Raw genomic sequence first — 48647 nt, 5'->3', positions numbered from 1 at the left:
CGCTGGCCAGACTGCGAACTCGGCATGTCCAGGTTCTCGGCATAGTGGATCTCATGCCGTGATCGGCATGAGATCCAGACCTTCTCGCCGCCGCTCATCGCCGTGACGCTCTTGTCCTCGCCCGACTCTGCGTCGTAGACGCGGATGTCGAAGCCCTCGCGCTGCTCGCCCTTGGCCGTCTCCTGCAGGGTCTCGATGGCCACCGTGAAGCGCGGGCCATAGCAGGCCAGCAGCAGATCGTTCACCAGGCCGGACAAGGTCGGCCCCGCATCGTCGATGGCCAGCGCGATCAGGCCATCGTTGCCCATGCAGCGGGCGAACAGCAGCCAGTTCGCGAGTTCCTGCTCCACCCGTGCCGTGCGGGCCGCGGCTGCGTCACGCCTCCGGCCATGCTCCTTCATCTGGGCCGACAGGTCGGCAAGCGCCTGCGCGTCGCGGACAGCGGCCAGATGCGAGCGTTCCGCCTCGTCCAGGACACCCTGCCAGCGCCCCACCTGGGCTCGGGCCTGTTCGAGCCGCGCAGCATCCGGCGGTGACGGCAGCGCATTGATCGCAGCCTGGAGTCGGTGGATGGCCGCCTGGGTCTGAGCTTCCAGCAGCGAGACACGCTCGGCAACGCGCATCCGGCTGGCGATGATCTGCTGGCGCTCGGCCGCTTCGGAGTCGGTGTCGATCGCGATGTCCGCCCCGGCCGACGGGTCTGGGGCGGGGGGAAGAGCGGCGAGTTCGACCTCCGCTTCGACAAGACCCGCGCGCGCCTGGCGCATCTCCGCCCCGCGCGCAGCCAAGGCGGCATAGGCCGTCTGACGGGCCAGGGCTCGCCTCGACTGGCACTCGGCCCGGCTCAGGCTCTGCGGTGTGCCGCCGTTGAGGTTCACCGCCTCTTGCAAGGCTTGCAGTTCAAGCCGAAGACCGTCACGTTCCGCAGCGAGTTGACGGATGCGCTGCAGGGCGCTCGGCGCCAGCGCGGCCGCTTCGCGCGCGTCCGACAACAGGGTGCATTGGCCCTGCATGGGCATGCCGCTGCACGGCACGCGGTTGCTCAGGGCCAACCGGCGGCTCAGGTCCTCCGCCTGGAGCGCGGCCTGCCCCGCCTCGCGCTCGAGCGATGCCAGCCGCTGCCCGAGCCCTGCGACGGCATCGTGACGACGCGCAAGATCCTGGACGGCATCGCGAAGCGCCAGCACGCGGTCCTCGCGGCGACGCACCACCTCTGTCGCCAGCGGCAGACGGCGGCCGGCTCGAGCCACCACGGCCTCGTCCGCCAGCACCCGCTGCAGGGACCGGATGCGGGCCTCCAGTCGTTCGCGCTGCGCCCTGGCCTGCGCGACACGCTGCGCCACACGACCGTCGAGCTGTGCGAGCCGATCCGTTGCCTCCCGATCCTGCGCGCGCAGGTCCTGCAGGGTGCGATCACCCACGGCACGTGCGCCGGCCAGTTCCTCCATCAACTGCGCTCGCCGGCTCTCGACAGCCTTCGCCTGCACGTGCAGGGCCGTGAATGACGCCTCGTGCGTTCGCGCAGCCTCCAGTTGTTCGTGGGCTGCCTGCCGGCTGGCGTGCGCCGCCTTGACCCTCTCGTCCGCGCCCTGCCATCGACGGGCGTCATCCTCCAACCGCTGGCGCTCGGCATCGAACGCGGTCGATTCAGCGCGCAACGCCGCCAGCGCCGCCTTCAGCTGCCGCGCCGTCTCGCCCGCCTTCTGACCGAGCGCGCGGATGTCCTCCTGCCCCAGCAGATCGGCCAGCAGGACCTTGATCTCGCCGTTGCGGTAGGTGCTGAGCTGCCGCTTCCCTTGTGCCGAGAAGACCGAGGTAAAGAAGGTGTCCGCCGGCCCGCAGATGGCCTCGACGCATCGCGCATAGGTCTCGACCTTGCCATCGGAGACGGTGCCATCGGACAGCGCGGCGGGAGACCATGTGCCGGCTTCATCCAGCGTCAGCAGGTAGCCCTCGGTCCTGCGGCGGCTCGCGGTGCGGCCGTTCATGCGGATGACCACCTGCGACCGATAGCAGCGCCCGGCGTGCGCCCAGTGCAGGTCCTTCTCGTTCTCGGGCAGACAGACCTGGTCGTAGTACGAGAAACCGCCCGGCCCGGCCTGCGCCGCCCGCGACGGCATGGTCAGGTAGGGATGGAAGGTTGCATTCGCAACTGTCAACGTCCTTGGATTGATCAGCGGCGCCGCCTACAGTGATCTCACACCCGGGCAGCCCATGCCTCTTTCAGAGGCGAGTAGCCCGCCGCGTCCCGCGTTTTGAGTCAACCCTGCCGGAGATTGTGGCAATGGTCGCGCGCCGCCAACGTAGATCGTTCAGTGCCTCGACGTTGACAAGGCTTCGCCAGATGCCGGCGTGCGACGCGCTCGAGCTGCTGTCCGCCCATGTCAAGTCTGACCCGACGTATCGGCCGGTCAAGGACGATCAGAGCCAGCGCTGGCACCTGAGCACTGACCGCGGCGACTTCGAGATCGTGACGACTGGTCCCAAGTGGTACGACACGCGCGCGAAGCGTGGTGGAGGCGGCGCCATCGACTTGGCGATTCACCTCTTGGATGTGCCGTTCGTCGAAGCCGTCAAGCTTCTGAACGGCAAGGCAGTGCCCCATGGTGCAGATCATCCGCAAGGCCTCGCTGCCGACTCCCGATGAGGTGGCCGCGCGAACTCGCGCCGCCGCAGAGCAGGCGCGCGCCGTCACCGTGCGCGAGCCCCGCCCATCCGGATTTCCGCTTCTGTTCACGCGCCAATGGCAGCTGATCGAGCCGGCGGTCGCCTTCCTGCATGAACATTCGGTCCAGCGCGCCCACACCGACGACACGCTGAGGACCTACGCCGAGATCCTCTACGACTGGTTCGAGACGCTCGAGCAGAACGACATCGCGTGGGACAGCGCCGATGCTGTCGACCTCGTGGCCTATCGCAACCGCATGATGGCCCAGCCGAGCCCGCACACCGACCGGCCGTACCGGACGTCGACCATCAACCACCGCGTTCGCGGCGTGCTTCGCTTCTACGAGTGGGCGGTTCGCACGCATTGGCTGCACGCCTCGCCGCTGGCCGACAAGACGCGAGACTTTCAGCTCGCACGACACTATCGGCCGACGCAGGCCAGTCACGCGCAGACCTACGAACGCAGCCTCTTCATTCTTCGGCAATACGAGGCGATGCCGCGGCCTCTGGTCTCCGAGCAGGCGCGCGAACTCCTCGCGGCGCTCGCGCCGCCTTACGACCTGATGGCCCGCTGGCAGCTGTACACGGGCCTGCGGGTGAGTGAGCTCCTGCGCCTCAGTCTCAGCGACATCGGTGCCCGCCCGGCGTCATCGACGCTGCATCACTCCATCGAGGTCGTTCGCAAGGGCCGCAAGCCAGGCCATGTGATCGCGCCGGCCAGCCTGCTCGACGAGACCGATGGCTACGTCAGCGGCCATCGCTTCGCTTGGTTCGCGCGCGCCCGACGCAGGGGTCGCATCGTTGACCACAAGGCGCTATTCATCAATGCCCGCGGCGCCCCTGCTGGCAAGAACGCCTATCAGCGAGCCGTGAGCCAAGCTGGTGTTGCCTGCGGGTTCAAGGCCACCACGCACCTGCTGCGGGCCACCTTCGCGTGCATGCTTCTCGCCCGGCTCGAACACCTGGTGGACCGTGGCGCCAAGATCAACCCGCTGATTGTCGTGAAGGTGCTACTCGGCCACGAGCACGTCGAGACCACCGACCGCTACCTTCGCGCCATCGCCGTCGACCCATGCGTTCTCAAGGACGTGCTCGACACGCTGCTATCGCAGGAAGTGGTGCCATGAACTCGCCGCGTTCGAGCATCCGCCGGCCTCTGTCGCACGAACCCGTGGCGACGCCAGTAGACGGTGTGCAACCCGCGCGCTTCGATGCCCCGCGCCTTGTTCGCCGGACGGTGATCGACTTCTCATCGTTGTCACTGCCTGAGGACGTGCGGCTTGCGCTGGCGCAGGCGTTCTGGAGTCATTGCGGAGCCCGCTCGCCGCGCGGCATCAAGTCATCCTGGAGCACGGTGCTGACCTTCAACCGCTTCGCGGTCGAATCGGGAGCCGTCTCGTCGCTTGCGAGCCTCGACCGCCAGCTGCTCGTGCGCTATATCGAGTGGCTCAACGCGCAACGACGCGCGGACGGCACGCCCTGGGCCATCTCCACGCGGGCCAGCACCTACGGTGCCTTGCGCCAACTGCTTCGCTGGCTCGAGCGCTGCCGCCCCGATCTGGTCGACCGCATCGAGCACCCCTTCACGCCCTTCCCAGGGCGGGGCAGCGACAGACCCAGACGCGCAACGCTGACGGCACGCGAGCTTCGCGCCATCCTGCAGGCCTGCGAAGTGGAGATCGCCGCCCTTCGGCAGCTCCGCGCATCGGCCGCCGAGCAACGCGCCGCGGACGGTGACAAGCCCGGTTCCTTGGGTTGGCTCCTGGCCGAGGTCGATCGGCGCTTCCACGGCATCGTGCCCAGCAAGCTCGAGTTGGACCGGCGCGGCAACCATCGGATGCAGGCGGCGGTGCGTCGCTGGGGCGGCGCCAAGCAGATCGAACCGTTCCTGTACCCACGTGCCGTCTCACTGCTGCCGTACTACCTGGCGATCCTGATCCATGCGGCCGGCAACCCCGAGCCCATCGTCGAACTCGGGCGCGACTGCCTGCAGGATGTTCCCCTTCTGGAGAACCGCCAGGCGCTGGTGTGGTTCAAGGCCCGCGCCGGTCGCCTGCAGCGGCGTACGTTCGAACGCAACGCCCCGTTCGAGCCGCCGGCGTTGGTGCGGGACATCCTCGCCTGGAACGAGCGGCTGCGGCCGCTGGCGCCGCCGGCGCAACGCGACCGCCTGTTCATTTTCAAGGGGCTGCGCACCGTGAACGCGATGTCCACCATCACGGTCCACCACTTGCTTTCGCAATTCTGCGAACGCCACGGCCTGCCGGCGTTTGCGTTGGCGAGCATCCGGCCGAGCGTTCTGTGCAGCTTCTACCGCGCCACCGGCGATCTGGTGCGAACGCGGGCAGTGGCCAATCACGCCAACGTCGCGACGACCGTTCGCTATGTCGAGGCGCCGGTCGTGCGAAGGCACAACCACATGCGCATCGCCGCGCTGCAGGAGGCCTTCCTCGAGCACCTCACCGCGGCGCCGAACACGCCGACTCCGCAGGCGGCCGCAGTGGCGGCGCCGAGCGCGCTTCCGCCGGGCGAGCTGGTGTCGATGTTTGGCTTCGACTGCAGGGATCCGCTGGCCGGCACCGCGCCGGGTACACGCCCTGGCGAGCTCTGCACCAACTTCATGGGTTGCTTCACCTGCCCCAACGCCGTGATCACGCCGGCACCGCTGACCATGGCTCGTCTGCTCCAGGCGCGTGACCATCTTCGCGCCGCGGCGGCGACGCTGCATCCGGCGCGCTGGCAGGCCTTCTACGCGCCCCAACTGCGCATCCTCGAAGAAGACATCCTGCCGCGCTTCTCCGCTCGGGAGCTCGCGGCGGCCGATCTGTTGATGCCGCGGTTGCCGCCGCTGCCGGACTTGCGATGAGGGCCACGTCGTGCCTGCCCTGCAACACCAAGTCCTCGATCGTCCTGTCGCCACCGAGGCCGAACACGCCGACGATCGCGGCTGGTTCCTTCTTGGGTCGAAGTGGGAGGACGACGTTTGGGTTCTGGCACCCGGCAACGCCTTGGAAGAACGCCGGCCTGTGCGTCTGCGCTGGGACTTCGAACTGCAGGACGGCCGGCGGTTCACCGACGAGCGCTACGCCACGCTGCGCGAGACGAGCAAGCAACTCATCGCCCTCATCCGGACGCACTCCATGTTCACTGGGCTGCCACTGCGCCCGAGCACCGTGGCGACGTACTTCTTCACCCTGCGCTGCCTGCTCCAATGGATGGAGCGCGAGCACTTCAGCCGCTTCGCTGATCTCGACCCGCCGGCGTTGCCGCAGTTTCAGCAATGGCTGCGCACCCGCCCCGTGGCAGGTCACTCCTCGCCGCGAGCACCCGGGACCGTGCTGCGCCACCTGTACCTGTTTGAGTACCTCCATCGATTTGGCGCAGAGCTCGACGACTGCCTATCCTTCGACCCCTTTGCGGGACACGATCATCGCCGGGCCGCCGGCTACCACGAGGGACTGCGGCAACCTTGGCCCTACACGCCGGACAGCGTCGCAGTGATCTTGTTGCAGGCGGCGATCGACATCGTCACGCGCGAGGCACCCATCATTCTGCAGGCCTGGCAGACGTATCGGAAGGCGGCCGCCGGTGGCCGCGGTGCGGGCCATGCGCACACCGGGCGAGCAACACGCGCGCTTCGCAACGCCAGTGCCGGCATTCCCGATGCGCAATCCCCGGTTCGATCGGTGCGCGAACTCGACCTGCGCACCGACCTGCTCTACGCCGCCTGCTTCGTCGTCCTCTCCTATCTGGTCGGCCCGCGCGTCAGCGAGATCCTGCACCTGAAGGCCGGCTGCGTGCAGCGCCGTTGCGCCGACGGTGTAGGCGAACCCGTCACCGTGATCGTCGGGGCGATCTTCAAGCGCCAATCGGGCTACCACGGCCGCGCGCATGAATGGGTCGCGCCACCTGCCGCGGTGCAGGCCGTGGCGGCACTCGAAGGGTTGTCCGCCGCGCAGCGCGCCGTCGCGGGACGCGACGAGCTGTGGTTGCGCCGCTGGCACGGCAACGGGGCGACCGAGTGGCACGAGGTGCGGCCCGACCTGCTCGAGATTCCATCGATCTCACGGATCAACATTCAACTGCAGCGCTTTGCTGCCTGGCTGGGACTGACGCACCAGGACCGGCCGTGGCGGCTCTCCACGCACCAGGGCCGCAAGACCTTCGCCAGGTTCGCGGCGTTGCGTGATCGCACGTGTCTATTCGCGCTGGCCCAGCAACTCGGTCATCGCGAGCGCGCCGAGACCGACCATGGCTACGCCGGGTCCGACTACCGGCTCGCCCAGGAGATCGACGCCGAGATCCTGCAGCAGTCGGTCAACGCCTGGGAACACATGCTGGCGGCCCCCGGCCTGGGCGGACGGGCCGGCGAAGAGATCGTGGCCAATCGCCCACGCTTTCGGGGCAAGCGCATGAAGGAAGACCTCGCAAGCTACGCGCGCCTGCTGGTGGACGCGGGACTCGTGCTCGGCGTCTGCGATTGGGGCTTTTGCGTCTATCGCGAGGCGTACAGCGCCTGCCTCGGCAACGCGGCCGGCCCGAACCCCGCTCGCCGCGAGCCGTCGACCTGCGCGCGCTGCAAGAACTTCGCGGTGTCGCAGCGGCATCGACCCTATTGGGTCGAGCAACTCCACCGCTGCGAGCGGTTGCTGGACGAGCCTGCCCTGCCAAGGCAGACCCTGCGAATCGTCCGCGCACGACTCGATGAGGCAAGGTCGCTGGTCGGCACGATCGACAGCGATGGGAAGGAGCGATCATGACGAAGCAGGCGCGCGGCGCCACCAAGACCGCATCGGCCCAGCGTCTGCGCGAGGCGCTGACGATGATGGTTCGACAGCGTGGCGGCAGCGCCTCGCCGCCGTCACTGACCGCCACCGCCCTGTGCGAACTGGTCGGCATCTCGCGCAACGCGCTGTACCGCTATCACCCCGATGTCGTGCAGGCGTTGCACGCGGCTCAGCAGAAGCACCTTCGGCGCCCCGATGACGCCGTGCGCGCTGCACGCCTGCGCCGCGACAATGCCGCCTTGCGCAAGCAGCTCACCAAGCTCGCGGCACTGGTCGACCACTACTTCGCGGCTTGGCAGGAGACGCGGCTGCAGCTCGAGCGGCGCGACCGGGAGTTGGCCGAAGTGCGCCGCGCTCACAAGCCCCAGGTGGTTTCGCTGCATCGCTGAACCTCCGCCGCCGCAGTCGCCCTCCCAGGGAGGGCCGGCGGCCGGGGGTTGACTTTGACACAGGGGCAAGCTCTACGCTGCCAGTACTCGGGGTAGTGGTGCCCCGCCTGGAGGTCTGCGATGAACAGCGACCTCGGATCTTGCCTTCGCCTCGCGCGCGGGCTGTTGCGGCTCTACGGCCTGGCCGTCGCGAGCAAGCACCGCGGCGTTGCGGATCACCTGCTGTGCGCACTGGAGCAACTCGCGAAGAGCGAGCCTGCGATCGAGCAGGTGCTCGATCGGGCATACCTGTGGGGAATCGGTCACCATGGCTCCGTCGATCCGCACACGCCACGGGCCGAGCCGTAATGATCGATGCCGGCCGCTGCCGGCTTGGGGGCTGCGGCCGCTACGCCGCGGACACGGGCCTTTGCGCTTCGCATCCGTGCGCCTTCAGCGCGTCGAGGTCGATCACGGCATCAGCCATCGCCGTCAGCTCCGGCGTCTGCGAGACGAAGAACTCGCGCTCGTAGCCGCCCAGGCGCAGCATTTCCCGTCTCATCGCCATGAACATGCGCTTGCGCTGGGAGTCCAGCGCGCCGTCCGCCTCGTCGGTGAACAGCGTCGTGTAGTGGCGGCCGGTGTTTTGCGCCAGGTACAACGCGATCGCGCGGGTCAGGCACGACTCGACGAACGTGCGCTCGCCCCCGCTCATCATGCTGACGCTTTTGCTTTCGCCGGTGTCGCCGTCGTGCACGACGATGTCGAAGCCCTCTTTCTGCTCGCCCTTGGCGGTCTCCAGCAAGGTGTGGATCGACACCGTGAAGCGCGGTCCGTAGCAGGCCAGCAGCAGGTCGGTCGCCAACGCCGAGAGCGCGGGCCCCGCATCGTCGATCGCCAGCGCGATCAGGCCGTCGTTGCTCATACAGCGCGCGAAGAGGTTCCAGTTGCCAAGCTCGTCCTCGACGCGAACGCTGCGCGCGCGAACGCGCTCGCGGCGCTCGGCCAGAGCGACCACTTGTTTGGACACCTCCTCGACCGTCTGTGCTTCGCGCACCGCCGTCAGCATCGATTGCTCGGTTGCTCCGAAGGCTTCCCGTGCGGCACCCAGCGCCCGGGAGGCCTGCGTCACCTGTCGCTCGTCGAAGGCGGGCGGCAGCGACGCGAGCGCGTGATCCAGGCGCGCCAGCGCTGCCGAGGCCTGCCTCGCCTGTTGTTGCAGTTGCTCCTCGACCGCCTGGCGTGCCTCGGCGATCTGCTGGCGCTCGGCGCGCTCGTCGGCGCTCTCGTTGGCGCTTGTGGCAGTCGCATCGGCGGCCACCGCGGGCCCCAGCGCCTGCAACTCCTGTTCGATCTCGACCAATGTCATCCGTGCCTGCGCGCACGCCGGCGCCTTCGAGCACATCACGGCCAGGCGACTCACCCGCTCGCGCGCGACGGCTTCGCGGCGCTCGGCCCGTGCCAGGTTCTGCGGTGCGCCGGCCAGCGCTTCGCAGCGCTGGCGCGCGGCGAGGAGTTCTTGCTGCGCCGCGGACTTCTCGACGGCCAGCCGGGCCAGCTGGGCCCGGGCGCTCGGGATCAGCGCCTGCGCCTCGCGCGCGTCACCCAGCAGCTTGCAGCGGCCCTGCAGATCCGTACCGACGCAGGGCACCTCGCCGGTCAATCCGAACCGGCGCGCGAGTTCCTCGGCTTTCAGCGCGGCCCGACCCGCCTCCTGCTCGATGCCTGCCACTCGCTGTTCGGCAAGCCGCACCGTTCCTTGGCAGCGCGTCAATGCGTGGGTCTGCTCGCGACAGGCTTCGGTGAGCGCGCTGCGCAGCGCCTGCACGCGCTGCGCCAGCGGCAGGCGCCCCTCCGCACGCCGCACCTCGCCGGCCTCTGCAAGCACTGCCTGGCAACGCTGCCGGGACAGGGTCAGGGCCTGGCGCCGCGAGCGTTCCTGTCGGAGCCGTCCGGCGACCCGCTGGTCAAGTCGCTCCAGCCGTTGCCGCTCGACCAGATCCCGGGACTGCAGCGCACGACGAGCCTGCGCGGTGGTGTCGAGGGTGGTCTGGCGTTCGGCCGCGAGCTGCGCGCGGCGAGCTTCGGTGGCCCGCGACTGCTCGTGCTCGACGGCCACGCGCGCATGTCGCGCCTGCGCTGCCTCCAATGCGGCGTGAGCCGCCGTCTTGGCACGCTCGGCCGCCAGCACGCGTTCGCCCGCTCCGTCGAGCTGCCGGCGTGTCGCCTCCAGGCGCACCCCCTCCGCGTCGAGCCCGACCAGTTCCTGCCGGATGGTCGCCAACCCCGCCTTCAACAGGCGCACCGTCTCTGCGGCCTTCTGGCCCAGGGCCTGGATCTCTTCCTGCCCGAGCAGGTCCGCCAGCAGCGACTTGATCTCGGCATTGCGATAGGTGCTGAGCTGGCGCTTGCCCTGCGCCGCGAACACGGAGGTGAAGAACGTCTCGGCGCTGCCGCAGATGGCCTCGACGCAGCGGGTATAGGTCTCGACCCGGCCATCGGACACCATGCCGTCGTCGAGCTGCACCGGCCGCCAGTGCCCGGCATCGTCGAGCGTGTGCAGGAAGGCCTCGGTGCGGCGGCGGCCACAGAGGCGGATGACGATCTGCGAGCGGTAGCAGCGCCCCTCATGCGCCCAGGTCAGGTCCTTCACGCTTTCGGGCAGGTACACGTGGTCGTAGTAGGAGAAGCCGCCCGCACCGGCAAGCGCGGCGCGGCTCGGCAGTCCGATGTAGGGCACGAGGCAATCCATGATTGTCGACTTGCCGCTGCCGTTCGCCCCGACGATGGCGATCAGCTGCGCGTCCTGGGTCAGACGCTCGAGGTCGAGCGTGAGCTCGTCGCGGCCCAGGCCGTCACGAATGCCGCGGAATCCCTTGAGGGTGAGTACGAGAGGTTGCATGGAGAGCCTCGAGGAAGCAGATGCCTCAGGCTCCCATGAACAGTCTTCACATCAAGCCAGTCGTCCGCACTCAAGGCACGCATGTCAGCCGGCACAGCACGAGAGCTGCTTGACGTCCTTGGTGAAGGTCTGCGCGCACAGCTTGAGCCCTTCCACCATGGTCAGGTACGGGAACAGCTGGTCGGCCAGGTCGTGCACCGTCATGCGCGCTCGCAGCGCGAGCGCAGCGCTCTGGATCAACTCACCCGCATCGGGTGTGACGGCCTGCACGCCCAACAGCCGCCCGCCGCCCGCCTCGGCAACGAGCTTGATGAAGCCCCGGGTGTCGAAGTTGGCCAGCGCGCGCGGCACGTTGTCCAGGGGCAGCGTGCGCGTGTCGACTTCGAGGCCCTTGGCCCGCGCCTCGGTTTCGGTCAAGCCGACAGTGGCCACCTGCGGGTCCGTGAAGACCACGGCTGGCATCGCGCTCAGGTCGAGCGCAGCCTCTCCCCCGGTCATGTTGATCGCCGCGCGCGTGCCGGCGGCCGCGGCCACGTAGACGAACTGCGGCTGGTCGGTGCAGTCGCCGGCGGCGTAGATGTGCGACGCGCTGGAGCGCATCGCCGCGTCGATGACGATGGCGCCCTGCGCGTCGACGGTCACACCGGCCGCGTCGAGCCCGAGGCCCTGCGTATGGGGTGCGCGGCCCGTGGCGACGAGCAGCCGGTCGGCCCGCAGCTCGCCGCGATCGGTCGCGAGCACGAACTCGCCGTCGGTGTGGTCCACCCGGCTGGCTTGCGTGTGTTCAAGCACCGTGATGCCTTCGGCGCGGAAGGCCGCTGTCACGGCCTCGCCGATCGCGGGGTCTTCGCGGTAGAACAGCGTGTGGCGCGCGAGCACGGTCACCTGGCTGCCCAGCCGCGCGAAGGCCTGCGCGAGCTCCAGCGCCACCACCGACGAGCCGATCACCGCGAGACGTGGCGGGATCGCGTCGCTGTCCAGTGCTTCGGTGGATGTCCAGTACGGCGTGTCCTTCAGCCCGAGGATCGGCGGGATCGACGGATGTGCGCCAGTGGCGATCAGGCAACGGTCGAAGGCCAGTTCGCGCTCACCGCCTTCATGGAGCCGGACCACGAGATGCCGTCTGTCCTTGAAGCGCGCCTCGCCGCGCAGCACCGTGATCGCCAGGGTGCTTGCGAGGATGCTCTCGTACTTCGCATGCCGTAGTTCGTCGACGCGGGAGCGCTGCTGCGCAAGCAGGCGACCGCGGTCGATGACAGGCGTGCTCGCGGCGATCCCGCCGTCGAAGGGACTCTCGCGCCGCAGGTGCGCCACGTGCGCCGCGCGGATCATGATCTTCGACGGCACGCAGCCCACGTTGACGCAGGTACCGCCGATCGTGCCGCGCTCGATGAGCGTTACGCGCGCGCCCCGTTCGGCCGCTTTCAGCGCCGCGGCCATCGCGGCGCCGCCGCTGCCGATGACGGCGACGTGCAACGCCTCGTCCCCGCCGGTCGCCTTCTGGCCACCGCCGAGCCAGCTGCGCGCCTTGTCGAGCAGGCCGTCGCGCGGCCGGTCGGCATTCCCATCTGCGACACGGGCTCGATAGCCCAGCGCGGTCACCGCCGCCACGAGCGCCGTCATGGACGTGTCGGGGGCGAGCGTGAGCCTGGCCCTGCCCTTGGGGTAGGACACCTGCGCGGCGTGCACGCCGGGAACCTTCTCCAAGGCCTGGCGAACATGCGTGGCGCACGAGTCGCAGGTCATGCCGCCAATCACGAGTTCGGTCATGGGTTGCTTTTCGAGAGGAGCTGGCGTTACGCCTTCAGGATTGCCTGACCGGGACTTCGCAGCCGTCAGGGCCGCAGCGCCGGTTTGCAGGGGAGACGAAGTCCCACACGGATACCGCGACCATCGTCGCGAGGCCCACGTAGAGCAGCTTCTCGGCCACGCTGAAGCTGGCGACCAGCACGATGGCCGGACCGACCATGCCGAGCACGCTGCGGTGCCATTGGCGATGACTGAACCAGCCCAGCGCATTGGCCAGCAGCGCGAGCCCCGCGAACAGCGGCAGCAGCACGGTGACGAACAAAGCCTCGAACTGGCTCAGGAAGCCGAGCCCGAGGGCGGCGCCGAGGCTGGCCAGGGCCGGGAAGCAGGCGCCGCAGCCCATCGCCGAGACGACGCTGCCCAGCGCACCGGCCTTATCGGCAATGCGCGTCATCACGTTCATGGTGGCCTCCTCGCCGCTGCTGCGGTTCAGCGCTTGACGGTGGACGGGTAGCCCGCGTTCTCGGTCGCCTGGGTCAGCTTCTGCACGCTGGCCTTGGCATCGTCGAAGGTCACGACGGCCTGGCGCTTCTCGTAGCTCACGTCGACCTTGCTCACGCCGTCGACCTTCGAGATCGCCTTCTTCACGGTGATCGGACAGGCTGCGCAAGTCATGCCGGGCACGTCGAGCGTGACGGTCTGGGGCGCTGCATGGACGGCGCCGGCGGATGCGGCGAACAAGGCGATCAGGAACAGCTTCTTCATGGCGAACTCCGGGTCAATAGAACAAGGGAAGGACATACGGGAAGGCGAGCGCGATCAGCACCAGCGCGCCGACGATCCAGAAGACGACCTTGTAGGTGGACCGCACCTGCGGGATCGCGCACACCTCGCCCGGTTTGCAGGCCTGTGCCGGTCGATAGATGCGGCGCCAGGCGAAGAGCATTGCAACCAGCGCGGCGCCGATGAAGATCGGGCGATAGGGCTCCAGCGCGGTGAGGTTGCCGATCCATGCGCCGCTGAAGCCGAGAGCCACCAGCACCAGGGGGCCCAGGCAGCAGGTGGACGCCAGGATCGCGGCCAGTCCTCCGGCTGCGAGGGCTCCGCGCCCGTTCTGCGATTCGGTCATGCGCTTTCCTTGGCGAATCTGAAGACGATGGCGTAAGCTTATTTCCGTACTCATGTACGGAGTCAAGCGACATGGAGCGCGAGCAGAACGGCCTGACGATCGGGGCCGTCGCCAAGGCGGCCGGGGTCAACGTGGAGACGGTGCGCTTCTATCAGCGCCGGGCCCTGCTGGCCGAGCCAGACAAGCCCTACGGCGGCATTCGGCGCTATGGCGCGGATGACGTTGCGCGCGTGCGGTTCGTGAAGGCCGCGCAGCGCCTGGGGTTCAGCCTCGACGAGATCGCAGGGTTGTTGCAGCTCGATGACGGCACGCACTGCGACGAGGCGCGAGAACTCGCTGAAGCCAAGCTCGCGGACGTGCGCAAGAAGCTGAAAGACCTGCGGCGCATCGAATCGGCGCTGGCCGGCCTCGTCCGCGATTGCTGCATGAGCCGCGGCAAGGTGTCGTGTCCGTTGATCGATACCTTGCAGAAGCAGTGAGCAGCGCCTCGGTCAGTTCGGGCCACTGTTGACACCGCGGACTCAACATAACGGGTGCAGGTTGTCCATCACCGTGGACTTGCCGCGGCCGTTGGCGCCTGCGATGGCGACCAGCGCGGCGCCATCGGCCAGCCGCTCCAGATCGAGGGTCAGCTCGTCCAGCCCGAGGCCGTCGCGGATACCCCGGAAGCCCCGGAGCCTGAGTGAGAGTGGTTGCATGGCGTGCCTCCAGCGCCGCTGGGCGGCGCGATGGTCGAGGTGGCATGTGAAGCAGCCTGGGCGCCCTTCGAGCGCTGTTCAGGCGCCGTTTCAGGCCGTCTCGATCAGGTCCAGTCTCGGACCCCTCTCGGCCGGGTCAAGGCCACCCTGTGCCTTGGCACCGGCATCGGGGCCCGCCAGGGCCTCCGCGACGATGTCCTCGGGTTCGGTCGTCGTCACCCGTTCCAGGCATTCCAGCAGCGGCGGCGCGTGGACGTCCGTCGCCGTGGCCCAGGCCCTGACCTTGTCGGCCAGGCTGACGAGCTGCGAGATGCCGGGCGCGCGGGTGCGCACCACGCGCACGATCCGCCCTTCGAGCTGGACATCGGCCGCGCCGGACAGGGCTCGCTCGATGGCACCGCGGTCCACCTCGTGCCGGTCCTCGTCGGCCACCGTCCATCGGACCCGCACGCTGACGCCGGCCAGTTCCTGCGCGCTCGCCGCCTCTCGCAACTGGTCCAGATCGGGCCGGCCCTCGAACACGATATCCAGCGTCCGTCTCGCAGGGGTTGGCTCAAGGCGACAGTCCACCCCGTCCGGTCCGAGTTCCCACAGCAGGAACCCCTTGTCGCCCTGCTCACCGTGGTGGAAGCGACCGATGGACCCGGCGTAGGCAATGCACTGGCGCCGCTCGCCCTCCCCTTGCGTCCAGGCCTGGTGCCGATGGATGTGGCCGAGCAGGGTGGCCTGCGCGCCGGTGCTGAACAGCGCCCCGGTGGTGAACTCGTGGTCGAACCCGGCCATCGGCACGCCGTGCTCGGTCACGCAACCAAAGACCGTTCCATGCGACACCGCGAGCGTCGGCACGCCGGCAGCCCGGGCCAGGCCGTGGATGCCGGCGTATCCCTGCAGCAGCCGGGCCAGATGCTCGCCCTGGGCCTCAGCGGCAGCGGCCCCGCCAACCGATGCCGCGACGGCCGCCTTGTTGATCGAGGGAATGCAGGTGAACAGCGCCCTGGCGCCAGGCGGCACCTCTGCGAATCGCGGGCCTTCGGACACGAGCCAAAGATCGGCGGCAGACTCATCGGTCACCGACAGGCCCCCAGACGATCCGCTGCCCATCAACGCCACCTGACCGATCCGGTCCGCGACGAACACCCGGTGGCGGCTGCCCAGCATCCTGAACACAGACAGCGTGCCGGGCGGCTCGTGCGACCACGTGCCCTGGAGCATCAGCACCGGGCAATGGTCGGCCAGCCGCCGCACCTGTGCCAGCAGCCGCAATGCCGCGGGCGCATGCAGGTCCAGTGCGTGATCGGTGGCATCCCCGGAGATCACGGCCACATCGACGGCGAGTTCGATGACGCGGTCCACGGCCGCCGAGAAGCAGCGATCGGCCTCCTCCAGGTGGCGCGGCCCGTAGTGCAGGTCCGAGAGATGCGCCACCCGCAGGCGATGCGCCTGACGGTGCGAACCGTGCGCTTGCGGATGCCCATCCGGGATGCACGGCACCTTCGCACGGTGCGCACCGGTTCCGCCTGGCGGTCGTTCCGGCGCGCTCACGATGCCACCTGCTGCAGTTCGGCGTTGACCTTGTCCGCGTAGCCCTTCGGATCGTTCCGGAAGCGCTCCAGCTCGCCGAAGGCCCGCTGCCGCCCTTGCGGATTGAGCTTCCACCCAGGACCCCAGCGCGTGGCCGCATAGCTCATCCAGGTCTGAGCAGGCACGCCCATCGCGGTCAGCCGCCCGAGCACATGCTCCAGCGTGGGCGGCATGCCGTCTGCCGTGGGATCGCTCGCAGCCACAGGTTCGTCGCCAAACTCGGGCCCCTTCCCTGGCGTCAAGGAAGCGTTGTCCCGGTGCCCCTGGAGCGCGCGGGCGGCAACATCGGCCTGCAGGAGCACGGTGTCCTGATCGTCCTGCTCCCGCATGAGCGTCGCCACGTCGACCGGCGCTTCCAGTTCGATGATCCACTGCGGCACCCGGACAGGCCGTCCATGGTCATCGATGTGCGCCACCTCCATCAGCCGCTTGGTCAGGTAGAACGGCGTGCCCTGGCGGTCCAGGAACCCGGCGAGCCGGCCACCCCGCAGGAACGCCACGGTCTCGAAGGTGCGGATCGCCGCATTCATCGCGTAGAAGCTGCGCGTGTGCAGCTCGAAGGCGCTGATCGAGCGGATGCCTGGGATGAAGAACAGGAAGCGTCCGGTGAGGTTGCACTGCCGCTGCTGGTACTCCGGGCAGGACTCCGGCTGGCACAGGCCGCCGTTGTCCTCGCGCGGGATCGCCTTGCGGCCGCCGAACAGCCGCACCGTGCGGCGCCCCGTCGCGTCCACCGGCACCGGTGCGTGCGTCATGCAGTGGCGCCACCGTCCGTCGGGCGAATACTCGGACCAGAAGCGCTTGTCCTGCGCACCCCAGGTCGCCAGTTCATGCGGCATCACGCTCTGCCAGCGATCGGTCGGGAACACCACCGGGAAGCGGTAGAGGCGCCGGCCCTCGCCGCGGTCCTCGCCATGGAGGTCGAGGATCTGCGACGCCAGTTCAGGGTTCGGGAAGTCCTGGGCGCGCACGGTGAACCACGGCACGTTGCGTGGAACGAGCGGGCTCTTGAGCTCGGGGCAGGCCTCGGCCAGCGCACGCTCGATCTGGTCGAACGACTGGCCCTGGTTCAGGCCCTGGTCGTAGATCGCCTGTGCACGCGGCACCTCGGCGGCCCGGCGGGTCAGGACCTTGATGCCCGCGCGGATCTTGCCGCCCGTGGGCAGGCGGGGCGTTCCGTTCGTACCGTTGCCCAGCAGGGTGGGCAGAGCGACAGGCCCGCCGTGCAGCACGACGGCGGGCCGGGGATCGGGAGATGGAGAAGAGGCCATCGGCGTTCCTCGGTGGGCGTCGGGGGATTCCGACGAACCATCGTCCCGCCTCGACCCGTGCTTTCAACCCCGGGTGCCATCCGGATGCCATGATGCGACGCGGTCCGCACGCCATGGTCCCGTGCAGTCGCATCTCCCGAACCCGCCCCTTCCATGCAAGCCGAGTCGCCCTCCAGCCCAGAAGACAGCGCAGACAAGGACGACGAGGAACTGCGGCGGGTACTCGCCGCCTCCGAGGCCTTCGACGATGATCTGCTCGCACTGCTTCGAGCCGGCTGGAACACGTCGTCCCGACGCTCGACCATCTGCCTGGCCTTCTGTCGTTCGGCGATCGAGTATGCAATCGCGCAGCGGGTCCTGATCGAAGCCGGCCTGACGGGAACCGCACTCAGCCTGATCCGCCTGCAGTTCGAGGCGGTTGTCCGTGCCGCCTGGGTGCTTCACGCCGCCAAGGAGGACTGGCTGGACAAGTTCTCCGCGCCGGTGCCGGACGGCGAACTCTCGGAACCCCAGATGGGGCCACCGATCCCCGCCATGATCGATGCCATCGGCGCGGTCGCCGGCCCGGCGGCCACCGAACTCAAGCGACTGCATGGCACCGTCAAGGTGATGCACTCGTTCGTGCACGGCGGTGTCCACCTGGTCGTCCACGCCCTGCGGGGCTACCCGGCAGGAAAGCTGACGTCGGTGCTGCAGAACCGCAACCTGCTCTCGCTGATGCTGGCCAACGTCATCGTGATCGTCAGCCAGGATCCCGGCCTGCGGGGTTCGGTCGGAAGGCTGTCGGGCCTGCATGCGGCCTGCATGCCGCCGCTCCAGCGGTGAGCCGAGTCGAGGGGCCGGGCAGGACCGGCATGGCATCGCCAGGCAACCAGAGCCAGGACCTCGGCAGGGCGGCCTCGAACGCCCTTCGCTTGGCACCCTGTTCGGCCTCACCCATGAAGCCGCTGACGACATGGAGGTCGACCGGCTCCGCGCCCACGTCCAGCAGGATGGCATTCGCGAACCCGGCCACCGTCCGCGCGTCGTACCGCAGCGGCTTCACGAAGCGCCGTCCCTGCGTCACCAGCGCACGGACCAGCGGCGCCTCGTGCACCCCCTCCAGCGGAATCCACTCCTCGCTGGTCAGCATCAGGCTGGCGAGGTCGATCTCGTACGTGTGCTCCCGGCGCGCCCGGATCAGCGCCGCCAGCATGAGTCGCAGCCCTCGCCCTCCGTCCGAGTCGAGCGCCTCGAAGAGTGGCGCGAAGCCGCGCTGCACCCGCGCCCAGGTCCGCGCGTCTGCCAGCAGGGGTGCGTCCGGCATGTGGCGCATCCAGATGCGCACGCCCGCGGGCGCGGACTCCCAGCCCTTGAACTCGCCCAGAACCACTGCCAGCGGCTGACGCCCGTCATGCGGCTGCAGCACCGACAGCCGGGCACGCCGCCGTTCGGCCTGCTCGGCCTTCGCGGACTCGTTGAAGGCTTCCGGCACGTACAGCCGGTTCGACAGCGGCTCGCCCTTCACCTGGATCGCCTCGGCGGCCTGCATCAGGTACTTGTGAAGCACCGCCTGGTTGCGCTTCCCGGCCATGGCCGGCGACCAGCGGTTGAAGCCGGCCCGCTCGAACAGGAAGTGCATCAGCGCCCGCAGGCTCATCCGGCGACGGGTGCGGCCGACCTCCGACGGCTCGGCAGGCTCGCGGCTCGCCCCCGCCCGCCCGGGCACACGCGCCCACGGGAAGTCCACGTGCAGTTCCACCCGTGCCGGATCCAGCTGGACGACGGCCTCGCCGACCAGTTCGCCCAGGCCCGACATCGCAGGCCCCGGCTCGTAGCTCGGGCAGGCGGGGTGGTGCCGGTCCCCGGTCTCGGGCATGCGCTTGATCTGGAAGTGGCGATGGAAGGCGACGTACATCTCGACGCCGCCGGCCACGCACAGGCAGCGCGGCCGGCTCGGCGCCTCGTAGGCCCGGGCCAGCAGGTCCTGCAGCTGCGGGTCGTCGGCGTCGACCACGCGCCCACCGATCGCAAAGCGCTGCCCGTCCACCCCCGACGCCATCCCCGACTCCATCGCCGTTGCAGCCCGTCAGCGGGCGCGCCGTGTCATGCCAGCTCCTCGAGCACCTTGGACAGCTCGGGTCGCGGCCTCGGCAGCTGCTCGCGCACGGCACTTCGATCGGCGATGCCCAGCACCAGCCCGACCTGATCCTCGTCGGCGCCACGCTCGTACATCCGCGACATCAGGGTCAGCCGTGCCGACTGCGTGCACAGACCGGGTATGTCGGCCTGGCGGAAGATCTTGCGGTAGATCTCCAGCAGGGGACGGCAGACGTAGCGGTTCTGGCCCTCGCCGCCGTTCGGCGTGATCGGATAGACCTCGCCCTCCGCGCCCAGGAACAGCGGGCCGTGCCGATCCAGGCCGCGCCAGTGCTCGGCGGCGCCGAGACCATGGCCGGCACGGACCCGCTCGTCGAGATAGGCGCCGAGCGCCTCGTCGAGACGGCGGTGGTTGAAGAACAGCGGTCGGTCCCTGCCGTTGATCGCGACATCGGCGCGCACCCTCGACTCTCGCCGCACGCTGCCGTCCTCCAGCAGGTAGTCGCCCACCGTCAGGCGCGCGACCTCCAGCGGGCGCAGGCCGGTCGCGAAGGGCAGGTAGTAGAGCGCCAGGTCGTGCAGCGGCCGCGTGGATCGGCTGCGCACGCGGCGCGCCCCGAGATCGACCTCGTCGGGATTGAGCACACGGGCTTCGCGCTGGGAGCTCACCTGTGCAGGGTCGAAGTGCTCCAGCGCCTGGAGGATCGCGTCGCGGTGCATGCGCAGGCGCTTCACGAAGGCGGCGCCGCTCTCCTGCAGGCCATCGACGCCCACCGCCTGCGTGAGCTGGACCGCCAGCCCCTTGATGCGCCGGTCGACGGCCGAACGCGACAGCCCCCATCGCTGCGCCACGGTCGCGTAGGGATCGCCGTCGATCACCTCGCGCAGCATCTGGACCGTCTGAAATGTCTGCCGGCGATCGCCGGCGGTTTCCGGATCGTCTTCCATTGTTGTTACTCCCTGGACGACGGAATCACCGACGGACGCTGGCGGGGCGCGGCGTCGTGGTCGCTTCGCGCCAATCGCTTCCTCGATGTCGACGGCATGGACCACGCACGGCCCGAGCACATGCATGGCGTCCCCACGTCTAACGCGCGAACCTGCGACTCCCGTGTGACCAGTCGTTTCGCGGCCGATACACGCCAGGCCCTGTCGCGTTCACGGCCGCGGCGAGACCTCGCCCGACCGCGTTGCGGCTTCAATGTGCCCGGGCATGCGTGCCGCCTTGTTGCCGAGGCGTTACCGCGTGCAGCGCGATGCGTCCGTCGCCTTTCCAGGTGCGTCATGACGCAACCCCCTGCTGCTCGATCCAGCGGCGGATGTCCTCGGCGCGCCAGACGGTCACGCGCTCGGACAGCTTGACCGGCTCCGGAAACGTGCGCGCATGCACGCGCCGCCACAGGGTGGACTTGGAGATGGGGACGAAGGACAGCACCTGCGGCTGGCGCAGGAAGCCGGTGTCCGGCAGCGCGGCGCTGGGCGCTGCGGCCGGGGAATCCGCCGACGGCGCGGCGGGAACAGGAACGCGGGGCATGATCGGCCTCTCATCGGCATGCAGCCGGCAAAGGTCATGACCTGCTCTGCGACGACGGCGCTCGGTCAGGAAACGCGCCAGCCGCCCGGGAACGCTCGACTCCTGGACCACCGCGGGCGTTCCGTTCGCGCGGTGGATGAAGATGCCTTCCGAAGAGGGCCCCTGCCGAGGGCCCCCTTCGGTGTGATTCGATCGCCACCCCCTTGGGGGTGCATGCCGGCTGCCAAGCGTTGCGGGTCCGCGCGCTCGATGCCGCGGAGGGCCGAATCCGGCACCGGGTGCGTTCGGTCGCCGAGCGGGGCAAGGCGGGTCCGTCGGAACTGGCCGGCACGCTGGAGGTAGCGGGCCGACGTTGGACGAGGCAGGTATCGACTGCGACGCCACCCGATGCGGGTGGAGGCCCGGGGCGATTCGCCCGTTGAACGGGTGATCGGCGCTACGGTGGCGCCGACTTGCCTCTGCGGGCAGCCCATGGCCTGGACACACGGTAGCGTCCGCACCGCTCAAGGGCAACACGCCCGCGCCGATTGCCCGCGCAAGCGTCGGTGGGTGCCGCCGCTTGGGAGAGACATGGGACGGCCTGCAATTCCACCGCCTACTCCGCCACCGCAGCGACTGCCGTTGGCGCAGGCAGCAACTCCACGTCGCGGCCCGCTGTCGTTGGGGGATCTGCGGGTCCGTCCGGTGCCGTGGTCGTCGAATCGACGGCTTCGCCGGCGGCGGTACCGAGCGCGTCGTCAGGAACTTCGGCATCGTCGGGCGACGTGGCGCGGGCATCGAGCGCGTTCATGCGCCGCCGCAGGCCCGTCGCAAAGCTGCGCGCACCATTGGCGATGTCGCGCACCTGGCGCTTGAGGCCCGCACGCTGCGTGTCCACCGCCTGCGCCGACACCACCTCGTGGATCTCCAGCGTCTGCAGCAGCGGCATCAGCTGGTCGAGCTTGACCAGCACCTCCAGGAATCGGCGGCTGATCGACGACAGCACGCGCACGTCCACGTCCAGCGGCACCGTGTCGTAGGACGCCAGGCTGGTGATGCCATGGGCCTTGAACAGCGCCTCGGCGCCGTCGATAGCCTCGTTCAGGCTGGCGGTCGCGGCATCGATCCTGCCGCGCAACGCCGTCTCGATCCGGCCGATGTCCTCGTGGTCGAGCCGGGTGCGGGCGATGACCGAGATGAAGTGCATGTTCAGCTGCAGGGTGTTGAACATGCGCACGAACATGCGCTTGCCCTCGGCACTGCTGAACCGCGTGGCGATCTTGAGGCTGGCCGCCTCGACGCGACGGAAGTCGACCTTGGCTTCGCGGGCCAGGATGCGGGCGTTGGCGCCGCCCTGGTCCACCTTCACGATCTCGACATTGGCCATGCCCGCGGCTCCTTGTGCTGACAACGGGGTCGATGGCATCTTCCGAACGTGCACGGCCCTTTGCCACACGAAAGCCCCGGCACCTCGGGGCGCTTTCGCGATCAGTTGCTTGGCGACGGGCGTCGGCCCATTGACCGGGCCGAAACGGCGACCTACCTTTGCGCCATGCAGCAGCTGGCCCTGCATCCAGACCCGGCAAGCCTTGGAGATGTCCTGAACTGATCCCCCGCTTGGGTGCCCGTGCAGGTCGCACAGGCACCCGTGGGGACGATCGACTCGCGGTGATGCACGCCCCACCGATGGGGGACACCCGTTGCGGTGTCGCTCCGTCGGGTGCCCCTGTGCATCGCCGTGCCGAGGACCGCGCAAGCAATCAGGCACGCCGGGGCATTCGCTCTCAGGCCGGGCCTTCGAGGCAAGGGCTGCGACCCGGTGCCGAGCGCATCAGCTCGAGCGCCGCACCGACCGCGCCCTTGCCTCCCGGGCTCGTCCCGTTCTCGCCGATGTCCCCCCGATCGGACGCTGACACCGATCACCGCGCTCGCGCGCGCCACTGAACCCTGTCAGCCCTGGAGTTCCAGGCTTCGCCCGCAAGGCGGCCGGAGCCACATCACCCAACCGTCACCCGCATGGGGGCCCACGCCCCCGCCACGGGGTGCACGTGGTCTCTCTTCCCATCCAAGGAGTCCACGATGCACAGCAACAACGCCTGCCGTCAGGCCGGCGCCCCTGTCGGCTCGCCACACACGGCAAGCCTCGACGCACACCGAGCCCGACTCGGCTCGACGACGACCCCGTTCGTCATCGACGCCTCGTTCGACATCCCGGCCGGCCTGGATCTCCAGGACGATGCCGGCGCAGACAGCGCCGCCAGCGCCACCGGCGCACCGGGCAGCACCTGCGAAGAGTGGGTGGAGGAGTGGAGCGAGGACGACATCGTCCTGCTGCACTGGCGCCTGCTGCAGGAGATCCGGCACCTGGCCGACCCGGCCACGCCGCTGGAGGAGAAGCTCGACACCCTGCGCTGGGTGTTCACCGAACGCGAGAAGGACGGCCTGCCGTTCTCGTTCGTGAACTGCCTGCGCGTGGTCGGCTGCAGCCCGCTGTCGCCGATCCCGTACTGCGGACTCGTCGACGCCGAGGAGGTTCGCGAGCGCATCCGTCTTGGGCTGCGGCCCTGGCTGCACGCGACGCTGGCCCGCTACCCCGACTGGGTGCGCGAGGCCGTGGCGACCCACCCCGAATGGGTCGAGGCCCGGCTGACCCGCAATCCCCAGTGGATCAACGAGCAGCTCAAGCAGATGTCCGTGCAGGGCGACCTGTTCGCGTGATCACGCCCACCCCGGGCGCCGTGCCTCGGGCCGCGCCGACCGATCCGGTCAGGCCGCGCCGGCACGCGCCCATCCGTTCGAAGGAACTCACCATGCTCACATTCAAGGAAGCCCTCTGCCTGCTGGCGATAGCCCTCGCCTACGGCATCACCGGGCGCATGGACTACGAAGACGCCCTGCTGATGGAGCAAGTCCGGCCGCAGGTCGGCGCCGACTGCATCCTGCCGCTCGCAGGCGACGACACCCTCCCGGAAGGGGGACCCACCGGGCGCCCGCCGGTGGCCCGCCCCATCGAGGGCACCCGTCCGGAGGCGCCCTGCGTCCCGGACGCTGCGTCGGACCAGCCCATGCGGCTGACCCGGCACTGAGGGGAGCCGCCATGCACACCGATGCACGCCTGGTTCCCGGCCGCGTGCGCCTGCTGTCCGTGCAGGCGCCCGAGGACATCGAGTACCTCGTCAAGGAGAGCGAAGTGCTGACCGGTCGGTCCGGCCGCACCTTCGTCATCGCCGGTGCCGACCGGCTCGTCTACCGCGTCCACTGGCAGCCGCTCACCGAATCCGGTGGCCATGCCGCCGGGCCGGTGGTCGAGCGCCTCGGCCACGACGGCGAGGTCCTGAGTCGCCAGCACCTGCAGCTCTGGGAGTTCCTGGAGCACAGCCTCGTCGAGGCGCAGGCCGCCGGCCAGTTGTTCACCCCTCCGGTCCGCACGACGCCCTGATGGGCACCGATCCGCGCTGACCGGCCCACACACCCCGGCGGGTGCATCCCGCCAGGGGTGCGTCCGCCGGTTCTTCCCCCGATCGGGATGCCCCCGAAGGAGTCAACGATGAAGATCCAAGTCCGAATCAACGAAGAAGGCGCGCTGCGCAACCAGCGCCATGCCTTCAGCAACCGGTTCACCCTGCTGTCCGAGCTGCTGCAGAACGCGCGCCGTGCCGGCGCCCGCCTGATCCGGATCGACCACGATCCGCAGGCACGGATCCTGACCGTGCAGGACGACGGCCACGGCCTGGACGACTTCCAGAAGCTGCTCAGCTTCCACGAGTCGGGCTGGGACGCCGACACCTGCACGCAGGAGCGCCCCTTCGGCGTCGGGTTCTCGAAGTGCCTGTACGCCGCCTCGCGCTGCGTGGTGGCCTCGGGCCGGCGCCGCGTCGACATCGACACCGCGGCTGCACTGGCCAAGGCACTCGTCGAGGTCGAGGAGCGCCCCCTGGATGACGCGGTGACAGGCACCCGGGTCGAGCTGCACGGCGTCGACCTGCCGGACCTTGCGCAGCGCGTCGAAGAACTGTGCGCCGGGTTTCCGGTGCCGGTGTGGTTCAACGGCGAGCCGCTCAAGCGCGCCATGGCCGAGGCCCACCTGGCCACCCAGGCCAGCGCCATCGGCGCCGTGCACCTCGCGGGCACCCGCGACGGCCGGTACACCCACGACACCTGGGTGTTCCTGCAGGGCTTCTGCGTGCTGCGGCCGGCCTGGTCCACACGCGAGGACGTGAATGTCGTGCACCTGGACTCGCGCCAGTTCATGGCGCGCCTGCCGGACCGCGACCGCCTGATCGACGAGGACGTGCAGCGCCAGCGCATCGACACCGAGCTGAAGGCCTGCTGGCGGCGCACGCTGGAGAGCGCCAAGGCTGAGCTGCCACCGCGCCACTTCATCGACACCTACTACGGCGTCATGCGGGGCTGGGGGCACCTCGACCTGCTGAACGACCTCGGCACGCTGCCGGCGGAGCTGTGCAGCCTGGTGTTGGGCTACCCGGTGCAGGTGGAGCATGGCGAGCGCCGCCACCTGACGCCGGTTCCGACCGCGCCCACGCGCGAGGCCATCGAGTCGGGTGCCGTGCAGCTGGTGGCCCTGGACGACGTGGGCGACGACAACGCGCCGCGCTGGATGATGGCGCGCGCCCGCGGGTGGCTGGTGTTCGACTGGATCGGCGTGCATGCCGATCACTGGGTGATGCGCCACGTCCGCTTCCTCGAGGAAGAGGGTCAGCGCGTGACGCCGGTGGGCGAGAAGCTGCGCACGGCGCTGGAGGGCCGCTGGGTCTGGCCCACGGTCATCCTCTGCGAGAAGGTTCGCCTGCGCGTCGGCGACGACGAGACGCTGGTCAGCGACGCCGGGGTCTGCCACGACGGCAATCTGTACATCCCCGACGGCGAGACGACGGGCGCGCCGGTGGAACAGCTGTCTTCGTTCACCGACGAGCACGACCAGTTCCTCGATGCCGACCGCGACGCCGACCGTGACGCGCTGGCCGATCTGCTGCGCCTGCTGCGGGCGGTGGACCCGGTGCAGACGCTGGACTCGCTGCTGCAGTCCCTGCGGCTGGGCAAGTACCCGCTGCTGCACGGCAAGACCTTCCAGCTGACGGTGGGCGTGGGTCTCGCGCCCGGTCACACCGTCGATCTGGTCGACCACGCAGCGGCAGGCGGAGGAGCCCATGCAGGACGCTGACTACGCGGCACGCATCGACGCCGTGAAGCAGCGCGCGCACGGCCGCTGGAGCGAGGTGCTGGCTGCGGCCGGCATCGAGGAGCGCATCCTCAGGCACCGCAACGGGCCCTGCCCGTCCTGCGGCGGGACGGACCGCTTCCAGTACACCGACAAGTTCGGCGAGGGCAACTACCACTGCCGGCAATGCGGCCCGGGTGGCGGCTTCAAGCTGCTGCAGGCCGTGCGCGGCGTGGACTTCCACGCTGCCCTGTGCGAGGTGGAACGTTGTCTGGGCATGCTGCCTGCGGCGGTGGCCAACGAAGCCGGTGCCCCGGCGGCACCAGGGGAGCGAATGCGCCGGCTGGTGCAGCGCATCTGGGACGAGGCGCGGCCGGTGGTGGCCGGCGACGAAGTCGACCGCTACCTGCGCGGGCGCGGGCTGACCCTGCATCGGCATCCGCCGGTGCTGCGGTTCCACCCGTCGCTCGGCTACTTCGAGAAGGGTGCGGACGGCAAGTCGCGGCAGATCGCGGCCTACCCCGCCATGCTGGCGCTGATCCAGGCGCCGGATGGTCAGGCCGTGACGCTGCACCGGACCTACCTGCGCGACGGCCGGAAGCTCGACGCCGTCGACGCGAAGAAGGTGCTCTCCGCGGGCATCCACGGCGCGGCCGTACGCCTGTTCGATGCCGGCGCGCAGCTCGCGCTGTGCGAAGGCATCGAGACCGCCTTGGCGGTGCACCTGGCCACCGGCAAGCCCGTGTGGGCCGGCATCAGCGCCGGCAACCTGGAGAAGCTCTGGGTGCCGGACACCGTGCGCGAGGTCTGCATCTACGCGGACAACGACGCCGGTGGCGACTTCGCCGGCCAGTGCTTCGCCTACGCGCTCGCGCGGCGGCTGAAGCGGGAGGAGAAGACCACCGGCCCGCGCCAGGTGCGGGTGTTCGTGCCGCGCCATGCGGGCACGGACTGGGCCGATGTGTGGTGCCAGCGTGCCACCGGTCCCGACCAGGGCCGGGGGCAAGCGACCGCATCGTCGTCGGCCGACCGGGCCTCGGGCAACCGGGTGGCCCTCGGCGGCTGAGGCAGAGGTCATGAAGCTTGGGGTGCGGCGAGCCACGGCGGGCCGCACCCGCTTTTTCAGCGGCACTGGACGGGTCGGCGCATGCCCTGCGCCACGACCTGCCGGTGCCGGCGAAAAGGTCAGGCGCCGTCGGCCATGCGGCCGACGCGCTCCCCCCGTCGTTTCCCGACTGGTAGCTGCCAGACCAGGTGACGCCTCCCGGCGCCACGAAGGCAGCCCTGGAGATCCCGCGCGACCGATGGCGACACCCGTGTCACCGACGTCGCGCCCCTGCCTCGCCGATGCATCGCCAATCCACCCAGGACGCGCTGCATGCGGCGAGTTGTTGTCGTCAACCCACTGCGGGGACCCGTGCCCCGACGTGGGCCGTGCCGTCCCCGTTTCTCACCCACCCCAACCCGATTGGAGAAAGTCATGAAGAGCGGACGTACCCTCGTGAGCCTGGCCCAGGAACTGGAGCGCCAGCTGCACTCGAAGAAGGACCTGATCGTGCCGTCGCAGCTGGTGCATCACAGCACCGGCGACGACGGCCAGACGCACATCATCGTCAACGAAGCCGGCAACCCGGTGCGCTACGGCGTCACGCCGCTGGCGCGCCGCCAGCTGGCCGACAAGCTGAAGATCCCGCACGCGTACTTCGAGCGCATGCGCGAGGAGCAACCGGTGCTGCTGGACCGCAACGTCAACACCTGGCTGCAGAGCGAGGACGACCGGCGCATGCTGCGCACCCTGGGCGGCCAGGTGCGCGCGGTGCTGTCGGACCGCTACCGCCGGCTCGACAACTTCGACCTCGCCGAAAGCGTGCTGCCCATCCTGCAGCAGCTGCCCGACGTGCGTTTCGAGTCGGTCGAGCTGACCGAGACGCGCATGTACCTGAAGTGCATCACCTCGCGCCTGACCTACGAGATGGCGCCGGGCGACGTGGTGCAGGCCGGCGTGGTGATCTCGAACTCCGAGGTCGGCCAGGGTACGCTGTCGGTGCAGCCGCTGCTGTACCGGCTGGTCTGCCGCAACGGCCTGATCGCGGCCGACCGGTCGCTGCGCAAGACGCACGTGGGCCGTTCGCTCGGCACCGAGGACGAGGGCCTGCAGGTCTACCAGGACGACACCCTGCGTGCCGACGACAAGGCCTTCTTCCTGAAGGTGCGCGACGTGGTGCAGGCGGCGGTGTCGGAAGCGAGCTTCCGGCAGACGGCGCAGAAGCTGCAGAAGACGCTGAGGATCCCCCTCGTCGGCGACCCGGTGAAGACGGTCGAGGTGCTGGCCCAGCGCTACACGCTCAACGATGTCGAGCGCTCGGGCGTGCTGCGGCATCTGATCACCGAGGGCGAGCTCTCGGGCTACGGGCTGGTCAATGCGGTGACGCACTACAGCCAGGAGATCGACGACTACGACCGCGCCACGGAGTTCGAGGCGCTGGGCGGCAAGCTGATCGAGCTCGGCACCGCCGAGTGGAAGGGTCTGGCCGAAGCGATCTGAGCACGGCCTGAGCAGGCCGTCCGGCACGACGGCGAGCGGGGGTAACCCCGTTCGCCGACCGTACCGGCGCCGACGTTGCACGGCGCCCCGACAAGGGCGTCGTTCACGCCGCACATCGCGTCATGCGGTGGCGCTCACGCATTCGCCGGAATTCGCCAGGGCTTGCGAGTGGCAATTCGGTAAGCAGATGCACAGGCCCGCGCCGCCCATTGAAGTCGACCTGTCGCCCACCCTATGCTGGCCGCACAGCGCCGGAACCCTTCCTTCAGCCACCGCAACACGACCCGCATCCACCGACCAACCCCTCCACCCTGCCCTGCACGGGCTCGTGGTCCCCACGCGAGGACGCACCATGAACCAGGTCCAGCTCTCCGATGTGCAGATCGCCAACCTGACCCTGCTGCTTACCATCCGCGACGGCATCCTCCACGACCGCACGGCCGCGTGCTGCCGCTTCTCGCTCGACGCCATGCAGGCAGAGCGGCTCGGCACGATGAGCGTCCAGCAGCTGATGGCCATCGTGGCCAACCTGGGCGACGCGACGCTCTTCCCGCCGCGCCGCGACCTGGTCAGCCTGCTCGACACACCGCTGCCGCTGGTTCGACCGCTGGCCGCGGTCCACGCGCCCCGCCATGTGACGGCCAGTTCGGCCGCCTGACGCTCAGTTGCCGGGTCACTGGCCATGCAGTCGCGGGTCGATCGCCAGTTGCGCGCCCTGGCGCTGGCCAAGGCCTGTGCGGCCTGCGGTGCACGCGTGCGCACCATCGGTCATCTGACGGGCCTGCCGCCCCGCGAGGCGCTGCGCCTGCTCTTCCCCGATCGCCTCGCCGTGCCTCGAGGGCGCTCGCCGGACTCCCCGGAGTGGTACCACGGCGCCAACCTGCTCCACCGCGCCGAGGCCTCGATCGTCGTGGCCCTGTACCGCCGTCTGCGCGACGCCGACTTCTCTGCGGGTGAGGCTCTCGTCGGCGCCTACCGCCACTACGTCGGCATCTGCCAGCCGCCGCACCGCATCAGCTTCGACCGCGCCTTCGATCTGGCCGCGCACACGGACGGCCTGTGGCTCACCGACACGAGGAGCTTCTCGCTCGTCACCTGCCCGACCTGCCACAGCGAGTTCCTGGCGGCCTTCGGCTCCGTGGCGCGGTCGAACGACCACTGCCCGTTCTGCAAGTTGGTGCAGCGGTACGGCACGGACCCGCGGGTGCAGGGGGCGTTTCCGGTGCAGCCTTTAGTTGCGCCGAGTGCGGAGCAGCTTGGGATGCTCGTCCTACTGCAGGTGCAAGCCGGCCCTTCAAACGTGCACCTTGCTGCACCCATGGGAGGACAGCGTGGGCCATGAGCCTCACGTCCAAACCTGCCGACACTCTGCCGCTGGCCCATGGCTGGCAATACAGCTGTTGCTGACATCCAACAACGGACTGCGAACGTCCGGTGCCGCCACGTTCAGTCCAGTTCGCTCGCTGGCTCCATCGGCCTGAGGATCGACCGCGCGCGGCGATCAAATGTAGAACTTGAATGGAAGCATCGGCTCATTGTTCCGCGGTGCGGCGACGAGGATGTCGCCAATGGCATCCGCAAAGCGAATGGTCACCGGTGAACGGTCGTTGAAGAGACAGGTGTTGAAGTTGATTTTCGACAGGGCGAGTACGTCTCGCATGACTGTCGCGAGCGATGCCTCACCACGGCGAATGCGCACCTCCAAGGGATTCGGCGTGTCGGGCCCCATGTAGGTGCCGAGCCTCGGAACAAAGCCGGACGTCCACAGGAAGCCGGACCGCTCGCCGATGACCATGGCCGTCCCACGGATGACCGGGTACTCGCCAGACCGGAACAGTTTCAGCTGGTCCCATGCGTCCGAGATTTGAACGCCGACGACATTCGTGGTCGTCCCTTCGCAGGCAGCTGTGAACCCTGCCCACTCGTCGTCGTTAAACGAAGACTTCGCATGGATGAAGAGCTCGGTCGGCTCCTTGCCGTGCTTGCTCTTGTACTCGTTGAGCACCGTGCCGACTAGGCGTGCAGCCGCCGACGCATCAAGATGGAACTGCTTCGTCTCGGGGTGGAACCACGGCCCGAGTGCACCGCGAAAAACCACGCCTTCTCCGTCGGACAGGAACATCTGCGCCGCGCAAACGGAGTGGCTCGCCTCATCGTCGTCGTTCTGCCGCTTGTAGACCAATCCAACGTAGCAGACACCAGGCCGCATTGAGCCAATCTGCCAAGGACGGCCGCCGCTTTTGTAGTACGACCCTGAGCAAAGCTTCCAGGCCAGCGTCGCCGGGTCCTCTAACTGGCGCTTTGGCTGCCCGTTCGACTTCAGGAAGTCCCATGGAGCGAGCGTGCTCTCCCGCACGAGCTGCGTTACCACTTTCTGGTCCAGAAGCCTGGCCTTGAGCTGTCGACGAAAGTTCTTCTCGTACTTGTAGACCTCGGCTTCCTCCTCGGCGTCGCCGAACAGCGTCGGCTGCTTTGCCAGCCTGAGCGCGTCACGCTCCGTCAGCGTGACCTTCCCCTCGACTCGATCCGCCTTGGGGACAGTAGACTTTGGCCGACCGAGCTCGTACACGAACTCCGGGATGACGACGTACCAGAAGCTCGGCGGGTCCTCGTCCCGGCGGTGTGCCTCGACCAATCGGTCAACAAACACATCGACCACCGCCTTGATGGCCTCATGACGATTCGCGATGTGGATGCGTCGATGTAGGTCTGCTTCATCAAGGTCGCTGATGACGCGCGTCGGCCTTGTGCTCCATATCGCGTTGAAGGCCTCCGCGAAGCCTGGAAACGGGACATGGTGTGGCTCGTGTTCCTTCGCGCCGCGTCGCGGCGGTGGCGTGGCGATGAACGACGACACTTGCTCGGCCCAACGGCCGAAACGTTCCAACCCCGCCCTGGTGCCTATGAAGCCGTAGCGGATGGGCCTGGGGTTCACAGTTGCATCCACCGGCCCGTATAAATACAGGCCATCGCGCGAGTATTCGAGTTCCTGGCCGTACCGGAACTCTAGCTTGGGCTCTTCGACGTGGACCAACTGAGGGCGAGGCGGGCGGCTCATTCTTCTTCCTCGGACATCTCGTCGGCCCAGACGTCGGCGGGAATGTCCGGGTCGTCATCGTCCGGCGGAAGTTCGTCTCCTTCGAGCACAGTCACCGGACAACTGAACTGCATGGGTGGCACGGCCAGCGCGATGACCTCGCCCGCGCCTACGGGGAGGTGGAGTTCCGACTTCCGGTCGGCGAGCCACCATAGGTAGGCGCAGAGCATGTCGCGCCAGCGGGCATTCCGCCAGCCCTTTGCGAAGGACCGCCGCAGCACATGTGATCGTTTCGCGTCCTCGATCGCGTCCATGCCGTTTTCGCTGAAAACCAGCCTGGGCGAGACGCGAAGGTGCCATAGCGGCGAGGCTCGCAGTTGCGCGTTCATCGCATAGTGCCAATGCACGCCGCGCTTGCCTGACTGGCCGATGACCTGGCGGGAGCCACGGCGGTAGCTCCAATCAAAGCGCACCTGGCCCGACGGCGCTGTCTTGATGTCCCCCCACCAACTGAGTCGCCTGCCCGATCCGGCGAACCCTTTCAGACCTCGGTTTCGGCAAAACTTGTCGAACGCCTGAGCGCCCAGGTCGGAGTACATGCGCTTGGCCTGGTACGGCTCAATCCCGTAGTCTGGCCATCCTTCCTCCAAAAACCTGCGGGTCGAGACCGAAGCGACATCCTTCCCCGGCAGGCCAGCTCCCAGGTTGCCGTCGGCATCAGGAACCGCAAACGTGATGACGCCTGCACGGTGTGGCACTGCGGCGAACGAGTGGTTCTGCCGGTTAAGGAAGGGCTCCAGCGGTGCCCCGACAACGGACTCGCAGAAGTGGATGCGCTTGGGCTGTCTCTGAACCTGCAGCCAGTTAGACACCAGCGGCTCCGACTTGCCCAGTAGCTGGTCGGCGCCCAGCGCATGGCTGTCCAGCCAGGATGTCATCGCGCCGGGGGCTTCACGAGGGAGACCGATGTCGCGGAGCAAATCCGCCAGCTCCGTCAGACCTCTGGCCCAGCCTGACTTGAAGTCGATGTACTGCGCTTGGGCGACCAGAAATGGAGCTTCGTAGGGGGTCTCAAGCCGAAGTGGAATTATGAAGGCCTTGTCATTCAGCTCTCGGGCCAAGTCGGACCCAATCTGAATTTCGTTCCGAACGCCTTGCTTCTCAAGCCCGGTGGGCGTGCACACGAGGAGCATCTTGGCAGCGCGCTTCCGAAGTGCACCCTCCAGCTCACGTGCCCAGTCAACGCCCCCGTGCAATCTCATGACGTCGGCCCAAACTTCGTAGCCCATTGCCGTGAGCTTGGCGCCGAGCCACCGCACAAAGTGGTTGTCTTCGGGTGTGGCATGCGAAATGAAGATTGCTTTGCGCTCAGCAGCCATAGCAGATGTCACCGTCTTCGTAGCCCCGTCCATGACTCGATTGGTCGAGGACGCGTTCCGATGTTAGCGGTCATGATTTCGCTGGCGCGCAGAGGTGCGATACCGGAGTACCCCGCGCTGCTGACCTCGATAGCCCGCGACCAGACCGCTCCTTTCGCCGTTCGCGCCCCCGCCTTTCGCGCCAGCATGGCCGCAGCACTCGTCTGCGCCCGCCATGCAGTCCTCAGCCCCGCTCGCCGCGTTCCCGGCCACCGACCCGGGCTTCGCCACCCTGCTTGTCCCTGACCTGCTCGCATCCGCCGACGACCTCGTCAGCCGCATCCGACTGTGCTTCGGCCTGTCCCGAGACGCCTTCGACGCGGAGGTGCAACCGCTGCTGCAGCGCTATGCCAGCTATGTCCACCTCCTTCCCGCCACCGCCGACAACTACTTCAGCTCACCTGCTGGCCTGCTGAACCTCGGGCTGGAGGTCGCGTTCTACAGCCTGCAAGGCACCGACGCGCACATCTTCTCCGGACGATCGACGATCTCGGCGCGCCGCCAGCTTGAACCGCGCTGGCGCCTGGCCACCTTCATCGGTGGCCTGTGCTGCGAACTGCACCGGGTGCTCAGCCACCTGATCGTGACCGACGAGGCGGGTGGCGAGTGGCCGCAGTTCCTCGTCCCCCTGGGCGACTGGCTGGCATCGCGCAGTGCTACTCGCTACTTCGTTCGCTGGCGGCCGAACGCCACCGAGTCGCGCGGCCTGGGCGTGTTCGCACTGCCCCTGGTCATCCCGGGAGCCACGCTCCAGTACCTGGCGCAGGACAACAGCATCATCGTCCCGCACCTCCTGTCCAGCATCAGCGGGCAGCCGGTATACCGTGACCACAACGTCCTCGACGCTCTGGTGCGTCGATCGCTCGCGCTGGTGGTCGACCGGAACCTGCAGGCCAACGCCGATCGCTACGGTGTGCCTCAGTTCGGCTCGCACCTTGAGCGGTACCTGGTCGACGCCATGCGTCGCCTGGCATCCGGCAGTCCCAGCTGGTTCCCGAACCGGGAGAAGTCGCGCGCCTGGCTGGGGTCCGATGGGCTGTTCCTGCTGTGGCCGCAGGCGGCCCACGATGTCCAGGCACTCCTCGAAGCCGATCAGCTGGCCGGCATCCCGAAGGCGCCTGAGACGATGCTCGATCTGCTTCTGGAGGCCGGGGTCTTCGTGCAGCAGCCGGACGGCGCCTCGACCTGGTTCGTCCTGCCGCCTGAGTTGAAGACCGCCGCGGAGGCTGTGAAGCTGGCATCGCCGGCGATCCTGCTGAACGGTGTCACGCCGCCGGCCGAGCCATTGACCATCTCGTTGGTCTGCCCACCTGGCGCCACGCGGACCACACAGAAGGCGCCAACGACTGCACCGGCGCCAGCCCCGGCACCGCCGCCCGGCACCCAGTTCTCTTTGCTCGACGCCACCGAGGTGGCCACATCACCGGCAGCTCGCGCATCCCCGCCGCCGGTGTCACAGACCCCGGCACCGCCCCCTGCTGTCGTTGCCGACCTGGCTGTCCCGTCGCCGCCCCCTCCGCCCTCCCCGCCGCCGGCCGCGGCGCCGACCTTCAAGCTGAACGCACCCATGCGCCTGAACCCTGCCGTGCGCGATGCCCTCGCGGCCATCGTCGGCACCCTCAATGGGCCGGGCAGCGCTGCGGCCGCCGCACCTGTCGCGGCCGGCCTGTTCGTGCCGCTGGCTGAACTGGAGCGGCATGGCGTGCAGCCCGCGCTGGCGGGTCGGGCGCTGGCCGATGTCGGCCTGCTGGTACATGCCGGACGGGATGGCCCGGCCACCGTCACGGCCGACTTCCGCGGCGAGCCGACCATCGGGCTGGTCGTTGCCCCAGCCTGCATCGATGGTTTCGACCCTGCCGCCTTCGAGCCGGCCGCGCACGAGGAGCCCTGACATGCTGATGCGCCGCTACGAGATGCCCTGGCGGCGCGCCTACGAGGTGTACGCCGCCGCCGTCTGGGCATCCGCCCTGCTGTTCTTCGCAGTCACCGGCGGACTGGGCCTCCTCCCGCGACAGCTCGCACTCCCGCTCGCCGCTTTCTGCCTGGCGATGGGCGTCCTGCGGCTGGCGCAGGGCGTTCACACCCTGGTGCTGCGCGCCTCGCTCTCCGGCCGCGGCATCCAGGTGCTGAGCACACGGGCCGTCGCCCGCTGGACCGAGAAGCCTGACGCGGTATTCCTGGGCTTCGGCTTCGAGTGGCGGCCCGTCCACTCGCAGCGCCTCTACGAACTGGCCAAGGTCGACTACCGGGAGTTCACCGTGTCGCCCCGCCTGCTGCAGGTGCTGGGCTACGACGCACGACCGCAACCCGATGCCGAGATCGGTCTGCCCTACATCCATGGCGTCGAACCGCGCGAGGTGCCCCTGCACCGGCCGCTGCAGAACTTCGAAGGCGGCACCTTGCTGGTGGGCACCACCCAGTCGGGCAAGGGCGTGGCGCTGGCCAACCTGGTGACGCAGGCCGTCCGCCGCGGCGACGTGGTGATCGTCATCGATCCCAAGAACAGCCGCCGCCTGAAGCGTGTCACGCAGCGCGCCTGCGAGGACTGGCGCGAGGCCGACACCTTCCTCGAGTTCCACCCCGCCTTTCCTGAGGCCGGCGTGCGCCTGGACTTCACCTTCAACTGGCAGAAGCCCACCGAGATCGCCTCGCGGATCCAGTCGATCATGCCGCCGGACACGGCCGGCGCCTTCTCCGCCTTCGGCTGGGACGCCGTGAACGTGGTCGTGCAGGGCTTGGTCGAACTGGAGGAGCGGCCGAACCTGGTCAAGCTCACCAAGTACATCGAGGGCGGCATCGAGCCCGTGCTGGAAGCGACACTGCGCCGCTTCTACGAGCGGCTTCTCGGCACCGGCTGGCGCGACCAGCCGGAGATGAAGAAGCTGCTGCACGACGCGCACCGCGGCAACATGAAGCGCCCGTCGGAGGCGGCCAGTGCGGACCTGCTGGCCCTGGTCGCCTTCTACGAGCACCACGTCCCGCAGTCGCAGCGCAACAAGGTGCTTGACGCCCAGGTGCGCACCTTCCGCCACAACCGCGAGCACTACCAGAAGATCACCGCCAACCTGCTGCCGGTGCTCTCGATGCTGACCTCGGGCGACCTGGGCCGCAGCCTGTCGCCCGACCCCTTCGACGCCGGTGATGCGAGGCCGATCATGAACTTCGAGAAGATAGAGCGCGCGGGCCATGTGTTGTACATGTGCCTCGATTCCCTGCCCGACCCGTCGGTGGCTACCGCCATCGGCGCACTGGCCCTGGCCGACCTGGCCGCCCGTGCGGGCATGCGCTACAACCTGGGCGGCTACCGGCGCATCTCGCTGTTCGTGGACGAGGTGTCGAACGTCATCAACCAGCCGCTGATCGAGATCCTGAACAAGGGTGCCGAGGGTGGCATCTTCACCACCTGCGCGATGCAGACGCTGGCCGACCTGGCCAAGCGGCTGGGCAGTGAAGACGCGGCGCGCATGGCGCTGGGCAACCTGAACAACCTGATCGCGCTGCGATCCAAGGACCGGCCGACGCAGGACTTCGTGGTCGAGACCTTCGGCAAGACCGCGATCCACTCGGTGCGCGTGGGCCTGAGCAGCGGCGCCGACGCACACCTGGGCGACTTCTCGTCGAGCTACTCGACGCAGCTCACCGAGAGCTTCGAGGAGATGGTGCCGGCCGACGTGCTGGGAAAGCTGCCGAACCTGCAGTACTTCGCCTCGGTGTCGGGCGGGCGGATCATCAAGGGTCGGTTTCCGATCCTCGACCCGGATGCGGATGAGCCCAGAGCAACACGTTCGACGCCACCGAAGGCGATCCGGACTCCAGCTGCGATGACGGGGCAACCGTCGTGATCCGCATCGTCAGCATCGCCGCCCTGCTCTGTCTGCTGGTGCTGGTGCTCTACCTGCCATCGGCGCAACCGCCGGAACGGTTCCTGGCGCAGATCCGAAGCGAGCACCAGGCGATGGAAGCGCTCTGGGGCGAGACGCCTGCGCTGCGGATCCTCGACCGGGCGCTGGTCCTCCAGGGCGCGGCACAAGAGGCAACGCCCATTCCCCCGACCGCCGGTGCGTCGGCGGCCAGCGGTGTGGACGGCGCCGTGGCGAGGGAGATGGCTTCCGTCAACCGGCGGCTGTTCGGGAACAGCTACTTTCGTGCGATCGATGCACTCGTGCTGCTGGCCGCCTTCAGGCTGTCGGCGATGCTGGAGTGGCTGCCTTGGATGGCCGCCTTCCTTGCCGCAGCGGTCGCGGACGGCGCAATCAGCAGAGTGATCAAGTCCAAGGAGTTCCTGCACCACGATCCGGAGCGTTTCGCGCTGTATGCATCGCTGGCCATCCTGCTAACCTGCGGTGGCGTCGTCGCGCTGGTGCTGCCGGCATCCCTTCACCCTCTGGTTGCACCGGCGGGCTTGTCCGCTCTGGCCCTGCTCTGGGGGCGGTCGGTCGCCCACTTCCACCGTCGCGGCTAGGCTGCTCGGTGAGCAAGGGCCCCAGAAACCACCAAAGCTCGCTATTATCGACGCACAGTACAAGTGTGCTTTAACTAAACGCCGCATGCTGGTACCATCCGGCGGATGAGGGTCTCCAAAGAAGAACTCGTCGCCGTCCTCGCCCAGTTCAACCCCTGGTGGAGGGGCGAAGCCATTGCCGACCTGCCGACCTGGCGCCGCGCGGCATTTCGCGAGCTTCAGGCCTGGATGACGCAGCCACCAGCACCGCGAGCGGTGCTGCTCTCCGGCGCACGCCAGATCGGCAAGACCACGCTGCTGCTGCAGGCCGCCGACACGTTGCTCCGTGGTGGTGCGCCAGGCGCGAACATCCTGTACGCAACCTTCGACCATCCCATCCTCAAGCTGGCCGGCATCGATGCGGTCATCGACGCATGGCGTGAACGCGAGCCGCGCGCCGACGGCCCCGAGTACCTGCTGCTGGACGAGGCCCAGTTCATTCGTGACTGGGGCACCTGGGTCAAGCATCAGGTCGACTTCCGCAAGGACCGGCGCATCGCATTCACGGGCTCCGCCATGCCTTTGGTGGAAGCCGACCAGGAGTCAGGTGTCGGCCGCTGGCACACGATCCGGCTGACGACACTGTCGTTCTACGAATATCTGCAGATCAAGCGACTGGAGCTGCCAGAGCTGCCGCGGCTGCGCAGCCTGCGGGACCTCTTCGACTGGAAGGCGGCCGACTTCTATCGCGTCACGGAACGGGCAGCACCGTACGTGGGCCACTTCCACGAGTACCTCGTGCGCGGCGGCTTTCCCCAGACCGCCCAGGTGGACAGCATCACGCAGGCCCAGCGCCTGCTGCGCGAAGACATCATCGACAAGGTGCTCAAGCGCGACATGACAGCGCTGTTCGGCGTGCGGCGCGTGCTGGACCTGGAGCACACCTTCCTGTACCTGTGCATGCACGATGGCGGCCTGCTGGACATGGTGGACCTGTGCGCCAACCTGGAGGTCAAGCGCCCCACTGCCCAGAACTTCATCGAGCTGCTCGAGGCCACGCACCTTATCTATCGCCTCGCCCCGTTCGGCTACGGGAAGGACGTGCTCCGCGCGCGGTTCAAGATCTACCTGGCCGATGCCGCCATCGCGCCGGCCGTCATGCTCAAGGGCAAGGCCATCCTCGAAGACGCATCCGCGCTGGGAGTTGCCACCGAGACCGCGGTCTTCAAGCACTTGTTTGCCCGGTACTACGCACAGAACGTCCGCTTCAGCTACTGGCGTGGCAAACGCGACCACGAGGTCGACCTGGTGGCCGAAGTCGGCGGCGAGCTCATTCCCTTCGAGGTGAAGTACCGCGCCCAGCACACCGGGGCTCGGGAACTCAAGGGCCTGGTCGAACTGTGCCAATCGAAACGCATCGAGCGCGGTTACGTCGTCACCAAGTCGCTCGATGACTTCGGCCTGATGCAGGGCCTGGCTGCTGGCACGCAGGTCATGCGAGTGCCCGCGCCACTGCTTTGCTATTGGATGGGCGCCACTGAGCTGCCGGGATCGAACTCATGAGCTCCGGCAAACTCTGCTCAACTGCACGTCGAGGCGCGCCCCAGACCAAAGACGTCTGTATCAACTGCAATCACGCTCACGGCCACACGGCCGAACAAGAAGCGAGGAGGATCGTTTGTCAGCCATCCACGACTTGATCTCGCAGGTCACCGACCCCCGCCTGCGCGACCGGCTTGCCGCTGAGTGGGCCAAGGCTTCGAAGGACAAGAAGTTTGGACTCGTGTTCGAGGACCATCTTCCTGAACTGCTGCCGCTGCACAAGGCTAAGCCGCGGCGAGGTGATCTGGTTTGCCGTCGCGACGGTTCCATCAAGGACGTGTGGCAGGTACAGAAGATCAAGGATGGCTTCGCGCTCTGCATCAAGCCTGGGAACGAGGCCGACGAGGCGCCCGACGGCGGACCTGCACGTGATGCGGCCGCGGCCGAGTGGCCCATCGAGGAACTCCTTGTCGTGCGCCAGTTCGGTGAGCCATCGCATCTTCGTCGACACGATCGCCTGTGACGCTGAACCCATGAAGGCCGGCAAACGCGGCTGGCCCGCCCGCATGGCGTTACTGGCGCGCCAGCCGGTCTACACCGACTTCGGCGCGATGGAGCAAACGCGGCTGGCGCAAGGCAACACGCTCGCCCTCTTCAAGCCAAACCGCATCACCTCGCTCGAGATCAAGCCCACGAAGAACGCGGACTGGACGCCAGACGAGCGGACCAAGCTGCTACAGATGCAGCAGCAGAACAGCCTGTTCGATGCCGAGGAAGATCAGCGTCAGGTCCGACTGCTGGAGAAGATCCCGTTCGACTTCTACTACCACTGCGAGTACCAGACGGCGGATGCGCAGCAGTCGGTCAGGGTCAAGCTGGTTGATTGGGAGGTGTGTGCGCTCTACCGGAACACTCGCCGGCAACATGGCAGCCGATGGGAAGCGCCGTTCCGGGACAAGCTGGAGCGAGACCTGCTCGCAAAGGACTTGATGCTCCTGATGGGCACCATGCACCGATTTCCAGACCAGTGGCTCGGGGTGAGCCTAATCTACCCGCCTATGCCACAGCCCGAAGACCCGAGTCAGAGCACATTGTTCTAGCCATGAGGTGCATGACCGACGGCGCACCCGCAGCATGCGCGGCACGGGCGACGTAGGTGCGATGGCAGAAGTTGAAGTCGGCCTCGAAGCACACGAGACACGCGCTGGTGGACTTCGCCAGCTTCGCGAGTTCGGCGACCGCAGCCCGCTGCTGCCCCAGGTGCTTCATGAAACCGGTGGTGTATCGCGACCATGACTGATCGCGCTTGTATTGCTCGCGCACGTCCTTGGGGCAACCGAGCGCAGGTGCATGGAAGTACGCGATGCCAGCTTCCGTCAGCGCTTCGTTGAACGCCGTCTTCGAGAACCCGCGCTTGCGTGACAACGGCAGTTCGCGCACGTCCACGACGCTGCGGATGCCGGCGCTCTTGAGTCGCTCGATGAATGCAGCGATGTCGAGGCCTTCGTAGCCGAAGGTGTAAAGGTGCGCGGGAGAACTCATGGCAGGTCAGTAGGCTGGGCGGGAGTGTAGCCGCCGGCCTCTTGCCAGCCCTCCTGATGTGACGCCGACGAGTCGACTACCCGCGCTTGTGAGATCGATCCGACCAACCCCGAAACCCCCCTCGCAAACGCGCCATTCCGCGGCGCCGCGGCGGCAGCCGGCTCCTACCCTTTCGGTCACGCGCTCGACAGAGCACGGCCTTCAGATCCTGAAGCCACCGAACGAGGACCGCGCCATGTACTCTGCATTGCCCGCTGCCCGCTGCGACGCCGCCCCCCAGGCTGGCCAGACCGGCTCCGGCGCCCACGACGGCGAACACCCGGAGACCATCGAGACCCGGCTCTGGCTCGAGGAGCACGACTGGCTGTTCACGGTGCTGCGCAGCGAGGGCAACGTCTCGCCGACCTTCCGCTTCCCGGACCTAATCAGCGCCTGCGTGTCGCTGGTCTTCCTGCACGATGACGCGCCAGCGCGGATCTTCGATTTCCTGGGCACGCAGTTGGTGCTGCGCCCGCCGCTGACGCCCAGGCGCCGCGAGTCGATGTGGCGCCCGCAGTACGAGCTGCTGCTGGCCGTGCAGCGCTCGCCGGCCAACCGCCACCCCAACCCCAAGTTCCAGCTCGACCAGCTGACCACGGCCTGCGTGGCCCTGTGCCGCCAGCACGAGGGCGCCGACACGCTGGTGCTGCGCCAGGCCCGGCTGAACATGGCCGACCGAGCCGCGCGCGGGCGCCCGTCCCGCACCGGATGAGGCGAAAGGTGACGGCGCGGTGGTGCTGGGGTTTCGCACCACACGCGCCGCAGGTGGCCTCCCCGTAGACCCGCTCAGTACCCGTTCAATACCCGCTCCACACCCGCTTCCTACCCTGACCGCTTCGCCGGTCCGCACCCGTAGCTCGACGCCCTGCAGTCGGCCACACCTGGCCGACTGGGACGGCGTCGCCCTGTCCACCAAGACGTCACGGGTCGATCCATGCAGGTGCCGCTGTTGTTCCCCGCGCGACGGTCGCCGATCCGGCCGATGCCAGGACCCTGGCTGCTGGCAGCGCTCGCCACCGGCTGGACGCCGTTGCAGGCCCAGGCATGCTGGGAGCAGGCGGCGCAGCGCTACGGGCTGTCGCCCCACCTGCTGGTCGCAGTGGCGCGTGTCGAGTCCAACCTCGACCCGCGCGCCGTCAACCGATCGCATCTGCAGCGCACGGGCTCCTACGACATCGGGCTCATGCAGATCAACAGCTCCCACCTTCCGACGCTCGCGCGGCATGGCATCGGCGAGGCGCAGCTCTACGACCCGTGCACGAACATCCACGTCGGCGCGTGGCTGCTGGCCGACGCATTCGCGCGGCACGGTGCCTCCTGGAACGCCGTCGGCGCCTACAACGCCGCCTGCAGCCAGCTCAAGGGCGAGGCCTGCACGGCGGCGCGGGCCAGCTACGCCTGGAAGGTCTACCGCCGGCTGCCTTCCGCCAGCGGCGAGGCTTCCCGTCCCGTCGCGGCGAGCCCGCAGCGGCCTGTGCACGCGGCGCAACCGGCGCCCATCCTCCTGGCTGCGAGGGTGGCGCCATGACGCGACATCCGCTTCGGCTCTTGGCCGTGCCTGTGCTGGCGGTGACGGCCGTTGGCGCCGCGTCGTCGTGCAGCGCACCCCGAACTGGTGCCCCCCCTTCGCGGCCAGAGGCCGCTCAACCGCCCTCCACTTCGGCGCGCGCCGCAGCTGGACTGTCGATCGCCCAGCTGGACCACGGCCGCCAGGCTCGGTTCGCCGCGTGCGCGCCGCCCGTCTGCCCGGTCGTCACGCCGAAGACGCTGGCCGTCGATCCGCCGCGTGCAGCAGCGGCTGAAGGGCGAGCCGATTCCACCCCGGGCTCGGATGCGGTCATTGCACAGTCGCTGAGCCCCGGTGAGACCTTGGTGATCGCCGGACCCCAGGCACCGCTGCCCCCTGCTCAGCGAACCGCGATCGGGCCCGAGGACGCGGGCGAACCGCTGGTGTCCGAGATCGCCGTGGGCTTTCCGTTCGGGAGCGCGGTGCTCACGGCCGCCGCCCGTGCCTCGATCGATGCCGCGGCCACGGGCGACGGCATCCGGCGCATCGACGTCCGGGGCCGCACCGACAACGTCGGACCTGCGGCTGCCAACGACCGGTTGGCCCGCCAGCGCGCGGCGGCGGTCGCGCAGTACCTGCGGGCGCGCCACCCGCATCTGGCTGACGCAGAGCTCAACGTCGATGCACGCGGCGTCTGCTGCTACGCCACGGAGAACGACACCCCGGAAGGCCGTGCGCGCAACCGGCGGGTCGAGGTCGCCTTTTGGCGTGTTCCCTCCGACCTGTAGTGAGCCTGCGCTCGCCCGACCCTCATCTGCCCAACCGGCCCTACCCGCACTTCCCTGAACCCTGCCACCGACCCGCTGATCACCCGCACCCGACCCGACCGCCACCGCCATCCACCTTCGTCTCCCAGCCCTGAACCCTCGGAGGACTCCCATGAACACCGCTCTCGCCTCTGTGCATCCCGCCCGTGCCACGGGCTCCCTCGCAACCGACGGCATCGACGACCCCGGTACGGCCCACTTCGCCGGCAGCCGCCGCTCGAAGCGTCTGCTGTCGCCGGTCTCGCTCTTCGTGCTGATGGCGCTCGGCCTGAGCGTCGCCTTTCCCGGCTACGCCCTCGACCTGGTCGCCTTCACCGGCATCACCGGCCCGCTCACCTCGGCGCTGACGCAGATCGCGAGCCTGGGTCCCGGCATCAAGGCCCTGGTCGGCTTCGTCGGCTTCGTGGTCGCGCTCATCTCGCTGGCCGCGCTGCGCAACTTCGGCCCGGTGCTGTTCTATGTCGGGCTGGCCATCTTTGCCGCAGTCGGCCTCGTGATCGCGGGCGCGATCATGGGTGCGGTGATCTGACGCGTGCGCAGCCGAAGAGCAGGAGGCCCGCATGCACGCCGACACCTACATCCCGCGCCGCCTGGACGACCAGTGGAAGATCGGCTTCTGGGACGTCGACGTCGCCGCACCCCTGCTCTTCGGGCTGTTCATGGGCTACATGTCCGGCTCGAAGTTCTCCTTCGCGCTGTGCCTGGCTGCCGGCTTCCTCACGTCGCGCGCCATCGCCCGCATCAAGGCCGACAAGCACCCTGCCTTCGCGGTGCACTGGCTGTACTGGCACCTGCCCACCAGCCCGCTGACGGCGATGCGCGCCACGCCGCCGTCGCACATCCGGCGCATGGTCGGTTGACCCCAAGGCCGCCACCATGGACTTCGAACGCCTCAACGGGGACATCAAGGAGATGCGCCGCCGCAACCGCGGCCTGGCGCTCACCGTGGGCCTGCTGGCCGCCGCGCATGTGCTGGCCCTGGTGGTGATCCTCAACCTGCTGGGCACGGTGCGCACGGTCGTCGTGCCGCCGTCGATCAACAAGTCCTTCTGGGTCTCGCGCGACAAGGCCAGCGGCGAGTACCTCGAGCAGATGGGCGCCTTCATCGCCTGGCTCGTGCTGGACGTGACGCCGGCCTCCATCGACTGGAAGAAGGACATCCTGCTCGGCTATGTCGAGCCCGACCAGCACGGCGAGCTCAAGACCCGCCAGGAGCTGGAGGCGGCGCGGCTGAAGCGCATCAATGCCAGCACCTTCTTCATGCCGCAGCAGCTGGTGCCCAGCGAGGACACACAGACCGTCGTCGTCCGCGGCCGGCTGCGCACGCTGGTCAACGGTCTGGAAACGGCCAACGACGCCAAGGCCTACGAGGTGGGCTTCGCGTACAGCGGCGGCCGGATGCACCTGAAGACCTTCAAGGAGGTGACCCATGCCGCGCCGTGACTCCCGGCCGCAGCGCCGTCGCCACGCTGCCCCGGCAGCGGTGGTGTTCACGGCGTGCGGTTGCCTGACTCCCCGCTGGTTCCGCTCGGTCGCCGCATGGGCGGCCGTGACAAGCCTGCTCGCAGCCGCAGCGCCGGCCAACGCGCTGCAGGTGCTGGACGCCCGCGACGGCGTGGCCGTCGAGGCCGTGCTGTCGATCAAGGAGCCCACGCGCATCCGCATCGACGGCGCGCCGATCACGGACGTGTTCGGCAACATCCACTCCAGCAACTGCAGCCCCGCCGCGCCGTCCTCCAGCAGCAGCAACGGGGCGCCTCCGGCTGCCGCGTTGCCGGCCGTGAACCCCGCGGGGGAGATCGTGCTGGAGTGCGACCGCGACAAGGGCGAGATCTACATCCGCCCGGTCGGCGACTCGCCCAAGCCGGTCAACCTGTTCATCTCGTCGGCGCACGCCACCTACACGCTGGTGCTGCGCAAGGCAGACACCCCGGCCGACACCATCGTCATCCGCGACCCCGGCCAACGGGCACTGCAGGCGATGCAGTCCCCGACCAGCGCCGCGGGCTCGCAGACACCGCTGGGCACCGCCCCCAACCACATCCGGGGGATGAAGACGCTGCTCCTGGCGATGGCGTCCGACCGCGTGCCGCCCGACATCCGTATGGACGAGCTCAACCAGCCCATCCAGCTCTGGGCGGAAGCCAGGTTCTCGCTGATGCGGCGCTACGAGGGCCGGGGTCTGGTGGGTGAGAAGTACCTGCTGCAGAACGTGAGCCAGGCCTTGATGGTGCTGGCGGAGCAGGAGTTCGACCGACCCGACAGCCCGTCGGGTGGGCAGGTGCTGGCTGTGGCTGTTGAGCACCACAACCTGCGTCCGGGCGAGACCACCAACGTCTTCGTCATCCGCCGCGGAGGCCAGTGATGGTGTCGCCCCTGCCCCCCTCCGCAGCCGCCCTTCGCCAGTCGGCCACCCGCCTCGGCGCGCAACTGGCCGAGCGGATGACGCCGCGCCAGCGCCAGTTCGCGCTGCTGGGTGTGATCGTGGCCGCCGGCGTGGGCCTGCTGTGGCTGATCTTCGCGTCCACGGACACCGGCTCGTCATCCGGTGCGCGCAAGCCCGCCGCCGGCGCGCCAGGGCCGGTCACCAACATCGGCGTCATGCCGCCGGGCCAGCAGGTCAACCCGGTGGACCAGTGGGTCGGCACCGCAGGCAGCAAGCTCGCCCAGTACGAGAGCGAGCGCGAGGAGCAGACCCGGCTCAACCGCGACCGCCAGGCCTTCGAGGCCCGCACGATGCAGCGATTCGCGGAACTGGAACAGCGCCTGACCTCGGCGACGCAGGCGGCCCAGGGCGCCGCTGCTCCGGCGCCTGCTGCAGCCCCGGTTCCGCCCGTGCCTGCACCACTCCCACCCGCCTTGCCGTCGGTCTCGGCCGGCACGACGCCGACCGGGCTGCCGCCGGCGGCCAGCCTGCCGCTCCCTTCGACCTACGGCCCGGGCATGGCCGGCCGACAGTTGCCAGCGGGCATGCCGGGGCTGCCGACGGCCGACCCAGCACCGGCGGCGCCAGCCATCAGCCGCGTCACGCTGGTCGATCGCAGCATGCAAGGCAACCCCGGCTCGAGCGGCAGCGCTTCGGAGCGTGCCGGCACACCGGCGGCCGAGCCTCGGACGGTGTCGACCTGGCTGCCGGTGAGCTTCACGCGCGGCACGCTGCTCGGCGGACTGGACGCACCCACCGGCGGACAGGCGCAGTCCAACCCCCACCCTGTGCTGATCCGCCTGTCGGACAACGCGGTGCTACCCAACCGCTTCCGTGGCGAGTACCGCGAGTGCTTCGTCATCGCGGCTGGCTATGGCGACATCAGCTCCGAACGGGCCTACCTCCGCACCGAGAACCTCTCGTGTGTCCGCGCCGACGGCGCGACCCTGGAAGTGAAGATCCAGGGCAGCGTCTACGGCGAGGACGGCAAGGTCGGCATGCGCGGGCGGCTGGTCACCAAGCAGGGCCAGATGCTGGCCAACGCCCTGCTGGCCGGCGTGGTCAGCGGCATCGGCCAGGGCCTGGCCACCTCGTCCACCAACGTCAGCACCTCGCCGCTGGGAACGATCACCAGCGCCTCGGGCGCCGATGCCTACCGGGCCGGGCTCGGCACGGGTGTCGGCCGCGCCCTCGACCGGCTCGCCCAGTACTACATCAAGCTGGCCGAGAACACCTTCCCTGTGATCGAGGTCGACGCCGGCCGCGAGATCGATGTCGTCATCACCAAGGGCGTCCGCATCGACGTGCCGATGAGCGCCGCTGCCGCCGCGCCCCTTGCAGTCCGCCCGAGCAACCCGGAGGTCTCCGACGATGCCAACGACTGACAAGCCCTCACCAGGCTTCGCCTTTACCTCCCCCGCCCCGCATGTTCCCGGCCGGCACCGGTGGCAGGCGGCCTGGCTCGTGGCCGGTCTGACGGCCCTTTCCGCAGGCCACGCCGGCGCCACGGCCTCCGATGAGGCTCGGCTGCTGGCCGCGCTGCGCAAGGCGCACCCCGGCACCCAGTTCACGCAGGTGCAGCGCTCGCCCGTGGCCGGCCTCTACGAGGTCTGGATGAACAGCAACGTGGCCTACGTGTCGCCGCGGAATCCGCGCTACTTCATCTTCGGCCGGGTCTTCGACACCCAGACCATGCAGGACCTCACCGGCCCCAGACTGGCTCGCGCGGCCACCATCGCTGCGCAGGCCGGCCGGGCGCCCGGTGCGGGCGTTCCTTCGGCGCAGGCCGACAGGATGCCGGCTCCCGACTCCCTCATTGCCTTCGACCAGCTGCCGCTGGCGGACGCGATCAAGACCGTGCGAGGCAGCGGCGGCAACGAGCACCGTCGCATCGCCGTCTTCAGCGACCCGGGGTGCTCGTTCTGCCGCCGGCTCGAGCCCGAGCTCGCCGGCCTGGACGACGTGACGATCTACACCTTCCTCGTGCCCTTCCAGGGCCGCGCGCGCCCAGTCTCGATCTGGTGCGCGGCGGACCGCGAGAAGGCCTGGCACCAGTTCATGCTGCAGGGCGACACCTCGCTGCTCAGGCCAGCGGGCGACCCGGCAGCTTCGCGGGCTCCGGAGTGCGACAACCCGCTCGATCGCAACCTCGCGCTCGCGCAACGCCTCGCCGTCCAGGGCACGCCCACCCTGGTCTGGGCGGATGGCACTCGAACCGACGGTTACGTCGACCGGACCGTGCTGCTCGCTCGCCTCCAGCAGGTGTCGCAGGTGGCGGGGGGCAAGCCATGAAGCAGTCCGCCGTCGAGTTCCCCGCGGCTCCGACATCGCGTGCTGCCCCAGCCACCGGACTGGCCGCGGCGCCGGTGCTGCTGGCCTGGATGCTGAGCGGCTGCATGAGCATGAGCGGTCTCAGCGGCAGCTCCAGCTATGCCTGCAAGGCCCCGGACGGCGTGACCTGCGACTCCGTCTCCGGCACCTACGCCAATGCCGTGCAGAACAACCTGCCGAGTCAGCGGCGAACAGCCGGTGCCAGCCGAGGCACCATGCAAGCTCCGCGCGCGGCGGAGGGCATCGCCGGCGCAGCCGCGGCGGGCGCTGCGGGCGCGGCGGCCTCCCGCATCGCCCTCTCGCCATCGCCGCCGCCCTTGCGCACGGCCATGCCGCTCCGGTCCTCGGCCCGCATCCTGCGGCTCTGGTTCAAGCCCTGGGAAGACGCCGATCGCGACCTCCACGACCAGGGCTACGTCTACGTCCGGGTCGACGATGGCCAGTGGCTCGTCGAGCACGCGCAGCGGCAGATCCGCGATGCCTACGCACCGCTGCGGCCTCCGCCGCCCGCAATCGCACGTTCTGCCGGCGGCGGCACCGAGTCGCGCGACCCCAGGACATCGAACCAGTCGGGTCGGGCAGATCAACCGAGTGGTTCGCTATCCCTGCCCGGCCTGACACCTCCGGCGGGCCGGCCGCAGATGCCCGTCGATCCGCGTGGCAACGAACCCAACGACTGACCTGACACCTCTTCCGGCCATCCCTGCGAGGCACGCGCCATGCCCACCCCGTTCGCCCAGACCGCTTCGACCCGATCCGCCGCCTTTCCCGGCGCCAGCCGCCCCGGCCATGGCAACCTGGGCTGGCTTGGCCTGGGCTCGCCTCCCGACACGCCGGCCGAGCAGTTCGCGTCCTGGCTGCCCTACTCGGCCTACCTCGCCGACGAGAAGCTCTTCGTCAACCGCGACAGCCTGGGCTTCATGCTCGAGCTGATGCCGCAGTCGGGTGCCGACGACCGCATGGCCGAGGTGCTGATCTCGCTGTACTCGACCTGCCCGCCAGCCACCGGGATCCAGTTCCACCTGTTCGCATCGCCGCACATCCGCGAGCAGCTGCGGCGCTACGCCAAC

The 48647-nt window shown here is 68.8% G+C and carries 49 protein-coding genes (1 of these 49 only partly in view); 33 read left to right on the top strand and 16 right to left on the bottom strand.

Features of this window, described 5'->3' with window-relative positions; genetic code table 11:
- A partial coding sequence (locus tag D9C15_RS25315; protein WP_128001316.1) for a coiled-coil domain-containing protein occupies window positions 1-2159 on the bottom strand: 2159 nt, incomplete at its 3' end.
- A 125-nt stretch (window positions 2160-2284) separates the two neighbouring features.
- Here D9C15_RS25315 and D9C15_RS25310 point away from each other — a divergent pair.
- From D9C15_RS25310 to D9C15_RS25285, 6 genes are all read left to right on the top strand, one after another.
- Window positions 2285-2647 (top strand): hypothetical protein, encoded by a 363-nt coding sequence (locus D9C15_RS25310; RefSeq protein WP_240668596.1) that lies wholly within the window; start codon window positions 2285-2287, stop codon window positions 2645-2647.
- Window positions 2604-3794: a tyrosine-type recombinase/integrase gene (locus tag D9C15_RS25305; RefSeq protein WP_128001314.1), complete on the top strand. Its 1191-nt coding sequence runs from the start codon at window positions 2604-2606 to the stop codon at window positions 3792-3794. The genes D9C15_RS25310 and D9C15_RS25305 overlap by 44 nt, the downstream gene beginning before the upstream one ends.
- Window positions 3791-5533, top strand: a complete 1743-nt coding sequence (locus tag D9C15_RS25300) for a site-specific integrase (protein WP_128001312.1) — start codon at window positions 3791-3793, stop codon at window positions 5531-5533. Before D9C15_RS25305 ends, D9C15_RS25300 begins: the two co-directional genes overlap by 4 nt.
- Before the next feature lie 10 nt (window positions 5534-5543).
- Window positions 5544-7427: a site-specific integrase gene (locus D9C15_RS25295; protein ID WP_128001310.1), complete on the top strand. Its 1884-nt coding sequence runs from the start codon at window positions 5544-5546 to the stop codon at window positions 7425-7427.
- Window positions 7424-7843 (top strand): hypothetical protein, encoded by a 420-nt coding sequence (locus D9C15_RS25290; protein ID WP_128001308.1) that lies wholly within the window; start codon window positions 7424-7426, stop codon window positions 7841-7843. The genes D9C15_RS25295 and D9C15_RS25290 overlap by 4 nt, the downstream gene beginning before the upstream one ends.
- Window positions 7844-7963: 120 nt before the next feature.
- A complete protein-coding gene (locus D9C15_RS25285) occupies window positions 7964-8191 on the top strand; it encodes a hypothetical protein (RefSeq protein WP_128001306.1) in 228 nt (75 codons plus the stop codon).
- A 40-nt stretch (window positions 8192-8231) separates the two neighbouring features.
- Here D9C15_RS25285 and D9C15_RS25280 read toward each other — a convergent pair whose 3' ends face one another.
- The 5 genes from D9C15_RS25280 to merT form a co-directional block, all read right to left on the bottom strand.
- Window positions 8232-10724: an AAA family ATPase gene (locus D9C15_RS25280; RefSeq protein ID WP_128001304.1), complete on the bottom strand. Its 2493-nt coding sequence runs from the start codon at window positions 10722-10724 to the stop codon at window positions 8232-8234.
- An 84-nt stretch (window positions 10725-10808) separates the two neighbouring features.
- Window positions 10809-12494: a mercury(II) reductase gene (gene merA / locus D9C15_RS25275; protein ID WP_128001302.1), complete on the bottom strand. Its 1686-nt coding sequence runs from the start codon at window positions 12492-12494 to the stop codon at window positions 10809-10811.
- Window positions 12495-12528: 34 nt separating this feature from the next.
- Window positions 12529-12936 carry an organomercurial transporter MerC gene (gene merC, locus D9C15_RS25270; RefSeq protein ID WP_128001300.1) on the bottom strand — a complete coding sequence of 136 codons (408 nt, stop codon included), beginning with the start codon at window positions 12934-12936 and terminating at the stop codon, window positions 12529-12531.
- Between the two features lie 26 nt (window positions 12937-12962).
- The gene (gene merP, locus D9C15_RS25265) at window positions 12963-13238 is read right to left on the bottom strand and encodes a mercury resistance system periplasmic binding protein MerP (protein ID WP_128001298.1); all 276 of its coding nucleotides are present in this window, start codon (window positions 13236-13238) and stop codon (window positions 12963-12965) included.
- Window positions 13239-13251: 13 nt separating this feature from the next.
- Window positions 13252-13602, bottom strand: a complete 351-nt coding sequence (merT, locus tag D9C15_RS25260; RefSeq protein WP_128001296.1) for a mercuric ion transporter MerT — start codon at window positions 13600-13602, stop codon at window positions 13252-13254.
- Window positions 13603-13673: 71 nt separating this feature from the next.
- Here merT and merR point away from each other — a divergent pair, with 71 nt between their 5' ends.
- On the top strand, window positions 13674-14081 hold the full coding sequence (merR, locus tag D9C15_RS25255; RefSeq protein ID WP_128001294.1) for a mercury resistance transcriptional regulator MerR: 408 nt from the start codon (window positions 13674-13676) through the stop codon (window positions 14079-14081).
- Window positions 14082-14123: 42 nt separating this feature from the next.
- Here merR and D9C15_RS33520 read toward each other — a convergent pair whose 3' ends face one another.
- The 3 genes from D9C15_RS33520 to D9C15_RS25245 form a co-directional block, all read right to left on the bottom strand.
- Complete coding sequence (locus tag D9C15_RS33520; RefSeq protein ID WP_157548541.1) at window positions 14124-14300, bottom strand: hypothetical protein; 177 nt, start codon at window positions 14298-14300, stop codon at window positions 14124-14126.
- A 90-nt stretch (window positions 14301-14390) separates the two neighbouring features.
- On the bottom strand, window positions 14391-15842 hold the full coding sequence (locus D9C15_RS25250; RefSeq protein WP_205854899.1) for a metallophosphoesterase family protein: 1452 nt from the start codon (window positions 15840-15842) through the stop codon (window positions 14391-14393).
- Window positions 15839-17152 carry a recombination directionality factor gene (locus tag D9C15_RS25245; RefSeq protein WP_128001292.1) on the bottom strand — a complete coding sequence of 438 codons (1314 nt, stop codon included), beginning with the start codon at window positions 17150-17152 and terminating at the stop codon, window positions 15839-15841. Before D9C15_RS25245 ends, D9C15_RS25250 begins: the two co-directional genes overlap by 4 nt.
- Window positions 17153-17305: 153 nt before the next feature.
- On the opposite strand from D9C15_RS25245, the gene D9C15_RS25240 reads away from it, so the two are divergent.
- The gene (locus tag D9C15_RS25240; RefSeq protein ID WP_240668595.1) at window positions 17306-17977 is read left to right on the top strand and encodes a DUF6988 family protein; all 672 of its coding nucleotides are present in this window, start codon (window positions 17306-17308) and stop codon (window positions 17975-17977) included.
- Here the strand turns inward: D9C15_RS25240 and D9C15_RS25235 are convergent.
- From D9C15_RS25235 to D9C15_RS25220, 4 genes are all read right to left on the bottom strand, one after another.
- Window positions 17895-19193 (bottom strand): DUF1173 family protein, encoded by a 1299-nt coding sequence (locus tag D9C15_RS25235; protein ID WP_240668594.1) that lies wholly within the window; start codon window positions 19191-19193, stop codon window positions 17895-17897. The genes D9C15_RS25240 and D9C15_RS25235 overlap by 83 nt on opposite strands.
- A 44-nt stretch (window positions 19194-19237) precedes the next feature.
- The gene (locus D9C15_RS34180) at window positions 19238-20305 is read right to left on the bottom strand and encodes a site-specific integrase (RefSeq protein WP_240668593.1); all 1068 of its coding nucleotides are present in this window, start codon (window positions 20303-20305) and stop codon (window positions 19238-19240) included.
- 208 nt (window positions 20306-20513) lie between these two features.
- Window positions 20514-20765: a helix-turn-helix transcriptional regulator gene (locus tag D9C15_RS25225; RefSeq protein ID WP_205854897.1), complete on the bottom strand. Its 252-nt coding sequence runs from the start codon at window positions 20763-20765 to the stop codon at window positions 20514-20516.
- 595 nt (window positions 20766-21360) lie between these two features.
- Entirely contained in the window at window positions 21361-22317 is a 957-nt protein-coding gene (locus D9C15_RS25220) for a DUF1845 domain-containing protein (protein ID WP_240668592.1), read from the bottom strand.
- A 506-nt stretch (window positions 22318-22823) separates the two neighbouring features.
- Here D9C15_RS25220 and D9C15_RS34175 point away from each other — a divergent pair.
- The 8 genes from D9C15_RS34175 to D9C15_RS25180 all read left to right on the top strand — a co-directional run bounded on the left by D9C15_RS34175 (window position 22824) and on the right by D9C15_RS25180 (window position 29810).
- Window positions 22824-23462: a hypothetical protein gene (locus D9C15_RS34175; protein WP_240668591.1), complete on the top strand. Its 639-nt coding sequence runs from the start codon at window positions 22824-22826 to the stop codon at window positions 23460-23462.
- A gap of 92 nt (window positions 23463-23554) precedes the next feature.
- Complete coding sequence (locus D9C15_RS25210) at window positions 23555-23830, top strand: hypothetical protein (protein WP_104301944.1); 276 nt, start codon at window positions 23555-23557, stop codon at window positions 23828-23830.
- An 11-nt stretch (window positions 23831-23841) separates the two neighbouring features.
- Window positions 23842-24183 (top strand): hypothetical protein, encoded by a 342-nt coding sequence (locus tag D9C15_RS25205; RefSeq protein WP_104301943.1) that lies wholly within the window; start codon window positions 23842-23844, stop codon window positions 24181-24183.
- 108 nt (window positions 24184-24291) lie between these two features.
- The gene (locus tag D9C15_RS25200; RefSeq protein ID WP_128001290.1) at window positions 24292-25926 is read left to right on the top strand and encodes an ATP-binding protein; all 1635 of its coding nucleotides are present in this window, start codon (window positions 24292-24294) and stop codon (window positions 25924-25926) included.
- A complete protein-coding gene (locus D9C15_RS25195) occupies window positions 25913-26989 on the top strand; it encodes a DUF7146 domain-containing protein (RefSeq protein WP_128001288.1) in 1077 nt (358 codons plus the stop codon). Before D9C15_RS25200 ends, D9C15_RS25195 begins: the two co-directional genes overlap by 14 nt.
- A 414-nt stretch (window positions 26990-27403) precedes the next feature.
- Window positions 27404-28468: a DUF932 domain-containing protein gene (locus D9C15_RS25190; protein WP_128001286.1), complete on the top strand. Its 1065-nt coding sequence runs from the start codon at window positions 27404-27406 to the stop codon at window positions 28466-28468.
- A 352-nt stretch (window positions 28469-28820) separates the two neighbouring features.
- Window positions 28821-29126 carry a hypothetical protein gene (locus tag D9C15_RS25185; RefSeq protein WP_128001284.1) on the top strand — a complete coding sequence of 102 codons (306 nt, stop codon included), beginning with the start codon at window positions 28821-28823 and terminating at the stop codon, window positions 29124-29126.
- A gap of 24 nt (window positions 29127-29150) precedes the next feature.
- On the top strand, window positions 29151-29810 hold the full coding sequence (locus D9C15_RS25180) for a FlhC family transcriptional regulator (protein WP_128001281.1): 660 nt from the start codon (window positions 29151-29153) through the stop codon (window positions 29808-29810).
- A 159-nt stretch (window positions 29811-29969) separates the two neighbouring features.
- Here D9C15_RS25180 and D9C15_RS25175 read toward each other — a convergent pair whose 3' ends face one another.
- Together D9C15_RS25175 and D9C15_RS25170 are read right to left on the bottom strand one after the other, a co-directional pair.
- Entirely contained in the window at window positions 29970-31526 is a 1557-nt protein-coding gene (locus D9C15_RS25175; protein WP_128001279.1) for an argonaute/piwi family protein, read from the bottom strand.
- Window positions 31523-32917, bottom strand: coding sequence for a toll/interleukin-1 receptor domain-containing protein (locus D9C15_RS25170; RefSeq protein ID WP_128001277.1), 1395 nt, complete (start codon window positions 32915-32917; stop codon window positions 31523-31525). Before D9C15_RS25170 ends, D9C15_RS25175 begins: the two co-directional genes overlap by 4 nt.
- Window positions 32918-33098: 181 nt before the next feature.
- Between D9C15_RS25170 and mobH the strand changes: the two genes are divergently transcribed.
- From mobH to D9C15_RS25140, 6 genes are all read left to right on the top strand, one after another.
- The gene (gene mobH, locus D9C15_RS25165; RefSeq protein ID WP_128001274.1) at window positions 33099-34814 is read left to right on the top strand and encodes a MobH family relaxase; all 1716 of its coding nucleotides are present in this window, start codon (window positions 33099-33101) and stop codon (window positions 34812-34814) included.
- Between the two features lies 1 nt (window position 34815).
- Window positions 34816-36765, top strand: a complete 1950-nt coding sequence (traD, locus tag D9C15_RS25160) for a conjugative transfer system coupling protein TraD (protein WP_128001272.1) — start codon at window positions 34816-34818, stop codon at window positions 36763-36765.
- Window positions 36762-37385, top strand: coding sequence for an IncC plasmid conjugative DNA transfer DtrJ family protein (locus D9C15_RS25155; RefSeq protein WP_128001270.1), 624 nt, complete (start codon window positions 36762-36764; stop codon window positions 37383-37385). The genes traD and D9C15_RS25155 overlap by 4 nt, the downstream gene beginning before the upstream one ends.
- A gap of 105 nt (window positions 37386-37490) precedes the next feature.
- The gene (locus D9C15_RS25150; protein WP_128001268.1) at window positions 37491-38927 is read left to right on the top strand and encodes an ATP-binding protein; all 1437 of its coding nucleotides are present in this window, start codon (window positions 37491-37493) and stop codon (window positions 38925-38927) included.
- A 115-nt stretch (window positions 38928-39042) separates the two neighbouring features.
- Window positions 39043-39429: a hypothetical protein gene (locus tag D9C15_RS25145; protein ID WP_128001266.1), complete on the top strand. Its 387-nt coding sequence runs from the start codon at window positions 39043-39045 to the stop codon at window positions 39427-39429.
- Entirely contained in the window at window positions 39392-40006 is a 615-nt protein-coding gene (locus tag D9C15_RS25140) for a DUF8757 domain-containing protein (RefSeq protein WP_164886848.1), read from the top strand. Before D9C15_RS25145 ends, D9C15_RS25140 begins: the two co-directional genes overlap by 38 nt.
- Here D9C15_RS25140 and D9C15_RS25135 read toward each other — a convergent pair.
- Window positions 39963-40448, bottom strand: a complete 486-nt coding sequence (locus D9C15_RS25135) for a DUF488 domain-containing protein (protein WP_128001262.1) — start codon at window positions 40446-40448, stop codon at window positions 39963-39965. The genes D9C15_RS25140 and D9C15_RS25135 overlap by 44 nt on opposite strands.
- Window positions 40449-40683: 235 nt before the next feature.
- Between D9C15_RS25135 and D9C15_RS25130 the strand changes: the two genes are divergently transcribed.
- The 11 genes from D9C15_RS25130 to traC all read left to right on the top strand — a co-directional run.
- Window positions 40684-41199: a hypothetical protein gene (locus tag D9C15_RS25130; RefSeq protein ID WP_128001260.1), complete on the top strand. Its 516-nt coding sequence runs from the start codon at window positions 40684-40686 to the stop codon at window positions 41197-41199.
- A gap of 270 nt (window positions 41200-41469) precedes the next feature.
- Entirely contained in the window at window positions 41470-42015 is a 546-nt protein-coding gene (locus D9C15_RS25125) for a lytic transglycosylase domain-containing protein (protein ID WP_128001259.1), read from the top strand.
- Window positions 42012-42782 carry an OmpA family protein gene (locus tag D9C15_RS25120; RefSeq protein ID WP_128001257.1) on the top strand — a complete coding sequence of 257 codons (771 nt, stop codon included), beginning with the start codon at window positions 42012-42014 and terminating at the stop codon, window positions 42780-42782. Before D9C15_RS25125 ends, D9C15_RS25120 begins: the two co-directional genes overlap by 4 nt.
- A 151-nt stretch (window positions 42783-42933) precedes the next feature.
- Window positions 42934-43350 (top strand): hypothetical protein, encoded by a 417-nt coding sequence (locus tag D9C15_RS25115; RefSeq protein ID WP_128001255.1) that lies wholly within the window; start codon window positions 42934-42936, stop codon window positions 43348-43350.
- A gap of 31 nt (window positions 43351-43381) precedes the next feature.
- Window positions 43382-43681, top strand: coding sequence for a type IV conjugative transfer system protein TraL (gene traL / locus D9C15_RS25110; protein WP_128001254.1), 300 nt, complete (start codon window positions 43382-43384; stop codon window positions 43679-43681).
- Between the two features lie 16 nt (window positions 43682-43697).
- Window positions 43698-44264, top strand: a complete 567-nt coding sequence (gene traE / locus D9C15_RS25105; protein WP_054022762.1) for a type IV conjugative transfer system protein TraE — start codon at window positions 43698-43700, stop codon at window positions 44262-44264.
- Window positions 44251-45186 carry a type-F conjugative transfer system secretin TraK gene (locus D9C15_RS25100; RefSeq protein WP_128001252.1) on the top strand — a complete coding sequence of 312 codons (936 nt, stop codon included), beginning with the start codon at window positions 44251-44253 and terminating at the stop codon, window positions 45184-45186. The genes traE and D9C15_RS25100 overlap by 14 nt, the downstream gene beginning before the upstream one ends.
- Window positions 45186-46631 (top strand): TraB/TrbI/VirB10 family type IV secretion system protein, encoded by a 1446-nt coding sequence (locus D9C15_RS25095; RefSeq protein ID WP_104301929.1) that lies wholly within the window; start codon window positions 45186-45188, stop codon window positions 46629-46631. The genes D9C15_RS25100 and D9C15_RS25095 overlap by 1 nt, the downstream gene beginning before the upstream one ends.
- A complete protein-coding gene (locus D9C15_RS25090; RefSeq protein ID WP_128001250.1) occupies window positions 46618-47538 on the top strand; it encodes a DsbC family protein in 921 nt (306 codons plus the stop codon). The genes D9C15_RS25095 and D9C15_RS25090 overlap by 14 nt, the downstream gene beginning before the upstream one ends.
- Window positions 47535-48257: a type IV conjugative transfer system lipoprotein TraV gene (gene traV, locus D9C15_RS25085; protein WP_164886847.1), complete on the top strand. Its 723-nt coding sequence runs from the start codon at window positions 47535-47537 to the stop codon at window positions 48255-48257. Before D9C15_RS25090 ends, traV begins: the two co-directional genes overlap by 4 nt.
- A 39-nt stretch (window positions 48258-48296) precedes the next feature.
- Window positions 48297-48647: the beginning of a type IV secretion system protein TraC gene (traC, locus tag D9C15_RS25080; RefSeq protein WP_128001248.1), read on the top strand. 2250 nt of this gene lie beyond the right edge of the window; the window shows 351 of its 2601 coding nt (coding positions 1-351); it begins with the start codon at window positions 48297-48299; its stop codon lies off the right edge, out of view.

Source organism: Piscinibacter defluvii (assembly GCF_004011805.1).
GTDB classification, from domain to species: domain Bacteria; phylum Pseudomonadota; class Gammaproteobacteria; order Burkholderiales; family Burkholderiaceae_C; genus Piscinibacter; species Piscinibacter defluvii.
This window is presented reverse-complemented; position numbering and strand designations above follow the sequence as displayed.

Excerpts from the sequence above, each read along its gene's own strand:
- D9C15_RS25310 (WP_240668596.1), top strand. The coding sequence starts at position 2,285 with ATGGTCGCGCGCCGCCAACGTAGATCGTTCAGTGCCTCGACGTTGACA.
- D9C15_RS25305 (WP_128001314.1), top strand. The coding sequence starts at position 2,604 with ATGGTGCAGATCATCCGCAAGGCCTCGCTGCCGACTCCCGATGAGGTG.
- D9C15_RS25300 (WP_128001312.1), top strand. The coding sequence starts at position 3,791 with ATGAACTCGCCGCGTTCGAGCATCCGCCGGCCTCTGTCGCACGAACCC.
- D9C15_RS25290 (WP_128001308.1), top strand. The coding sequence starts at position 7,424 with ATGACGAAGCAGGCGCGCGGCGCCACCAAGACCGCATCGGCCCAGCGT.
- D9C15_RS25285 (WP_128001306.1), top strand. The coding sequence starts at position 7,964 with ATGAACAGCGACCTCGGATCTTGCCTTCGCCTCGCGCGCGGGCTGTTG.
- D9C15_RS25280 (WP_128001304.1), bottom strand. The coding sequence starts at position 10,724 with ATGCAACCTCTCGTACTCACCCTCAAGGGATTCCGCGGCATTCGTGAC.
- merA (WP_128001302.1), bottom strand. The coding sequence starts at position 12,494 with ATGACCGAACTCGTGATTGGCGGCATGACCTGCGACTCGTGCGCCACG.
- merC (WP_128001300.1), bottom strand. The coding sequence starts at position 12,936 with ATGAACGTGATGACGCGCATTGCCGATAAGGCCGGTGCGCTGGGCAGC.
- merP (WP_128001298.1), bottom strand. The coding sequence starts at position 13,238 with ATGAAGAAGCTGTTCCTGATCGCCTTGTTCGCCGCATCCGCCGGCGCC.
- merT (WP_128001296.1), bottom strand. The coding sequence starts at position 13,602 with ATGACCGAATCGCAGAACGGGCGCGGAGCCCTCGCAGCCGGAGGACTG.
- merR (WP_128001294.1), top strand. The coding sequence starts at position 13,674 with ATGGAGCGCGAGCAGAACGGCCTGACGATCGGGGCCGTCGCCAAGGCG.
- D9C15_RS33520 (WP_157548541.1), bottom strand. The coding sequence starts at position 14,300 with ATGCAACCACTCTCACTCAGGCTCCGGGGCTTCCGGGGTATCCGCGAC.
- D9C15_RS25245 (WP_128001292.1), bottom strand. The coding sequence starts at position 17,152 with ATGGCCTCTTCTCCATCTCCCGATCCCCGGCCCGCCGTCGTGCTGCAC.
- D9C15_RS25240 (WP_240668595.1), top strand. The coding sequence starts at position 17,306 with ATGCAAGCCGAGTCGCCCTCCAGCCCAGAAGACAGCGCAGACAAGGAC.
- D9C15_RS25235 (WP_240668594.1), bottom strand. The coding sequence starts at position 19,193 with ATGGCGTCGGGGGTGGACGGGCAGCGCTTTGCGATCGGTGGGCGCGTG.
- D9C15_RS34180 (WP_240668593.1), bottom strand. The coding sequence starts at position 20,305 with ATGCATGTGCTCGGGCCGTGCGTGGTCCATGCCGTCGACATCGAGGAA.
- D9C15_RS25225 (WP_205854897.1), bottom strand. The coding sequence starts at position 20,765 with ATGCCCCGCGTTCCTGTTCCCGCCGCGCCGTCGGCGGATTCCCCGGCC.
- D9C15_RS25220 (WP_240668592.1), bottom strand. The coding sequence starts at position 22,317 with ATGCAGGGCCAGCTGCTGCATGGCGCAAAGGTAGGTCGCCGTTTCGGC.
- D9C15_RS34175 (WP_240668591.1), top strand. The coding sequence starts at position 22,824 with ATGCACAGCAACAACGCCTGCCGTCAGGCCGGCGCCCCTGTCGGCTCG.
- D9C15_RS25210 (WP_104301944.1), top strand. The coding sequence starts at position 23,555 with ATGCTCACATTCAAGGAAGCCCTCTGCCTGCTGGCGATAGCCCTCGCC.
- D9C15_RS25205 (WP_104301943.1), top strand. The coding sequence starts at position 23,842 with ATGCACACCGATGCACGCCTGGTTCCCGGCCGCGTGCGCCTGCTGTCC.
- D9C15_RS25200 (WP_128001290.1), top strand. The coding sequence starts at position 24,292 with ATGAAGATCCAAGTCCGAATCAACGAAGAAGGCGCGCTGCGCAACCAG.
- D9C15_RS25195 (WP_128001288.1), top strand. The coding sequence starts at position 25,913 with ATGCAGGACGCTGACTACGCGGCACGCATCGACGCCGTGAAGCAGCGC.
- D9C15_RS25190 (WP_128001286.1), top strand. The coding sequence starts at position 27,404 with ATGAAGAGCGGACGTACCCTCGTGAGCCTGGCCCAGGAACTGGAGCGC.
- D9C15_RS25185 (WP_128001284.1), top strand. The coding sequence starts at position 28,821 with ATGAACCAGGTCCAGCTCTCCGATGTGCAGATCGCCAACCTGACCCTG.
- D9C15_RS25180 (WP_128001281.1), top strand. The coding sequence starts at position 29,151 with ATGCAGTCGCGGGTCGATCGCCAGTTGCGCGCCCTGGCGCTGGCCAAG.
- D9C15_RS25175 (WP_128001279.1), bottom strand. The coding sequence starts at position 31,526 with ATGAGCCGCCCGCCTCGCCCTCAGTTGGTCCACGTCGAAGAGCCCAAG.
- D9C15_RS25170 (WP_128001277.1), bottom strand. The coding sequence starts at position 32,917 with ATGGACGGGGCTACGAAGACGGTGACATCTGCTATGGCTGCTGAGCGC.
- mobH (WP_128001274.1), top strand. The coding sequence starts at position 33,099 with ATGCAGTCCTCAGCCCCGCTCGCCGCGTTCCCGGCCACCGACCCGGGC.
- traD (WP_128001272.1), top strand. The coding sequence starts at position 34,816 with ATGCTGATGCGCCGCTACGAGATGCCCTGGCGGCGCGCCTACGAGGTG.
- D9C15_RS25150 (WP_128001268.1), top strand. The coding sequence starts at position 37,491 with ATGAGGGTCTCCAAAGAAGAACTCGTCGCCGTCCTCGCCCAGTTCAAC.
- D9C15_RS25135 (WP_128001262.1), bottom strand. The coding sequence starts at position 40,448 with ATGAGTTCTCCCGCGCACCTTTACACCTTCGGCTACGAAGGCCTCGAC.
- D9C15_RS25130 (WP_128001260.1), top strand. The coding sequence starts at position 40,684 with ATGTACTCTGCATTGCCCGCTGCCCGCTGCGACGCCGCCCCCCAGGCT.
- D9C15_RS25125 (WP_128001259.1), top strand. The coding sequence starts at position 41,470 with ATGCCAGGACCCTGGCTGCTGGCAGCGCTCGCCACCGGCTGGACGCCG.
- D9C15_RS25120 (WP_128001257.1), top strand. The coding sequence starts at position 42,012 with ATGACGCGACATCCGCTTCGGCTCTTGGCCGTGCCTGTGCTGGCGGTG.
- D9C15_RS25115 (WP_128001255.1), top strand. The coding sequence starts at position 42,934 with ATGAACACCGCTCTCGCCTCTGTGCATCCCGCCCGTGCCACGGGCTCC.
- traL (WP_128001254.1), top strand. The coding sequence starts at position 43,382 with ATGCACGCCGACACCTACATCCCGCGCCGCCTGGACGACCAGTGGAAG.
- traE (WP_054022762.1), top strand. The coding sequence starts at position 43,698 with ATGGACTTCGAACGCCTCAACGGGGACATCAAGGAGATGCGCCGCCGC.
- D9C15_RS25100 (WP_128001252.1), top strand. The coding sequence starts at position 44,251 with ATGCCGCGCCGTGACTCCCGGCCGCAGCGCCGTCGCCACGCTGCCCCG.
- D9C15_RS25095 (WP_104301929.1), top strand. The coding sequence starts at position 45,186 with ATGGTGTCGCCCCTGCCCCCCTCCGCAGCCGCCCTTCGCCAGTCGGCC.
- D9C15_RS25090 (WP_128001250.1), top strand. The coding sequence starts at position 46,618 with ATGCCAACGACTGACAAGCCCTCACCAGGCTTCGCCTTTACCTCCCCC.
- traV (WP_164886847.1), top strand. The coding sequence starts at position 47,535 with ATGAAGCAGTCCGCCGTCGAGTTCCCCGCGGCTCCGACATCGCGTGCT.